The organism is Teichococcus aestuarii (genome assembly GCF_042651065.1).
GTDB classification, from domain to species: Bacteria; Pseudomonadota; Alphaproteobacteria; order Acetobacterales; family Acetobacteraceae; genus Pseudoroseomonas; species Pseudoroseomonas aestuarii.
Genome location: NZ_JBHSCH010000022.1, coordinates 1 through 53853, shown reverse-complemented (window position 1 = coordinate 53853; position 53853 = coordinate 1). Strand labels below are relative to the sequence as shown.

Here is a 53853-nt window from a genome sequence, read left to right as displayed (position 1 = left end):
GCTCTCCCGCAAGCTGCCGGGGCCGATCACCGTGGCCATCATGCCGGCGCTGCCGCCGGGCCTGCCGCGCGTGCAGCTGGTGGCGGCGCTGGAAGAGGCGATCGAACGTGAGACCGACCGCCTGGTGGTGGCCGCCGGTGGCCCTGCCCTGTCCCCACCCCTTGTGGATAAATCTGTGGGATAAGGGCCACGGAAGATTTCGAAACTGTTTCAGGGACTGCCCGCAAGCCGCTGCTGAGGCTGGCTTTTCTCTTTTCGAAAGCGCGTCTTGACTGTTGCGCGGCGGCCCCAACCAGCATCAAGCCATTGATTTTACGAAGAATCCCTCTGCGGCACTGCGGACGTGGCGCGGGCGGGCCTTGATGTGCCAGCCGCTTCCCACCGGCCACTGTGGATAAGTCTGCGGATAAGCGGTGCGGCCCATTGTAGCGGCTGGCGCGAATCGGCGCCGCTACTCCGCCGCGCCGGCCGGCAGCAGTGCGGCGATCCGGTCCAGCCCCGCATCCCGCACCCCCAGCGCGCGCAGATGCGCCACCGTGTTCAGCAGGTAGTCCCGGTTCGGACCCATGCAGCCCTGGCCCAGCGCGATGGCGGCGGCGGCGCGCTCGGGCGTCAGATCCCGGCAATAGGCCTCAGCCCGGCGGTCGACCACGAAGGCCACGGCGCGCCGCACCGCCCCCGGCTGGTCCAGCAGCCGCACCGGCACCAGCCGCCGCTCATAGACGCCGCCCGACATCTCCCGCTCGTCGAGATAGTCCAGCACCGCCGGCGCGGCCTCGGCCTGCACGCGGAAGGCCACGCCGCGGCAGGCCCCGCCCCGGTCCAGCCCCAGCACCAGGCCGGGGCATTCCGGCGTGCCTCGGTAGCGGCGGGACCAGATGCAGAAGCGGCGGTGGAAGCCCCGCAGCAGCGCCGGATGCATGGCGCTGTGCGCGAAGCCCGGCTTCCAGATCAGCGAGCCGTAGCCGAAGACGTAGAGCGAGCCGTCCGGATCGAGCAGCGGGGCAATGGCGGTGTGGGTCATGCGGCGGGCCGGGTCGGCGTCCAGGGCTGCGCGGCCGCGCGCCCTCCGCCCGGCGGGCGTGGCCGGGGGGCAGGGAAGCGGCCGGCCGGGTTGGGGTCGGGAAGGCCACGCCGCGTTTCCGCAGGGCGGCCGATCCCCCTATACCCTGGCCGGTGATGACCCGGAAGCCGCAAGACCCCTCGCCCCGCCGCCGGCACCGTGCCGGCTGGTGGCTGCTCGGCCTGGCCCTGCCCCTGGCCCTGCTCGGTGCCGGCCACGCCGTGCTGTGGCGCCTGGCGGCGCAACGGCTGGAGGCCGGCTTTCATGCCTGGGCCGAGGCCCGCCGCGCCCAGGGCTGGCAGGTGGCGCATGGCCCGCCAAGCCCGGGCGGCTGGCCGCTGGCCGCCACCCTCGCCCTGCCGGCGCCGCGCGTCGCGGTGCCCGGCGCCGCCGGATGGCAGGCGGAGGCGCTGATGCTGCGCGTGCGCCTGCTGCGGCCCGGCAGGCTGGAGGCGGAGCCGGAGGGCCGGCAGTCGTTGCGCCTCGGCGGTGCCATCCTGCCCTTCGCCGCCGGCCGGATTCTGGCCACCCTGCCGCTGGAAGCGGGCCGGGCGCCGGACCGCGCCACAGTCACGGCCACGCAGCTCCGCATCGGCACCGGCGCGGAAGCCACGGCGGTGGAGGCCGCCAGCGCCCACCTTGCCACCGCGCCGGATGCCAGGAAGGGCGAGGCAGCCCTGAACCTCTCCCTCTCCCTGGACGGGGTGATGCTGCCCCTGGCCACGCCGCTCGGCCGGCAGGTGCAGGCGGCCACGCTGGAGGCGGTCATGACTGGCCCCCTGCCTGCCCGGGCCACGCATTGGCGCGATTCCGGCGGCGCGCTGGAGGTGCGGGCGCTGACCCTGCGCGCCGGCGAGGTGGCCGCCAGCGCCGCCGCCACCCTGGTCCTGGATGCCGCCCTGCAGCCGATGGGCGCCGGGACGCTGCGCATCGCCGGCGCGCCGCGCCTGCTGGAGGCGCTGGGCGCGGCCGGGCTGGTGCCGCCGCGCACCGCCACGCTGGCGCGCGGCCTGCTGCCCCTGCTCTCTCGCCCCGACCCGGAGACCGGCCAGCCGACGCTGGAGGTGCCGATGACGCTGGAGAACCGCACCCTCTCCGCCGCCCGCATCCCGCTGGCGCGGCTGCCCGCCCTCGCCCTGCCGGAGTGACGGGGGCGGCGCCGCCTCAGAACGATTTCAGCAGCCGGTCGATGTAGTCCAGCTCGCTGGCCGGCCGTTCCCGCTCCGCCCCGCGGCGGCGCAGCTCCTCCAGGATGCGGCGGCTGCGCAGCATCTCGGCCTCCTGCGGCACCTGGGTGTCGCTGCCCTGGTCGTTGGCGCCGGGCGCGTCGCGGGTGGGGCGGCCCAGCGGGTCGCGCCCCTGGTTCTGGCCGGTCATGCGGTCCTGGCCCTGGCCGCTGCCCTGCTCCTGGCCGGGCATGGCCTGGCCTTCGCCCTGGCCCTCACCCTCGCCCTGCCCCTGGCCGAACTGGCGCTGCATGGACTGCGCCATCTGCCGGCCGCCTTCCTGCAGCTCGCGGATGGCCTGCTGCTGGTGGGGCGCAGCGTCCCCGCCCTGGCCCAGCGCCTCCTGCGCCTGGCGCATGGCTTGGTCGGCACGGCCCAGCGCCTCGGGGATCTCGCCGGTGAGGTCGCCGAACTGCTGCATCAGCTCGCCCAGCGCGCGGCGTAGCGCCCGCTGCTGGCTGGCATCGCGCCGCGCCTGCTGGCCGGCCTCGCCCTGGGCCTGGGCCTGCTGGCGGGATTGCGGGGCCTGCCGCTGGCCGCCGGCATTCGGGGGCTGGGCCTCGCCGCGCTGGTGGCTGCGGTCCAGCATCTCCCCCTGACGCTGCACCATGTCCTGCACCGCGCCCATCTGCTGCTGCCCGCGCTGTTGCTGCTGCTGCTGGCGGCGGGCATTGCCGCCCTCCGGCCGGGCGGCGACGCGGCCCTCCTGCAAGGCATCCAGCATCCGCTCCAGCTCAGCCAGCTCCTGCTCCAGCCGGTCGGTGCGGCCCTCGCGGGCGGCGTCCTGCATCTCCTGGGTGCGGCGGTCCAGCTCGCGCTGGTCCATCAGGCGCTGGCTGGGGTCGAAGGGCATGGCCTCGGCATTCTCCTGCCGCAGCCGCTCGGCCAGCGCCTCCAGGTGGCGCTGCACCGCCTCGCGCAACTCCTGCACGCGGCGCTCCAGCTCGGCGCGGGCGGCGGCGTCGGGCGGGGTGCGCTCGGCCTCGGCCAGCGCCTCGCGCAGCGCCTCCCGCGCGGCGGCCAGGGCGCGCGCCGTGCGGTCGGTGCGGCCTTCCTCCAGCGCCACGGCGGTCTGCCACATCAGCGCCTGGGCCTCCTCCACCCCTTCCGGCCGGCGGTCCCGCTGCAGCCGGTGGCGCGCCACGCGCAGCGCCAGGAAGGTGGCGATGTCGTGTTCGAAGGCCTCGGGCGCGGCGGCGAGGCGGTCCAGCCCCAGCCGCGCCGCCTCCCGCCCGCCGGGATCGGCCGAGAGCGCCTTGCGCAGCTCCACCAGGGCGCGGGCGACGGGGTGGTTGAAGCTGCGCTCCGGCAGGGTCAGGCCGGCCTCCTCCGAGGCGCCTTCCTGCCCGGCGCCGTCGCGCGCCACGATGCGGGCGCGCACCGGCAGCCCGGCCCAGGGATGCGCCGAGAGGTCGGGCTGCGCCACGCCGCGGGGCTGGCGCGGATTGCCGCCGGAGAGCGGCAGCAGCAGCACCAGCGGCGGCGCCTCGGGGCGGGCCGCCAGGCGCAGCTCGGCGCGGGCGGCGCCGACGCCCCAGTCATCCTCGGCGCGCCAGGGCAGGCGGAGGGCGAGGCCGCGCGCGGCCGGCCCCGGCGCCTCGGCGAAGGCGGCGGTGGGCGGCGCGTCGGCCTGCACGCTGACGGTCCAGGCGGCCAGCTCCCGCCCCTCCCGCCACAGGGCGAGGCGGGCGCCCTGCTCCAGCGGCATCTCCAGCGCGTGGCTGCCGGCATCCAGCGTGCGGAAGGGAATGGCGCGCGCGTCCACGCGCAGCTCGGGGGCGCCGCCCTGCCCGCCCGAGAGGGCGAGCTGCAGCGTGCTGCCCTGCGGCACCGTCAGGCTGCCGCCCTCCAGCCCGAGGAAGACAGGGGCGGCGCCGGTGTAGCCGGGCGGCGTGATCCAGGCTTCCAGCCGCAGCGCCGCCACGCCGGCGGGGGCGGCCATCAGGCTGGGCCAGAGGGCGCGGCGCAGCCGCTCGCCGCTCACGCCGCCGGCCAGGGCCAGCGCCTCCCAGAGGCCCACCAGCCGCCCGCCGCGCAGCGCCCGCCGGTCCCGCGCCGCCAGGTTCGGGCGGGGGGCGCCGATGCGCAGCCGGCTCAGCCCGGCCAGCGCGCGGGCCTGGCGGGCGCGCCACAGCGCCAGCGTCGCCGGGTCCTCCGTCGTGGCGTGGTCGCGCAGGGTGGAGAGGGGGCGGTGCCGCAGCCCGGAGGCGGCCTCGATGCGGCGCTCGGCCGCGGCGTCGCCCGGCCAGGCGAGGCCGCGCAGCCCGCGCCAGAGGGCCAGCCCAAGGGCCAGGGCAAAGCCCAGGAGAAGGAGCAGGTGGAGCCAGGGCGGCACGGCCATGAACAGGCCGGCGAGCGCCGCCACCAGGAACAGGCCGATGACGCCGAAGGCCGGCCAGAGCCGGGGCCACAGCGCCTCCCACCCCAGCGCCAGGCGCGCGAGCCGCCGCCCGCGCGCGAGGCGACGGGCCAGCGGATCGCGCCGCGCCGTCACGGGGTCAGCCACTCCGGCAGGCGCTGGTGCGCCAGCAGGTCCTCGGGGGTCTGCCGCGGACGCACGACGGCGAAGCGGGTGTCATCCACCATCACCTCGGCCGCCAGCGGGCGGGCGTTGTAGGTGCTGCTCATCACCGCACCATACGCACCCGCATCCAAAAATGCGATGAATTCCCCCGGAGGCAGGTCGGGCATGGCGCGGTCGCGGGCAAAGGTGTCGCCGCTCTCGCAGACCGGCCCGACGATGTCGGCCGGCGCCAGCGGCGCGGCGTAACGCGCGGGGCTGAGCGGCAGGATGCCGTGCCAGGCCTCGTAGAGGCTGGGGCGCAGCAGGTCGTTCATCGCGGCGTCGGCCACCAGGAAGCGGCGGCCGCGCCCCTGCTTCTGCAGCACGATGGAGGCCAGCAGCACGCCGGCGGGGCCGGCGATCCAGCGGCCCGGCTCCAGCATCACCGGCAGGCCAAGGCCGCCGAGCGTCGCCTTGATGGTGCCGGCCAGCGCCTCGGGGGCGGGCGCCACCTCGTCGCGGTAGGGGATGCCGAGGCCGCCGCCGCAATCGACGCGCTCGATCGGCAGGCCGGCGGCGCGCAGGCCCCGCACCATCTCGGCCAGCCGCGCATAGGCGGCGTGGTAGGCGCCCATGCCGGCGGTGATCTGGCTGCCGATATGGGTGGCGATGCCGATCGGGCGGATGCCGGGCAGCGCCGCCATGTGCGCGTAAAGGGCGTGCGCGTCCTCGTAGGCGATGCCGAACTTGTTGTCCGCGCGGCCGGTGGTGATCTTGGCGTGGGTGCCGGCATCGACATCGGGGTTGACGCGCAGCGCCACGGGGGCGCGCAGGCCCATGCCCTCGGCGATGGCGGCGATCATCGCCACCTCCTCGGCGCTCTCGGCGTTGAGCTGGAAGATGCCCTCGGCCAGCGCCAGGCGGATCTCGGCCGCGCTCTTGCCGACGCCGGAGAACACCGTGGCGCCGGCCGGGATGCCGGCGGCCAGGGTGGCGCGCAGCTCGCCCGCGCTCACCACGTCGGCCCCCGCCCCCTCGGCGCGCAGCACGCGCAGCACCGCCTGGCTGTCATTGGCCTTGGCGGCGTAGTGGATGCTGGCGTCGAGCCCCGCGCCGTCCAGCGCCGCGCGCAGGGCGCGGTAGCGGCGGCGCAGCGTGCCGGCGGAATAGACCCAGCTGGGCGTGCCGACCTCCCGCGCGATGCGGGCGAGCGGCACCTGCTCCAGCAGCAGCCCGTCATGGGCGTGCAGGGAGAGCGCCGGGCGGGCGGCGAGAAGGTCGGCGAAGGACGGGTCGGCGGTATCCCGCGCGACGGGAAGCGGAGCGGCCATGCGGCATTCTACTGCGCGCCCCCTGGCCACGCCACGCCCCAGCCCTACTTCCGTTGCATGACCGACCCCGCGCCGCTGATCCTCAGCCTTGCCCTCGACCCGGCCAGCCAGATCCGGCTCGACCAGTTGCGCCAGGCCTACTTCCCGCCCGAGCGGAACCACCTGCCGGCGCATCTGACGCTGTTCCACGCCCTGCCGGGCACGGCGCTGGCGGAGATCGGCGCCGCTTTGTCCGCGCTGGCCGCCGCCACGGCGCCGCTGCCGCTGCGCTTCAGCGGCTGGCGCGGGCTGGGGCGCGGTGTGGCCTGCGCGGTGGAATCGCCTGCCCTGCTCGCTCTGCGCTCCGGCCTCGCCCAGGACTGGCAGGGCTGGCTGACGCCGCAGGACCGGCAGGGCTTCCGGCCGCATGTGACGGTGCAGAACAAGGTGGAGCCGGAGGCCGCCCGCGCCCTGCTCGATGACCTGCAGGCGCGGGTGCCACCCTGGGCGGGGCTGGGGCGTGGCCTGCTGCTGTGGCATTATCGCGGCGGTCCGTGGGAGGCGGCGGGAGAATTCCCCTTCGCCGCCTGAAACCGGGCGGCAGGCTGGGTCATTGCCGGCGCATCCAGCCTGGGTCCCAATACATGCCGCGCAACCTGCCTCCGCAGCCCAACCCGCCCTATCCGCCCTATCACGACCCGGAGGCGGAGGTGGAGCAGGCCGCCGGCCCGCTGACGGCCGATGAGCGGGAGGAGGTGGAGGACCACGCCAAGCTCCGCCCGCTGGCCATCTATGAGATCGTGCGCCAGGAGGGCGCGGAGGAGCTGGGCCGGCCCTGGCGCAGCCTGTGGTGGTCGGGCCTCGCGGCGGGGCTTTCCATCGGCCTCTCGGTGACCACCATGGGGGTGCTGCACGCCCTGCTGCCGGATGCGCCCTGGCGCCCGCTGGTGCAGAGCTGGGGCTACACGGTGGGCTTCCTCGTCGTCATCCTGGCCCGCCAGCAGCTCTTCACCGAGGTGACGCTGACCGCCTTCCTGCCGGTGCTGGCGCACCCGACGGGGCGGATGGTGGCGTCGCTGGCCCGCAACTGGTCGGTGGTGTTCCTGGCCAACATGGTGGGCACGGCGGCCTTCGCCTTCGTGCTCTCCTATGACGGGGTGCTGCCGCCCTTCGTGCGCTCGGGGGCGCTCGCGGTCTCGCTGCACATGGCGGAGCTGTCGGCGCCGCAGGCCTTCCTGCGCGCCATCTTCTCCGGCTGGATGATGGCGATGCTGGTCTGGCTGCTGCCGCTGGCCGAGACGGCGCGCTTCTGGGTGATCACGCTGGTCACCTACCTGATCGCGCTGTTCGAGCTATCGCACGTGGTGGCGGGCTCGGTGGAGGTGTTCCTGCTGGTCTTCGAGGGGCGGCTCGGGCTGGGGCAGGGCCTGATCGGGCACCTGCTGCCCTTCCTGGCCGGCAACATCATCGGCGGCTCGGCGCTGTTCGCCCTGCTCTCCTACGGGCAGGTGCATGACGAGCTGGAGGAGAAGGCCTGAGCCCTCCCCTCCGCCCGCCTCAGCGGCTCGGGTAGCTGCGCGGGTAGGTGATCTCCTCCGGCGGGCCCGGGGCGCGGATCGGCCCCGGCCGGCCGCAGGCGGCCAGCAGCAGCGGCGCCAGCAGCGCCACCGCCAGCAGCCCGGCCAGGCCGCGCATCCCGCGCGCCCTCACGCCAGCCGCTCCCGCCACTCGGCGGCCATGCGGCGGACGTTCACCGGCGCCGTGCCGCCATAGGAGGTGCGGGACGCCACCGAGGCCTCGACGCTCAGCACATGGAAGATGCCGCTGTGGATGCGCGGCTCCTCCGCCTGCAGCTCCTCCAGCGACAGGCCGGAGAGGTCCACCCCCCGCGCCTCGGCCTTGGCGACGAGGCGGCCGGTGACGTGGTGCGCGTCGCGGAAGGGCAGGCGCAGCTCGCGCACCAGCCAGTCGGCCAGGTCCGTCGCGGTGGAGAAGCCGGCGCCGGCGGCCTCGCGCAGGCGGGTCACGTCGGGCTTCATGTCGCGCACCATGCCGGCGGTCGCGGCCAGCGCCAGCGCCATGGTCTCGGCGGCGTCGAAGATGCCTTCCTTGTCCTCCTGCATGTCCTTCCCGTAGGTCAGGGGCAGGCCCTTCATCACCGTCATCAGCCCGATCAGCGCACCGGAGACGCGGCCCACCTTGGCGCGCACCAGCTCGGCCGCGTCCGGGTTGCGCTTCTGCGGCATGATCGAGGAGCCGGTGGTGTAGGCGTCCGACAGCTTGACGAAGCCGAAATACGGGTTCGTCCAGAGCACGATCTCCTCGGCGAAGCGGGAGAGATGCGTGGCGCAGATCGAGAGCGCCGAGAGGAACTCCAGCGCGAAGTCGCGGCTGGCCACCGAATCGAGGCTGTTGCGCGTCGGCCCGTCGAAGCCGAGCGCGGTGGCCGTCATGTGCCGGTCGATGTTGAAGCCGGTGCCGCACAGCGCGGCGGCGCCGAGCGGGCTCTCGTTCATCCGCGCCCGGCAGTCGCCGAGGCGGGAGCGGTCGCGCCCCAGCATCTCCACATAGGCCAGCAGGTGGTGGCCGAGGGTGGTGGGCTGCGCCGGCTGCAGGTGGGTGAAGCCCGGCATCACCGTGGCGGCGTGCTCGTCGGCGCGGTCGGTCAGCGCGCGCATCAGGTCGGCGAGCTGGCCATCCAGCCCGTCGATCGCGTCGCGCACCCAGAGGCGGACATCGAGCGCCACCTGGTCGTTGCGGCTGCGCGCGGTGTGCAGCCGCTTGCCGGCCTCGCCCACGCGCTCGGTCAGCCGCGCCTCGATGTTCATGTGGATGTCCTCCAGCGCCTCGCTGAAGGGGAACTCGCCGGCCTCGATCTCCTGGCCGATGGCCGAGAGGCCCTCGCGGATGGCGGCCTCGTCATCGGCGGAGATGATCCCCACATGCCGCAGCATGGCGGCATGGGCCAGGCTGCCGCGGATGTCCTGCCGCCACATCTTGCGGTCGAACCCGATGGAGGCATTGATGGCCTCCATGATCGCCGAGGGTCCGGCGCTGTAGCGCCCGCCCCACTGCTGGTTGCCCTGGCTGCGACTGTGACTGGACAAGGAAGGATCTGCCTCGTGCTGCTGGAACGCCGCTCCCTGCTCTCGCTCTTCGCGGCGGGGGCGACCCTAACCACGCTGCTTCCGGCACGGCAAGGGATTGCGGCGGAGGAGCCGGAGGGCTTCGGCAAGCTGAGCCGCACCGCACCCCGCGCCGTGCCCGCCTTCGACTTCACCGATGCCGCGGGGCAGACGCGCAACCTGGCCGATTTCAAGGGACGCCCGCTGCTGATCAATTTCTGGGCCACCTGGTGCCCGCCCTGCGTGGCCGAGATGCCGGCGCTGGACCGCACCCAGGCGGCGCTGGCGGCGGAAGGCTGGGCGGTGCTGGCGCTCTCCTCCGACCGGGGCGGCGCGGCGCAGGTGCGCCCCTTCTACGAGCGCACCGGCGTGAAGCACCTGGAGATCTGGCTGGACCCGCGCGGCGCCGCCGCCCGCGCCACCGGCTCGCGCGGCCTGCCCACCAGCCTCGTCGTCAACCGCCAGGGCCAGGAGGTGGCGCGGCTGGAAGGCGCCGCCGCCTGGGACCACCCGCAATTCCTGGCGGCGCTGCGCGCGCTGGCCGGCCCCGGCGCCGATTCCACCACAGGCGCCACCTGACGCCCCCCTTCCCCGCCAGGAGAATATCCGGATGCCCAAGCCCAGGATCATCGTTACCGGTGACAGCGAGCAGGCGGTCGCCTTCGGGCTGTTGCAGATGCTGATGCAGGAGGGCGACGCCCCGCGCGGCCGCGCCGCGATCCTGGCGGCCTTCCGGGAATGCCTGGAGGCGGTGCGCGGCGCCGGCGCGCCACCCGCGCGCCCCCTGCCGCCCGAGGAGCCGCCGGCCGAGGAGGAGGACGAGCCCGCCGGCGAGGAGGACGCCGCCCCCCACCCCCCCGCCCCGCCCCGCCGCCGCAAGCCGCGCCGGCCGGGCTGAGCCGCCCCCTCTCGACGGCGGCGCCCGCCGGGGCGACACTTCCCCGCCTTGAGGACGGGGATGGCAAGCATGAGTGAGCTTTGGCGCCTGGATGCGAGCGAGATCGCCGCCCGCGTGGCGGCCCGCCAGGTGTCGGCGCGCGAGGTGGCGCAGGATGCGCTGGCGCGGCTGGCGGCGGCGAATCCGCGGATCAACGCCGTGGTGCAGGAGATGCCCGAGCAGGCCCTGGCCGCGGCCGACGCGGTGGACGCGGCGCTGGCGCGCGGCGAGACGGCGGGGCCGCTGGCCGGGGTGCCCGTCACCATCAAGGTGAATGTGGACCAGGCCGGCTTCGCCACCACCAACGGCCTGCGCATCCAGCAGGAGCTCGTCGCCGCCGAGGACAACCCGGTGGTGGCCAACCTGCGGCGCGCCGGGGCGGTCATCATCGGCCGCACCAACACGCCAGCCTTCAGCCTGCGCTGGTTCACCCGCAACAGCCTGCACGGCCACACGAGGAACCCGCGCAACCCGGCGCTGACGCCGGGCGGCTCCTCGGGGGGCGCGGGGGCGGCGGTGGCCGCCGGCATCGGCGCCATCGCCCATGGCACGGACATCGCCGGCTCCATCCGCTACCCGGCCTATGCCTGCGGCGTGCACGGGCTGCGGCCGACGCTGGGGCGCGTCCCGGCCTGGAACCCCTCCGGCCCCGAGCGCGCCATCGGCGCCCAGCTGATGGCCGTCTCCGGCCCGCTGGCGCGCAGCATCGCCGACCTCCGCCTCTCCTTCCAGGCGATGGCGGCCGAGGATCTGCGCGACCCCTGGTGGGTGCCCGCGCCCTTCGAGGGGCCGGCCATGCCGAAGCGCGCCGCCCTCTGCGTCCGCCCCGAGGGGCTGGACACCGCGCCGGAGGTGGAGGCCGCGCTGCGCGACGCGGCGCTGCGCCTGCAATCGCAGGGGTGGAGCATCGTCGAGACCGCCTGCCCGCCGCTGCGCGAGCCGATGCGCCTGCAGCTGATGCTGTGGCTGGCCGAGTTCCGCCGCGGCGGCAACGCCGCCGTGGCGCGCGAGGGCGACCCGGATGCCAGCTTCGTGCTGCAGCAGATGGAGCGCCTCACCCAGATGCCGGACCTGCACCAGTTCCAGGACGTGCTGCAGGCGCGCGCCGGCTTCGTGCGGCAGTGGCAGGCCTTCCTGAAGAACTACCCGGTGCTGCTGGTGCCGGTCTGCGCCGAGCTGCCCTTCCCCGACCTGCTGGACGTCCAGTCGCCGGAGGCCTTCGAGCGGGTGGCGGAGGCGCAGCTCGTGCAGATCGGCCTGCCGCTGATGGGGCTGCCGGCCCTCACCGTCACCACAGGGAACACGCAGGGCAGCGCGGGGGCGAGCCCGGTGGGGGTGCAGCTCATCGCCGGGCGGTACCGGGAGGACCTGCTGCTGGCGGCGGGGACCGCGATCGAGGCCGCCGGGCCGCGCATCGAGGCCTGCGACCCCGCCTGACGGCGCGGGGGGGGGGAAGGAACTCCCCCCCCCCGCGCCCCCTCTTCGTTTCCACCGGTTCAGGTGACGCGCAGCCAGCCCATCATGCCGGTCTCCAGGTGCTCCAGCACATGGCAGTGGAACATCCACCGGCCGGGCGCCGCCACGAAGGCGATCTCGGCCCGCTCGCGCGGCAGCAGCAGCACCGTGTCGGCCAGGAAGCGCGGCAGCGCCTGGCGGGAAAGCGAGAGCACCTCGAAGGTGTGGCCGTGCAGGTGGATGGGATGCGGGTGCGGCGTCGTGTTGTGCAGCTCGAAGACGTAGGAGCGGCCCGCCTTCAGCTCCGCCAGGGGCGGCGGCAGCTGCCGGTTCCCGCCGCCTGGCCAGGTGGATTTGTTGATCGCCCAGAAGGTGTTGCGGCCGACGCAGAGCGAATCCAGCAGGAGCCGCGCGAAGGGATCGTCCGGCGGCAGCCCGGCCACGCTGCCCGGAGTGGCGCCCAAAGGCGCGGCGCTGAAGGCGAAGGGCAGCCGCTCGGCCTTGGCGAGGTCGGCGCGCGGCACGCGGGCGGCCCGCAGCGGGCGCGGCGCGAAGGGCCGCTCGGCCAGGGCCGAGGGGGCGGCGGTGAAGCGGGCCAGCGGCCAGGGCTCGCGCGGGAAGTCGTCGAACAGGGTGAAGCCCGCGCCGGCGGCGGGGGCGCGCACGCGGAGATCCACCCGCATCGCCGGGCCGAAGCGCCACTGCTCCAGCGCGAAGGGCTCGACCGCGTTGCCGTCGATGGCGATGACCTGCGCCGCCGCCCCCTCCACCCGTGCCAGCAGGGTGCGGGTGGCGTCGAGGTTCAGCAGGCGCAGGCGGATATCGCCATGCGCCGGCACCGTGGCGGCGAAGGCGCGCTGCCCGTTCACCGCCCGCACCGTGCCGAAGGTGCCGGCGCGCCCGGCGCCCTGCGGCGTCTCGAAGGGCAGCCAGGTGCCATCCTCCGCCAGGCGCCAGTCCTTGCAGGCCAGCACGATGTCGGCGTCCGGCGGCTCCGGCTCGTCGCCTTCCACCACCAGCGTGGCGGCGAGGCCGCGCCCCACCTGCCCCGGCTCGTTGCAGTGCGGGTGCAGGAAGAAGGTGCCCGTGTCGGGCGGGGTGAATTCGTAGGTGAAGGACTGGCCGGGCCCGACCGGCGGCTGGGTCAGGTACTGTACCCCGTCCATCGCGTTCGGCACGCGCACGCCGTGCCAGTGGATGCTGGTGTGCTCCGGCAGGGCGTTCTCCAGCCGGGCGCGGATGGCGTCGCCCTGGCGGATGCGCAGCACCGGCAGCAGGGCGTCGCTGTAGCTCCAGACCCGCGAGAGGGGACCGTCCGGCCCCAGCAGCCGGGCCGGGCGCTCCTGCGCGCGGAAGGTCCAGTCGTGCCGCCGGGCGCCCGGTGCCTCAGGCGGAGGCGGATCCCCCCCGGCACGCGCAGGGCGGGGCGGGGCGGCCAGCCAGCCACCGGCCAGCGCGCCCGCCGTGGCGGCCAGCAGCCTGCGCCGCCCGCCGCGGAAAGCGGCGGACGGGAGCGAGGCAGGCGGTGATGGTGCGGACAAGGCGGCACTCCGGCGCTATCGGGCGCGGCCGGAGCATAATGGCAGGCAGTGGAGGCGTCGCCCGCTTTTTGCGAATGGCTCGCAAAAGCAAGCGGCGTCTCAGTCCAGCGGACGGCCCTGAGACTGGGCCGCGAGGGCACGGGCCATCTGGCTCAGCGCCTCCTGGTGCCGCTCATTGTCGATGAGCGCGAAGTTGCGGGCCAGTTCCAGGCACATGCGCTGCCGCACGCCCAGCGGCGGCGCCGCCCCTTCCTCGTTCAATCCCTCGAAGAACCAGGACACCGGGACAGCCAGGACGAGAGCGATCTCGAACAGGCGCCCGGCGGAAATACGGTTCAGGCCACGTTCGTATTTGTGGGCCTGCTGGTAGGTGACGCCGATCATGCTGGCCAGTTGCTGCTGCGACAGACCGAGCATCAGGCGGCGTTCACGGATACGCGCTCCGACATGGCGGTCAGCCTGCCGGGCGCGTTGTGTGGAGGTATCCTCCGGCTCGTCGCGCGTGGCGACGGCACCGGCCTCAAGATCGGCCATGCTCTACCCTGTTAGGCTGAAAAATGATCCCATCCCTTATTAAGTAGTAAATGGCCGCCGCGTGTTCCCTTTCGGGTTACGAAGACTGACAACAGCGTGAGAAGCGCAACCTCAGCGTTATCATCCGGCCTTGCTACCGCCCCTTTGCAGCTGTGCCAATTGCTGCCGCAACTGCCGCAACTCGGCCTTGAGGGCGGCCACATCCTCGGTTTCCTCGGCAGGGGGGCGGGATGACGGCGCCGAGTCCTCCTTGCGCGGGAAGGGGCTGAACAGCGTCATGGCGCGCTCCATCATCGCCATGTTCTGCTTGCTCACCTCCTCCAGCCCGGCCAGGGGGTTGAAGCCGCCCATCGCCTGCTCGACCGAGACCCGCATCTGCTCCTGCTGCCGGGCGAAGCTGCCCATGGCGTATTCCAGGTAGCGCGGCACCAGCGACTGCAGGCTGTCGCCGTAGAAGCCGATGAGCTGCCGCAGGAAGGAGGTGGGGAGCAGGCTGCGCCCCTTGGCCTCCTCCTCGACGATGATCTGCGTCAGCACGCCGCGGGTGATGTCGTCGCCCGTCTTGGCATCGTAGACGACGAAGTCGCGCCCCTCCCGCACCATGCCGGCGAGGTCCTCGAGCGTGACGTAGGAGGAAGCCTCCGTGTTGTAGAGCCGGCGATTGGCGTATTTCTTGATGACTACCGTGGGTTTGGCCTCCGCCTCGGTGCCGCGCTGCCTTGCCTGTTCGGCCATTGTCGCCTCCCATCCCGCCATGTGGTGGCGGCGACGCTAGCATGGCGCATGATGCAGTGCGAACAGGAGGATGGTGCCCCGCCCCTTCCGTGGCGCGCCCGTGGCGCTATGTTCCGCCGGCGCGGCCTGGCACGGGGCCGGATCACGCCCGGGGGCACGTCCCGGGCCGCCCCGGGCCGCGCGCCGCAGGACAGGATTTGCCATGACAGGCCCCGAGGACGACGCGCAAAGGAAGCGGCCCGGCGCGGCTTCCGGCGCCGGGGCAGAGCCCGGCGGCGGCCAGGCCGGGCCTGAGGCACTGGAGAGGTTGGCAGAGGATTGGATCACGCTGTGGCAGAGCGAGATCTCGGCGCTGGCCGCCGACCGCGAGCTGGCGGAGGGCTGGGCGGCCTGGGCGGCTTTCGGCGCCGCCTGGATGCGCGCCGCCGCCACCCCGCCGCCACGCCGCTTCCAGGCCGCATCGTGGAGCGGGAGCCGGGAGGCCACCGCATCCCCGCCATCCCCGCCGCCCGCGCCGCCGCCGCCGCCCGCCGCCGCGGCGCCGCCCGCCGATGACCCCGCGCCGCCGCGGCCCGCGCCCCCTGCCGCTGCACCTGAACCTGGCGCTGCTGCGCGGGATGGGCGCGGCGCTGAGCCTGGACCCGATGACGGGCGCACCCTTCTCGCCCGGATCGCCGAGCTGGAGCGACGCCTGGCCGATCTCGAGGGCGGGCCGGCTGGAGATGCGCCGGATCGCCGAGGCCCTCGTCGCCGGCGGCCACCCGCCTGAGCGCTTCCGCGCCGCCGTGCTGCGGCAGCTGGCGCGGCAGGACCGTGCGCTGATCGCCGGCCTCGCCGCCTATCGCCGCCACCCCGCGCAACGCGAGATGCCCTCCCTCCCCGTGCTGTGGCAGGAGGGGGAGACCCGCCTGCTCGACTATGGCGGCGCGGGCCCGCCGCTGCTGGTGGTGCCCTCCCTGGTCAACCGCGCCTATGTGATGGACCTGGCGCCCGGCCACTCCATGCTGCGCGCCCTGGCGGCCGGCGGCTCCCGCGTGCTGCTGCTCGACTGGGGCTGGCCCGACGAGGCGGCGCGCGGCTTCACCCTCACCGACTACATCGCCGGCCGGCTGGAGCGCGCCCTGGCCGCGCCGGCGCTGCGCCCGCTCGGCCCCCTGGCGCTGGCGGGGTACTGCATGGGCGGGCTGCTGGCCCTGGCCGCGGCGCTGCGCCGGCCGGAGCGGCTGCGCGGCCTCGCCCTGCTCGCCACGCCCTGGGACTTCCACGCCGGCGACGGGCAGGCGCGCGAGCGGGCGCTGACGCTCGCCGCCCTGCTGCCCGGCATCGAGCCGGTGCTGCAGGCCACCGGCACCCTGCCGGTGGACCTGATCCAGACGCTGTTCGCCGGGCTCGACCCCTGGAACATCGCCGCCAAGTTCCGCGCCTTCGCTTCCATGGACCCGGCCGGCGAGCGGGCCCACCGCTTCGTCGTGCTGGAGGACTGGCTGAACGACGGCGTGCCCCTCGCCGCCCCCGTGGCGCGCGAGGCGCTGGGCGGCTGGTACGGCCGCAACGAGCCGGCGGGGCTGCGCTGGCGCGTGGCCGGCGCGGTGGTGGACCCGGCGGAGCTCGCAGTGCCGAGCTTCGTCGCCGTGCCGGGGGCGGACCGCATCGTGCCGCCCGCCTCAGCCCTGGCGCTGGCGGCGCGGCTGCCGGGCGCCAGGGTGCTGCCGGTGCCGGCCGGGCATATCGGCATGGCCGCCGGCGGCCGCGCCGAGGCGGTGCTCTGGCAGCCGCTGCGGGAATGGCTGGCGGGCTTGTAAGCCGGGCATGACGCGGCGCACAGTAAGCCGGAACGGCGGTGCGGGACGGGCGCGCCCGACGCCCGCCCCGACAGCGCGATGGCCTTCGCCGGAACGCGGCGCCGCAAAGGGCCGGCCGGCCAACACAAGGGGAGTTACCCAGCCATGACTGATATCGTGATCGCCGCCGCCGCGCGGACACCGGTCGGCGCCTTCAACGGCGCCTTCGCGGCCCTGCCGGCGCACGCGCTCGGCACCATCGCCATCCAGGCGGCGCTGGAGCGCGCGGGCATCGAGGCCGGCGCGGTGGACGAGGTCATCATGGGCCAGATCCTGACCGCCGGCGCCGGGCAGAACCCGGCCCGCCAGGCCGCCATCAACGCCGGCATCCCGGCCGGCGCCACCGCCTTCGGCATCAACCAGCTCTGCGGCTCGGGCCTGCGCGCCGTGGCGCTGGCCGCCCAGCAGGTGGCCTCGGGCGATGCCGCCATCGTCGTCGCCGGCGGGCAGGAGAGCATGACCCAGGCCCCGCACTGCGCCAACCTGCGCGCCGGCGTGAAGATGGGCGACTTCCAGATGATCGACACGATGATCCGGGACGGGCTGTGGGACGCCTTCAACGGCTACCACATGGGCAACACCGCCGAGAACGTGGCCCAGAAGTACCAGATCAGCCGCGACGAGCAGGACGAGTTCGCCTTCAACAGCCAGCGCAAGGCGGGCGAGGCGATGAAGGGCGGCGCCTTCCGGGCCGAGATCGCCCCCGTCACGGTGAAGGGCCGCAAGGGCGACACCGTGGTGGAGAACGACGAGTACCCGAAGCCCGAGACCAGCCGCGAGATCCTGGCCAAGCTGCGCCCGGCCTTCGCCAAGGATGGCTCCGTCACCGCCGGCAATGCCTCGGGCATCAATGACGGCGCGGCGGCGCTGGTGGTGATGTCAGCGGCCGAGGCGGCGAAGCGTGGCCTGAAGCCGCTGGCGCGCATCGCCTCCTGGGCGACCGCGGGCGTCGACCCGGCCATCATGGGCACCGGCCCCATCCCGGCCAGCCGCAAGGCGCTGCAGAAGGCCGGCTGGAACGTCCAGGACCTCGACCTGATCGAGGCCAACGAGGCCTTCGCCGCCCAGGCGTGCGCGGTGAACAAGGACCTCGGCTGGGACACGTCGAAGGTGAACGTGCATGGCGGCGCCATCGCGCTGGGCCACCCGATCGGCGCCTCCGGCGCGCGCGTGCTGACCACGCTGCTCTACGGCATGCAGGCGCGCGGCGCGAAGAAGGGGCTGGCCACGCTGTGCATCGGCGGCGGCATGGGCGTCGCCATGTGCATCGAGGCCGCCTGAACGCGGCGGCACGGCCGGGGGAGGCTCCCCCGGCCACCCGGCTAGGCGGCGCGGCGCCAGAGGCCGCGCACCACCTCGGCCGGGCCCTGGTGGCGCGGCCCCTCGTCCAGCCGCACCGTGCCCTCCAGGCATTCCTGCACCGCCAGCCCGGCGAACAGCGCCTCGGCCTCCTCCCGCGTCCAGAGCAGGTCCGGGTCCTTCGGCCCGCCGCTGCGGCGGCCCTGCTGGGCGGGGGTGAAGCCCTCCAGCAGCAGCAGCCCGCCCGGCGCCAGGGCGCGGCAGGCGCGTGCCGCCACGGCGCGGCGGTCCGGCCCCGGCAGATGCACGAACACCCAGGCGATCAGGTCGTATTCCGCCTCGGGCCAGTGCCAAGCGGTGAGGTCGGCCACCGCCGTCTCCAGCGCCACGCCGGCGGCGGCGGCCAGGGCGGCGGCGCGCGCCATGCCGGTGGCGGACCAGTCCACCGCCGTCACGCGCAGGCCCTGGCGGGCGAGCCAGACGCCGTTGCGCCCCTCGCCGTCGCCCAGTGCCAGGGCGCGCATCCCCGGCCGCAGGCGCGGCGCCAGCGTCTCCAGGTAGCGGTTGGGCGCCTGGCCGAACAGCCATTCCCCGGCGCGGTAGCGGGCATCCCAGGCCTCGGCCTCGCTCATGGCGCGGCACCCGGCCCTGTGCCGCCGGGGCTCCAGCCGGGCGGGGCCAGGGTGAAGCCGGCGAAGTCGAAGGCGGGGCTGACCGTGCAGCCGGCCAGCGTCCAGGCGCCGAGGCTCTCCGCCGCCTGCCACTGGCCCGCCGGCACGATGGCGAAGGGCGCCTCCCCGGCACCGAGGCCGGGGCCGAGGCGGCGCTCCGCCTCCGCCACGCCATCGGCCGATAGGCGCAGGCGCAGCGGCGCGCCGGCATACCAGTGCCAGGCCTCGGCGGCGTCCACCCGGTGCCAGTGGCTGGCCTCGCCCGCCGCCAGCAGGAAGTAGATGGCGGTGCCGGCGCCGCGCCCGCCCGCCGCCGGCGCGTCCCGCCAGATCTCGCGGTAGTGCCCGCCCTCGGGGTGGGGCGCGAGGCCGAGCGCCGCGATCACCGCCGCCGCCGGCAGGGAGGGGTCGCGCAGGTCCATCGGGCGGTGGCCTTTCAGCCCTGGGGCGGCGCGGTGCGGGCGATGGCCGGGCTGGCGGCCACCTCCTCAAACCAAGCGGCGAGCTTCGGGTGCGCCGCGCGCCACGGCTCATGCGCGAAGCGGAAGTCGAGATAGCCCAGCGCGCAGGCCACGGAGACGGCGCCGATATCGGCCAGCCCCTGCGGCGGCGCCTGCTCCAGCACCGCCAGGGAGCGCTCCACCGCGGCCTTCTGCCGGGCGGAGAAGGCCTGCCGCCCCTCATCCTGCGGCTGCGTGCCCTCGTTGCCGCGGCGCGCCACGGCGGCGTCCATGATGCCATCGGCCAGGGCCTGCATCACCAGCGCCGCGATGCGCTTCGGGCCCGGCGCGGGGAAGAGCGGCGCGGCGTCGCCCAGCCCGTCGAGATACTCGCAGATCACCGGGCTGTCGTAGATCGCCTGGCCCTCGTCGGTGAGCAGGGCGGGGATCTTGCTCAGCGGGTTGGCGGCGAGCAGCACATCGGGGCTGACATGCGGGTTGGCGGCGACCGGCTCGATCCGCCCCTCCAGCCCGCGCAGGATGGCGCAGGCCATCACCTTGCGGACGAAGGGCGAGGCGGGGGAGTGGAAGAGCTTCATGCGGGCGCGTCCTGTGTTCTGGCGTCGGCGGAGTTCTGGCGTCGAGGGGCAGGATGCCCGCCTTCGGCGCCGCCGTCAGCCCCCCGCGCCGCCGCGCCTCAGCCGCGGAAATTGTCCTTGCCGGTGCGGATGCGGGCCAGCGCCTCCACGCTGCCGGCGCGCAGGAAGGGGTTGGTCTCCAGCTCCTGGCCCAGCGTCACCGGCAGGGTGGGCTGGCCGGCGGCGCGGGCGGCCTCCACCTCGGCGGCGCGGGCGCGCAGCGCGGCGTTGTCCGGCTCCACGGTCAGGGCGTAGCGGGCGTTGCTGGCGGTGTATTCGTGGCCACAGCAGACCAGCGTCTCCGGCGGCAGCGGCTTCAGCAGCGAGAGGGCGCGGAACATGTCGGCGGCCGTGCCTTCCAGCAGCCGGCCGCAGCCGAGCGAGAACAGCGTGTCGCCGCAGAGCAGCACGGCGCCCTCGGGGAAGTGGAAGGCGATGTGGCCGATGGTGTGGCCGGGGCTGTCGATCACCGTGCCGGCGGTGGCGCCCACCAGCACCGTGTCGCCCGGCTGCACCGCCTGGTCGAGCTTCGGCAGGCGGTGCGCGTCGGCCGCGGCGCCGATCACCTTGCTGCCGTAGCGGGCGCGGATCTCCGCCACCCCGTCGATGTGGTCGGCATGGTGATGGGTGAGCAGGATGATGTCGCAGCGCCCGCCCGCCGCCTCCAGCGCCTCGATCACCGGCGCGGCCTCGCCCGGGTCGCAGACCGCGATGGTGCCGGTGGCGCCGTCGCGCAGCATCCAGGCATAGTTGTCGGACAGGCAGGGCACGGCCTGGACGGTCACGGACATCGCGGATCTCCTCGTTTGCGGCGCCCCGGCGGATGCTTCAGGGACGTGTCACACCTCGAACGAGGCCCTATATCAGCCCTATGAGCGACGAGGTCCACGCCGGCATCCCCGCCGAGTTCCATGGGTACCGGGAATTCTACGCCTCGGCCACGGGGCGGGTTGCCGCGCGCCTGGTGCGGGACCGCCTGCAGCGCATCTGGCCCGCCCTGCCGGGGCGGCAGCTCCTGGGCCTCGGCCATGCCGCGCCCTATCTGCGCCTGTGGCGCGACGAGGCGGCGCGGGTGCTCTGCGCCAGCCTGCCCGAGACGGACGCGGCGCCCTGGCCGCCCGGTGCCCCCGGCCTCGCCGCGCGGGTGGAGGAAGGCGCGCTCCCCTTCCCCGACCTCAGCTTCGACAACGTGCTGCTGGTGCACGGGCTGGAGGGCTCGGAGAATGCCCGCCGCATGCTGCGCGAGGTGTGGCGCGTGCTGAAGGACGAGGGGCGGGTGCTGATCGTGGCGCCCAACCGGCGCGGCGTCTGGGCGCATCTGGACAGCACGCCCTTCGGCCAGGGGCGGCCCTACTCGCCCGGCCAGCTCACCCGCCTGCTGGAGCGCAACCTCTACACCGTGACGCGTCGGGACAAGGCGCTGTTCATCCCGCCCTTCCAGACGCGGCTGCTGCTGCGCGGCGCGCGGGTGTGGGAAGGCGCGGGGCGGGCCCTGGCGCCGCGCTTCGCGGGGGTGGTGATCGTCGAGGCGCGCAAGGAGCTCTACGGCGTCATGCCCAAGGGGACCGCCGCCACGGCGGCGGCGCGCGCGCCGGGGCGGCGCGTGCTGGTGCCCGCCGGCGCCTGAGCGGGCGGGCCGGGCGCGGCGCGCTACCGCGGCGCGGCGTCCTCCAGCATGGCGCGCACCTTGGCCGCCAGCGCGCCGAGGGCGAAGGGCTTGCCGATCACGTCCATGCCCGCCTCCATGCCACCCTCCTCCATCCAGGCGCTGTCGGCGTAGCCGGTCATGAACAGCACCGGCATCTCCGGCCGCGTGGCGCGCGCCCGGGCCGAGAGTTGGCGCCCGTTCAACCCCGGCAGGCCGACATCAGTCACCATCAGGTCGATCCGCTCGTCGCTGGTCAGCAGGGTCAGCGCCGCCGGGCCATCGGCCGCCTCGCGCGTCACATAGCCCAGCTCGCCCAGCGCATCGGTCACCAGCAGGCGCACCGCCGGCTCGTCCTCCACCACCAGCACCACCTCGCCGCCGCCCTGGGGCGGCTCCAGCACCGCCACGCCCTGCGCCTCGTCCGCCACGCTCTCCTCCGCCACGGGCAAATAGAGCTCCACCCGGCAACCATGGCCGGGGCGGCTGTGCAGCCGCACATAGCCGCCGGACTGGCGGATGAAGCCGTAGATCATCGCCAGCCCCAGCCCGGTGCCCTGCCCGGGCGGCTTGGTGGTGAAGAACGGCTCGAAGACACGCGCCAACACCTCCGGCGGCATGCCGATTCCGGTGTCGCTGACGGCGATGCGCACATAGGTGCCAGGGCGCGCCTCGGCATGGCGCTGCGCCTCCTGCGCGGTCAGCCGGGCGGGGGCTGTCTCGATGGTCAGGGCGCCGCCCTGCGGCATGGCGTCGCGCGCGTTGATCACCAGGTTGAGCAGCGCGCTCTCCAGCTGGTTGGCATCGGCGCGGGCCAGCGGCAGGTCGGGCACGGGCAGCACGCGCAGCACCACCTGCTCGCCCAGCGTGCGGGTGAGCAGCTCCTGCAGCGAGTCGATCAGCGCGTTCACGTCGAGCGGGCGGCTGTCCGGCGCGTGCTGGCGGGAGAAGGCCAGCAGCCGGTTGGTCAGCGCCGCGGCGCGCCGGGCGGAGCCGGAGGCGCCTTCCAGGTAGCGGCGCAGCGCGACCGTGTCGCCCTGGTCCAGCCGCCGCCGCATGATGTCGATCGAGCCGATGATGCCGGTCAGCATGTTGTTGAAGTCGTGCGCGATGCCACCGGTGAGCTGGCCCACCGCCTGCATCTTCTGCGCCTGGCGCAGCGCCGCCTCGGCGCGCTGGCGCTCCAGCATCTCGGCGCGCAGGTCCTCGGTGCGGCGCTCCACCCGGCGCTCCAGCGCCGCCTCGGTGGCCTTGCGGGCGCTGATGTCCTGCACCACCGCCACCACCATCTCCGGCGCGCCGGCGGCGTCATGCGCCACCGAGAGGCTGCTGTTGGTCCACACCACGCCGCCATCGGGCCGCACGTAGCGGCGCTCGATGATCAGCGAATCCGAGCGGCTGACCCGCTCCAGCGCGGCCACGACGTCGCGCCGGTCGTCGGGATGGGCCAGCTCCTGCTTGCGGAACTGCCGCAGCTCCGGCCAGGGTCGCCCGACGATGGCGCAGTATCGCTCATTGGCGGCGATGTAGCGGCCGTTCAGCTCGGCGAAGGCGATGCCGACGACGTCCTGGTTGAAGATGGTGGAAAGGCGCTCCTCCAGGCCCCGCACCGTCTCGCGCGTGTGCTGGCGTTCCCGCACCACGGCGGTGACATCCTCGGCCTGGACGACGATGTGCAGCAGCGACCCGGCCGGGTCGCGCACGGGCACGCAGGCGATGTTCCACCAGCGCTCCTCGAGGCTCCCCGCCGGCCCCCACAGCGCGTAGCGCAGGTGGCGCAGGCGCTCGGGCTCGCCGGTCTTCAGCACGCGGGCGAGCGCGGCGCGCAGCGCGGTGATGCCGGGCGCCTGCGGATCGCTGTCGGTGAAGACGACGAAGAAGGGCTGCCCCAGTATCGCCTCGCGCTGTACCATGGCGACGCGGAGATGCTCCTCGCTCGCGGCGAGGATGCGGAGGGAGGGCTCCGCGGACAGCAGCAGGAAGCTTCCCGGCAATGCCTCGTAGACCCGGCGGTAGTCGACCTGCGGAGCGGGCGACATGCCTCAGTCCTCTCCTGACGCGCGGATCAGCAAGACGGCACGGGGCGACGCATCACCCGGCAACTGCGTGGAGGCGGCCGCGTTCCGCCCGCGAACCGACAAGGAGTTCTCGCATGGGTTTCCTGGCCCGCACCCTGATCACCGCTTTCGCTTTCTGGTGTGCCGACATGCTCATCGAGGGCATCAGCTTCACCGGGCCGTTCAATCTGGTGCTGGCGGCCATCGTGTTCGGCATCGTCAACGCGCTGATCCGCCCGGTGTTGCTGCTGCTGTCGCTGCCGCTCACGATCATCACCCTCGGCCTGTTCACACTCGTGGTCAATGCGGCGATGGTCGGACTGACCGCGCTGCTGATGCCGGGCATGCGCGTCGACGGGTTCTGGGCCGCCTTCTTCAGCGCCATCATCGTCGCGGTTGTGTCGTGGATCGTCAATCGCGTGATGAGCGACGGGGAGAGCGCCGCGGCACGCTGAGCGCGTGCCGGGCCGGCCGGCGGAAATCCCTGCCGCCATAAGGCTGGCGGGCGGGCCGGGCCCGCCCGCCCGGCTCAATACATGTGCTGCCCACCATTGATGGACAGCGTCGAGCCCGTGATAAAATCCGCGTCATCGGCTGTCAGGAAGCAGACGCCACGGGCGATATCCTCCGCATGGCCGAGCCGGCCCACGGGAATCCGCGCGATGATCTTCTGCAGCACGTCCTCCGGCACGGCGCGCACCATCTCGGTGTCCACATAGCCGGGCGCGATGGCGTTGACGGTGATGCCGACGCGGGCGCCTTCCTGCGCCAGCGCCTTGGTGAAGCCGTGGATGCCGGACTTGGCGGCGGCATAGTTCACCTGGCCGTACTGGCCCGCCTGGCCATTGATCGAGCCGATGTTGACGATGCGGCCGAACTTGCGCGCCGTCATCCCCTCCCACACCAGCTTGGCGAGGTTGAAGCAGGAGCCGAGGTTGGTGTCGATCACATCGTCCCACATCTTGCGGTCCATGCGCTTCATGGTCCCGTCGCGGGTGATGCCGGCGTTGTTCACCAGGATCTCGATGGCGCCGTGCTCGGCCTCGATCCTGGCCACCGCCGCCTGGCACGCCTCGAAGTCGGAGACGTCGAACTTGACGGTGGGGATGCCGGTCCGCTCGGTGAAGGCTGCCGCGGCGGCGTCGTTGCCGGCATAGGAGGCGACTACCTTGCGGCCGGCCTTCTGCAACTGCTCGCTGATCGCAGCACCGATGCCGCGCTGACCACCGGTGACGAGGGCCACTCGTGCCATAGGCGAAGTCCTCCTTGCTCTCTTTGGGGGCGCCGCGCGGGGAACCGCGCGGCGTCACGAACGCATGGCATCACAGCGGAACGCCGGACGCCATGTCATTGTTCGAAATCAAGCGGGATGAAGAAGAGGGGACGGCTTCAGCGCAGCGGCAGGGCGTACATCAGCCCGCCACGCGTCCAGAGGTCGTTCAGGCCGCGCTCCAGCCCGATGGGCGAGCCCTTGCCCAGGGTGCGGTCGAACACCTCGCCATAGTTCCCGACCTGCCGGATCACCTGGTACGCCCAGTCCTCGGGCAGGGCGAGCGCCTTGCCGAAGCCCGGCGTCACGCCGAGCAGGCGCATCACGTTCGGGTCCTGCGCGCCGCGCATCTGCTCCACATTGGCGCGGCCGACACCGAGCTCCTCCGCCTCGACCATCGCCGCCAGCGTCCAGGCGACGATGTCGCGCCATTCCTCGTCGCCATGCCGCACCATCGGGCCGAGCGGCTCCTTGCTGATGCGCTCGGGCAGGATGACATGCGCCGCCGGCTCGCGCAGCGCCGAGACGCGCAGCGCGGCGAGCTGCGAGGCATCGGTGGTCATCGCGTCGCAGCGGCCGGCCTGGTAGGCGGCGGTCATCTCGTCCATCGAGCCGAGCACCACGGGCTGGATGCGCAGCTTCTCGCGCCGGGCGAAATCGCCGAGGTTCAGCTCGCTGGTCGAGCCGGGCAGCACGCAGACCGTGGCGCCGTCGAGCTGCTTCGCGCCGGTGATGCCGCTGGCCTTCGTCACCACGAAGCCCTGCCCGTCGTAGAAGTTCACCCCCGCCATGTTGAAGCCGAGGGCGGTGTCGCGCATCAGCGTCTGGGTGACGTTGCGGGCCAGCACGTCGATCTCGCCCGATTGCAGGGCGACGAAGCGGGTCTGGTAGGTGGTCGGCACGAAGCGCACCTTCGCCGCGTCGCCCAGCGTGGCGGCGGCCACGGCGCGGCAGAAATCGGCGTCCAGCCCCTGATAGTTGCCCTGGCTGTCGGGCGCGGAGAACCCCGCCACCCCGCTGTTGACGCCGCAGACGAGCTGGCCCCGTGCCTTCACCCCCTCCAGCGTCGGCCCGGCCAGGGCGGGCGTCGCCGCAAGGAACGGCAACAGGGACAGCATGCGGATCAGGGGACGCAGCATCGAGTCGCTCCGAAGGATTCGCATGAGCCTATGGGGAGCGCCCAGGCCAAGCCAAGGCCTGACGACAGGGAGGTTTGGTTGTTGATATCGGCACCGTCATGGTTTAATCACGAGATTGTGAACACGCCTTCTCCTGCTTTTCCTCTCACCCCAGGGTCGCGTTCCATGGCCTCTCCCGCCACCGCCGACACCTCTTCCCTCCAGCAGAAGCTGCGCATCGACCAGGAGGCGCTCCTGCTGATGCTCTCCTACATCGAGGCCGAGTGCGCGCGGCTCGGCGCGCGCGAGGCGGCGCACCACGCGGCGCTGGCGGCCGCCCTGCTGCCGCAGGCAGGGTCCTGGAATGCGTCCATGCCGGCCCTGCCGCAGTAGCGCGGGGCAGCGGGAGGCGGTGCCGCGAGGATGGCGGTTTCCGCTGGCCCCTGCAGGCCGCAGGATGTTAAGCGGCGGCCCCATCGCAATCTCGGGTATTTTATCGCCATGGACACTCCGATCGCCGCGGTCCTCTGGACCCACCAGGCGCAACGCGACCTGGCCGCCGTGCTCCGGCTGCTGAGCCACGCCGAGCGCTGCTGCCTGGATGCCGGCTCCGAGGACGCGGCCAGCCTGGTGGCCGAGGCGATGTCCGTGCTGGCGCGCGACGGCGCCGCGCGCAAGATGGCGGCCTGAGCGGCCTCTCGCCCCCCGCGCGCCGCGGGGGGCCGGGCCGCCCTATTCGGCGGCCATCGGCGGTGCCCCACCACCCGCCACGCCCTGTGGCAGGGCCGCGGGCCGCGGGCCGCCTGCCATCCAGTCCAGCAGCTCCACCGTGTGGATGGCCGGCATCGCCTCGCCGCCGAGCTGCGTCAGGCAGCCGATATTGCCGCTGGCGATCACCGCCCCTCCGGTGCGCCGCAGATTCTCCAGCTTGCGCGCCTTGAGCTGCCCGGCGATCTCGGGCTGCATCAGGTTGTAGGTGCCGGCCGAGCCGCAGCAGAGATGCGGCTCGGCCGGCTCCTTCACCGTGAAGCCCGCCTTCAGCAGCAGCTGCTTCGGCACCGCGGTGATCCTCTGCCCGTGCTGCAGGCTGCAGGCGGCGTGGTAGGCCACCGTCAGGCCCGGCGCGGGCCGGCTCGGCGCGTAGCCGAACTGCTGCAGCACCTCCGAGACATCCTTCGCCCGCGCCGCCACGGCGGCGGCGCGCGCCGCCCAGGGCTCCGGCTCCTCGCGGAACATGAAGCCGTAATCCTTCACCGTGGTGCCGCAGCCCGAGGCGTTCACCACGATGGCGTCCAGCCCCTCGCCATCGATCTCGCGCGTCCAGGCGGCGATGTTGGCGCGGGCGAGCGCCATGGCCGGGTCGTGCTGGCCCATGTGGTGGTTCAGCGCGCCGCAGCAGCCCTGCTCCGCCGTCACCACCACCTCGAGCCCCATGCGGGTCAGCAGCCGGATGGTGGCCTCGTTGATCGAAGGCGCCAGCACCGTCTGCGCGCAGCCGGTGAGCAGCGCCACGCGGCCGCGCCGCGCGCCCTCGGCACGGTGGATGCGCGGCGCCTGCGAGTCGCTCGCCGAGGGCAGGCTCGCGGGTGCCAGCGACAGCATGGCCCGCAGCCGGCGCGCCGTGCTGCCCTGGCCGGGGATCAGCCCGCCCAGCGGGCGGGCCAGCCGCGCCGCCGCCAGCGCCGCGCGGAAGCGGCGTGGATAGGGCAGCGTGGCGCCCAGCACCCGGCGCAGCATCCGCTCCGGCCAGGGGCGGGTGTAGCTTTCCTCGATGTAGCGGCGGGCATGGTCCACCAGATGCATGTAGTGCACGCCGGAGGGACAGGTCGTCATGCAGGAGAGGCAGGAGAGGCAGCGGTCGACATGCCGCACCACCGCCTCGGTGGCCGGCTTGCCGCTTTCCAGCATGTCCTTGATCAGGTAGATGCGGCCACGCGGCGAATCCAGCTCGTCGCCCAGCAGCACGAAGGTCGGGCAGGTGGCGGTGCAGAAGCCGCAATGCACGCAGCTGCGCAGGATGGTGTTGGATTCGCGCGTGTCGGGGTCGGCGAGCTGCGCGGGCGAAAAGCTGGTTTGCATCGGTGGGTCCGTTCCTTGCCCGCCAGGGTGGGAAGGTTGGGGAAAGGATGCAAGCCGGATCGGGTGCGCTTCAAAAAAGCATCCGGTTCATAAATTTTGTAGCAACATACCAACCCTAAGTTGCATCCAGGAAAGCCCGGGACGGGCTTTGCTCCCTGGAGGACAACGTGATTATCCAGCCTACGCCACGCCCCGAAACCAATCCTGTTTCTGTCCCATCCTACCCCGTGCTGGGCGGCAGTTCCGAGGTGGCGCGCCAGGCTCGGCTGATGGAGATCTACCGGCCGGACACCCGCGTCGCGCAGGAGCCCGTCCGCCGCGCCCCCTCCTGGTTCGACCGCGCCTGAGACCCTCCGCCCGCTGGACAGGGTGAAGGCCGGCTGACAGGCTCGGACACTCCTGTCGAGGGAGTGTTGCCATGGTCAGGACTGCCGGCGCCGACGCCCTGCGCGGCCTGCTCCAGGTGGCCGGCCTGCCCGGGGCCCTGCTCGGCCAGGCCCGGCTGGAGGGCGAGGACCCGGTCCAGCCATCCTCCTTCCATGTCGGCGCCGCGGCGCAGGCCAGCATCGCCGCCGCCGCCCTCGCCGCCGCCGAGATCCACCGCCAGCGGGGCGGGCAGGCGCAGGCGGTGCGCGTCTCCATGCGCCACGCCGCCGCCGAGTTCCGCAGCGAGCGCCATCTCCGCCTGGATGGCGCCCTGCCGCCGGACCCCTGGGATGCCATCGCCGGGCTCTACCGCTGCGGCGATGGCGGCGCGGTGCGGCTGCACACCAACTTCCCCCATCACCGGGCGGGCATGCTGCGCCTGCTGGGCGAGCCGCCCGCCACGCGCGAGGGAGTGGCCGCCGCCCTGCGCGGCTGGCGCGCCCTGGAGCTGGAGGAGGCGGCCGCCACGGCCGGGCTCTGCGCCGCCGCGCCGCGCGGCACCGCGGAATGGGCCGCGCACCCGCAGGCCGCGGCCCCGGCCGGGCAGCCGCCCCTGCTGCTGGAGCGAATCGGCGCGGCGCCGCCCACGAAGCTGCCGCCGCTCGCCACGCGGCCGCTCGCGGGCCTGCGCGTCGTGGAGATGACGCGCATCATCGCCGGGCCGGTGGCCGGGCGCTGCCTCGCCGCGCATGGGGCGGAGGTGCTGCACATCGGCGCCGCCCACCTGCCAACCATCCCGGCGCTGGACATGGACACCGGCCGCGGCAAGCGCCGCCTGCTGCTCGACCTGCGCCAGCCGGCGGAGAAGGCGGCGCTGGAGGAGCATGTGCGGGGCGCGGATGTGTTCCTGCAATCCTATCGCCCCGGCGCGCTGGCGGCACGCGGCGTCTCGCCGGAGGCGCTGGCGGCGCTGCGGCCAGGGCTGATCTGCGCCAGCCTCTCCGCCTACGGCCATCTCGGCCCCTGGACGGGGCGGCGCGGCTTCGATTCGCTCGTGCAGACGGCCACCGGCTTCAACCAGGACGAGGCGGAGGCCGCCGGCACGCCGGATTCGCCACGCCCCCTGCCCTGCCAGGCGCTGGACCACGCCTCAGGCTACCTGCTGGCGCTGGGCATCCAGGCCGCGCTGCTGCGCCGGGCGGAGGAGGGCGGCTCCTGGCATGTGCGCGTCTCCCTCGCCGCCACCGGGCAGTGGTTGCGCGGGCTGGGGCGGGTGGAAGGCGGGCTGGCGGCGCAGGACCCGGGACAGGAGGATGTCGCCGGCCTGCTGGAGGAGCGGGACAGCCCGCTCGGGCGCGTCAGCGCCATCCGGCACGCGGCGGAGATGGAACGCACGCCGGCGGGCTGGGATTGAAGAAGGCCAGGGGAAGGAATTCCCCTGGCCTTCTTCTTTCTTCTGCCGGTTCAGGCGCGCAGGCGGCCGGGGTTGAGAATGCCCATCGGGTCCATCACCGCCTTCACGCGGGCGCCGATGGCAGCCAGGGCGGCCGGTTCCTCCGGCACCACCGGCACGGCCGCCCGCAGCGAATCCGGGGCGCGGAACAGGGTGAAGGTGCCACGCGCGGCCTGCGCCGCCGCCATCACCGCCCGGTGCGCCGCCTCCGTCGCGGGGCCGGCCACCCAGACCAGGCCGCCGCCCCAATCCAGCAGCAGCCGGGCGCCGAAACCGTCCTCCAGGGCACGGGCCACGCCGGGGGCGGCGGTCGGCTTCACCGAGAGGCGCCACACCGCCTGCTCCGGCGCCGCCTCCAGCAGGGCGGCGTCGCGCACGGCGCGCCACAGCGCCAGCGAGTCCTCGCCCTCCACCAGCGATACCGTGCCATGCCCGGCCAGCAGGCCGCGCAGCGCCCCCGCGCGGTGCGGCAGGAACTGAAAAAAATCCTCCAGCCGCAGCAGCGCCACGGGGCCATCCAGCCCGAGGCCCGGCGCGCCGCGCGGCAGCAGCGCCGCGCCGCTGACGCCGAAGGGGCTGCCCAGCCCCGCCGAGAGCGCCCGCACCCCCGCCGCCAGCTCCGCAACCCGCACCGCGAGCGTCAGGCTGCCTTCCGGGCGCGGCGCCAGCTTCAGCGTGATCTCGGTCAGCACGCCGAGCGTGCCGTGGCTGCCGGCCAGCAGCTTGCAGAGGTCGAGCCCCGTGACGTTCTTGTGCACCCGCCCGCCGGAGCGAATCACCTCGCCATCGCCCGTCACGGCGCGCACGCCCAGCACCTGGTCGCGCAGCGCGCCGCCAGGGCCGATCCGGCGCGGCCCCGAGAGATGGGCCGCCACCATGCCGCCCAGCGTCGCCGGCCGGTCGGCACCGAACAGGGCGGAGAAATCCGGCGGCTCGGCGGGCAGCATCTGGCCCTGCGCGGCCAGCGCCGCCTCGATCTCCGGCATCGGCGTGCCGGTGCGGGCGGAGAGCACCAGCTCGGCCGGCTTGTTCAGGGTGATGCCGGTGAGGCCGCGCGTGGAGAGGGTGCGGGCGGCCTGCACCGGGCGCAGGCTGGCGCGGCGCGTGCCGTTCCCCTCAATGGCCAGCGGCAGCCGGGCGGCGGCGGCCTCGCGCACCGCCTCGGCGAGGCTCGCCTCGTCGGGCGGCAGCAGGAGATCGGTCATGGAAGGTCGGTCTCCGGGCTTCAGGCGGCGCGCGGGGTGGTGGCCGCCGCGGGCAGCCCGTCCAGCGGAAAGACCTTGGCCGGGTTCAGCAGCCAGGCGGGGTCGAAGGCGCTCTTGATGGCGCGCTGCCGGTCCAGCTCCGCGCGCGTGAACTGCACGCCCATCAGGTCGCGCTTCTCGACGCCAACGCCATGCTCGCCCGTCAGGCAGCCCCCCACCTCGACGCAGAGCGTTAGGATGTCGGCGCCGAAGGCCTCGGCCTTGCGGAAGCTCTCCGGATCGTTGGCGTCGAACATGATCAGCGGGTGCAGGTTGCCGTCGCCGGCGTGGAAGATGTTGGCCACCTGCAGCCCGTAGCTCTCGCTCATCTCGCCGATGCGGCGCAGCACATGCGGCAGCTCGCCGGTTGGGATGGTGCCGTCCATGCAGAGATAGTCCGGGCTGATCCGCCCCACCGCGCCGAAGGCGCCCTTGCGGCCCTTCCAGATGGCCAGGCTTTCCTCCGCCGTCTCCGCCACGCGCAGGCTGATCGGGTCGAAGCGGCCGCAGATTTCTTTCAGTTTTCCGAGCAGGATGTCCTGCTCTTCCAGGTTGCCTTCCACCTCGATGATCAGCAGGGATTCGGCATCGAGCGGGTAGCCGGCATGGGCGAAGGCCTCGCAGGCATGGATGGCCGGCCGGTCCATGAATTCCAGCGCGACGGGGATGATGCCGCTGCCGATGATGGCATCCACCACCTGCCCGGCTACCTCGTTGCTGCGGAAGGCGGCCAGCATGGCGCGCGCCCCTTCCGCCGCGCGCAGGATACGCACCGTGACCTCAGTGACGAGGCCGAGCTGCCCCTCCGAGCCGGTGATGAGGCCCAGCCAGTCATAGCCCGCCGCGTCGAGATGCCCGCCGCCGATCTCGATCACCTCCCCCTCGATGGTGACGAAGGTGACGCCCAGCAGGTTGTTGGCCGTCACGCCGTATTTCAGGCAGTGCGCGCCGCCCGAATTCATCATCACATTGCCGCCGATCATGCAGGCGAGCTGGCTGGAGGGGTCGGGCGCGTAGAAGAAGCCTTCCGCCGCCACCGCCTGGGTGATGCCGAGATTGGTGACGCCAGCCTCCACCACGGCGAGGCGGTTGTCGTAATCCACCTCCAGGATGCGGTTCATCCGCATCAGCCCGATGACCACCGCATCGGCCAGCGGCAGGGCGCCGCCGGAGAGGCTGGTGCCCGCCCCGCGTGGCACCACGCGGATGCCGTTCTGGTGGCAATAGCGCAGCACCGCCGCCACCTGCGCCGTGCTGGTGGGCAGCACCACGGCCAGCGGCGGCTGGCGGTAGGCGGAAAGCCCGTCCGTCTCATAGGCCTTGAGGCGCGTCTCGTCGCCGATGACGCCGTGGCCCAGGGCGGTGTCCGGCACCAGGGCGCGCAGGGCGGCGACGATCTCCGCCCGCCGCGCCAGCACGGCCGGGTTCGGGGGGGGCAGCTCGATCATCGGTCGGGTCCTCGCGCCAGTCTCGTTGCTGCGGAGGATGGGCCGCGGGCCGGCGCCGGGCAAGCAGCACGCGCACGCAAAAACGACGCCATGGTGCGCACCACGGCGTCGTTTTCAGGCGGAAGAAGCCTGCTGCAACCGCCCGCGAGGGGCGGCGCCGGATATCAGCCCTGGCGGGCCTTCAGCCGGGGGTTCTTCTTGTTCAGCACGTACAGGCGGCCACGGCGGCGCACCAGCACACAGTTCTTGTCGCGCGTCTTGGCGCTCTTCAGGCTGTTACGGATTTTCATGGGGCACCCTCTTAGAGCGGGCGCGTTTAGGGGCCGGGGGCGCGAATGTCAATCACGGCGTGGCGCGCGCGGCGGCATCTCCGGATGCGCCGCAGGGCCACGCCGGCCACCACGCAGCGCGCGCAGCAGGTCCAGCTTCCAGCCGCGCAGACCCACGGCGCCCATGGCCCGGTATTGCTGCCGCCGCACCGCGCCCTGCGCCAGCGCCCTGACGATCCGTCCGATCGTGCCTGCCACAACCTGTCTCCCTTGTCATGAAATGGACAAGGGCAGAACGGCCCGGGGCGGCGGAGGGTTGCCTTCAGCCGGCGCTTCCAGGCTGCGCTCCGACTCGACGGGGGCGGAGACGGGGGCGGCGATGGCGGCCGCCACCGCCGGCACCATGTTGCGGAACTCCGCCGCGCGGGGCGAGCGCGCGCGCCAGGCCAGGCCCAGCCCGCGCCCCTGCGGCGTCTCCAGCGGGCGCAGCGCCACGTTGGCGCCGGCCAGCACGCCGCCTTCCACCGCCAGCCGCGGCAGCAGCGTGACGCCGAGGCCGCCGGCCACCATCTGCACCAGCGTGTGCAGGCTGGTGGCGGCGAAGGTCTCGCCGGCACCCGGCAGGCTGCAGGCGGCCAGGGCGTGGTCGCGCAGGCAGTGGCCGTCCTCCAGCAGCAGCAGCCGCTCCGCCCCCAGCGCGGCCAGCGGCACGGCGGGCGCCGCCGCCAGCCGGTGCCCCTGCGGCAGGGCGACGATGAACGGGTCCTCCGCCACCCGCACCACCTCCGCCTCCGGCAGCAGGGCGGGCAGCGCCAGCAGCAGCAGGTCCAGCCGCCCGGCCGCCAGGTCCTCGGCCAGCCGCTCGGTCAGGTCCTCGCGCAGCCAGAGTTGGAGGCGGGGAAAGGCCTGGCGCAGCGCCGGCATCAGCCGCGGCAGCAGGAAGGGGCCGATGGTCGGGATCACGCCCAGGCGCAGCGGGCCGGAGAGCGGGTCGCGCGCCGCCGCCGCCGTCTCGGCCACGGCCGCCAGCGCCGAGAGGGCGGCGCGGGCGCGGCGCACCAGCTCCAGCCCCAGCGGGGTGAAGACCGGGCGCTTGCCCGGGCCGCGCTCGAGGATGGCGGCGTCGAGCTGGCGTTCCAGCGCGATGATGCCGGCCGAGAGGGTGGACTGGGTCACCGCGCAGGCCGCGGCGGCCCGCCCGAAATGGCCGAGATCGGCCAGGGCGACGAGGTAGCGGAGTTGCTGCGGGCTGGGGAGGATGGTCATCGATCCAGACGATGATTGTATCGAAAACTATTCATTGGCATGTGTGCGTTGCAGCATACATAACAAGCCACGGCCGGGGCAGGCGCGATCCTGCCCCCGCATGAAAAGCTGTCATTGGGGGTAACCACGCATGCTGACTGTTGGCGACAAGTTTCCCGCCTTCAACCTGACCGCCGTGAAGGGTGGCCCGGAAGGTCTGGAAGGCCCCGGCAAGTCCTTCGTCGACATCTCCAACGAGTCGGACGCCGGCAAGTGGAAGATCGTCTTCTTCTGGCCGAAGGACTTCACCTTCATCTGCCCGACCGAGATCGCGGCCTTCGGCAAGCTGAACCAGGAGTTCGAGGACCGTGACGCCGTCGTCTACGGCGCCTCGACGGACAGCGAGTTCGTGCACCTGAACTGGCGCGTCTACAACAAGGACATCCACGACCTGCCCTTCCCGATGCTGGCCGATGTGAAGCGCGAGCTTTCCACCGCGCTCGGCATCCTGGACAAGCAGGCCGGCGTCGCGCTGCGCGCCACCTTCATCGTCGATCCCGAGGGCACCATCCAGTGGGCCTCGGTGAACGGCCTGAACGTCGGCCGCAACCCGCAGGAAGTGGTCCGCGTGCTCGACGCGCTGCAGACCGATGAGCTCTGCCCCTGCAACTGGAACAAGGGCGGCGACACGCTGAAGCCCGCCGAGCTGTTCCAGGCCGCCTGAGACCGGAAGCGGGCCGGCGCCACGGCGCCGGCCAGCACCCGGCCCCGCCTCCCCCCGGCCACGCCGGGGGGCAAGGCTTCCGGGGCCCGGTGCGCCGAACCGGCGGGCTGCTCGCCGGCTCCGCCCATCGTCTTCCCCACGCCCGACCCGCCCCGATCCCCCCGATCCCGGAGGACACCCCATGTCGCTCGAAGCCCTGCGCGCGCGCCTGCCCGACTATGCCCGCGACCTGAAGCTGAACCTCGGCAGCCTGGCCACCGAGCCGGTGCTGGACACGCAGAAGCTGGCCGGCACCTTCGTCGCCAGCGCCATCGCCAGCCGCAACGCCGAGGTGATCCGCGCCCTCGTCGCCGAGTTTGGCCCGAAGCTCTCGCCCGAGGCGCTGACCGCCGCCAAGGCCGCCGCCGCCATCATGGGCATGAACAACATCTACTACCGCTTCACCCATCTGGTGGGCGGCGACTATCCGGGCCTGCCGGCCAAGCTGCGGATGAACGTCATCGGCAAGCCGGGCGTCGAGAAGGTGGATTTCGAGCTCTGGTCGCTCGCCGTCTCCGCCATCAATGGCTGCGGCATGTGCATGGAGAGCCATGAGAAGGTGGTGAAGCATGGCGGCGTGAGCACCGAGCAGGTGCAGGCCGCGGTGCGCATCGCCGCCGTGGTGCATGCCGTGGCCGGCCTGCTGGACGCCGAGGAAGCCCTCGCCGCCTGACCCCGCCGCAACGGGCCGTCTGCCCGGATGCTGTGCAAAGCCCCGCCCAGGCTTATGGCCTGTGCGGGGTTTTTTGTCGTGCAACCCGGCAGCCGCCCGCTTGTTATGCAAAGTGCGCATGAGGGCTCGCTGAAAACGCAGGCAAAACTCGTGTTGCAGCGCGAAAAACCGCTTGCACACGAATGATCGCCCGCCTATCTTCCCTCTCGCAGCAACGCACTGCGTTGTTGTCTTTCTTGGACGTTTCCTCCCTAAACTCGGCGGTGCTTCGGCACCGCCTTTTTTTTGCCCGCGCGCCGGCCACGGAAGGGCGCGCCGCGCGCAGGCCGGCCCTCAGCCGCGCAGGAAGGCCCAGTCCATCCGCGTCAGCGCCGCGATCATCGCCGTCAGGTCGCGCTGCAGCTGGCCCATGCCGGGCAGGCGCTCGATCGCCGCCTCGTCCATGTAGAGGCTGCGCGCCATCTCGATCTGCAGCACATGCACCGCCTCGCGCGGGCGGCCGTAATGGCGCGTCACGTAGCCGCCGGCATAGGGGTCGTTGCGCCGCACCCGGTAGCCCATCGACCAGAGCTGCTCCTCCACCCGCCGCACGGCGCGCGGCGCGCAGGCGGTGCCATGGGCGTCACCCAGCACCATGTCGGGCGCGTTCGGCGGATGCGCGGGGTGGGTGGGCATCGAATGGCAGTCCACCACCAGGCAGCAGCCGAACAGCGCCTTGGATTCGGCGATCAGCCCGGAAAGCGCGCCATGATAGGGCTGCCAGCAGCGCTGCACCCGCTCCTCCGCCTCGCGGAAGGGCAGGCGGCGGCGGTAGACCGGCTCGCCGCTGGCGACGATGCGGGCGATGGTGCCGAGCCCCGCCCCCACCCGCGGGCTGGCGCTGTTCACCCAGGAAGGCAGCGGCCCGTCGAACATCGCCGGGTCCAGCTCCCAGGGCTCGCGGTTGGCGTCGCAATAGACGCGCGGGAAGGTGGCGGCGAGCAGCGGCGCGCCGTGCAGAGGCGCGGCGGCGAACAGCTCGTCGACGAAGCCATCCTCCGAGCGGCGCACCGACAGCGCGTCGAGCCGCGATTCGGCGAGGAAGGCGGCCGGGTAGTCCCGCCCCGAATGCGGCGAGGCGAACACCAGCGGCGCCCGCCACGCATCGGGGCGCGAGAGCAGGAAGGGGCCGGGGTGCTGCTGCCCCGCGGGAAGCGTCAGAGGAAGATCCATGATCCGGCCGCATCAAGCCATAGCGCAACCCTGCTGTCACGACTCGCGGGGCCGCAAAGCTTTTGCCGTCCCCGCGCAATCACCCCTTGCCAGCCCGCCCCCGCCGCGATAGTTACCCGCCCCGACCGGAATGGGCGCGTAGCTCAGCGGGAGAGCGTCCCCCTGACACGGGGAAGGTCACAGGTTCAATCCCTGTCGCGCCCACCATCCCGGTCCATACCCCTGATCAGCCCGCCTCCCGCCGGAAGCGGGCTTTTTCGTGCCCGGTCTCCGCCCCCCCCGCAGCTCGTTGCGCGCCGGACGGGAGATTTGAAACAAACATACCAGGGCATCGGCAAAAGCTTGCCGGAACTGTTGACCCCCGGGCTGCACCGCAGCAAACACGGCGCAGAAGCCTTCCGGGGGATCTCGTTCCATGCAACGCCGCCATCTGCTCCTGGCCGCCACGGCCGGCCTCGCCGCCCCTGCCCTGCCGCGCCTGGCGCGGGCGCAGGGCGCGGTCACCATGCGCCTGTCGCACCAGTTTCCGCCGAGCCACCAGCACGCCACCATCCTCGCCGCCTTCGCCGAGCGGGTGAAGGCGAAGAGCCAGGGCGCGATCGAGGTGCAGGTCTTCCCGGCGGAGCAGCTGGCCAAGGCGGGCGAGAACTTCCCCGGCGTGGCGCGCGGCGCCTTCGAGGCGGCGGCGGCGGTGAACTTCCAGTGGGGCAACACGCTGCCCGAGATGAACGTGCTGACGCTGCCCTACCTCTTCACCGAGCTGGAGCGGATCCGGAAGTTCCCCGGCTCCCCGGCGGCGCAGTACCTGGAGGGGCTGCTGCAGAAGCGCGCCGTGCGCAACCTGATGTGGCTCTACACCACGCGCCAGGCCATCTTCACCAGCAACCGCAAGCCGATCATCGCCACCGAGGACTTCAAGGGCCTCAAGATCCGCGGCCTGAACGCGCTGACCGACCATGCGCTGACCGCCGTGGGCGCCGCCCCCTCCGCCATGCCGGGGCCGGAGGTGCCGCAGGCGCTGCAATCGGGCGTGCTGGATGCGGGGCTCACGGATGTCTCCGCCGCCGTCTCCCGCCGCTTCTACGAGTTCCAGAAGTTCGGCACCGTCACGCCGTGGTTCTGCGTGTTCACCCATGTCTACGTGAACCCGCGCTGGTTCGACGGGCTTAGCCCTGCGCACCGCGCCATCATCGCCGAATCCGCCGCCCAGGCGGAGCGCGACCAGATCCCGCTCACCGAGGACGTGGCCGCCAAGGCCCTGGCCGAGCTGAAGGCCAAGGGCATGGCGGTGCACGAGCAGACCGAGGCCGAGCGCGCCGCCTGGAGCGGCGCCATGCAGAAGCCGGTGGTCGATGCCTTCCTGAAGCTGGCGCCGGAGGGCGGCGCCCGCGCCATCGAGCTGCTGCGCGCCCTGTGAGGCCGCCCGCCGGGACGGAACAGGCCGCGATGAGCCCGGCCGCGCGCGCCGTCTCGGCCGTGGCCGCGGCGGTGTCGCGCGCGGCGGCGGCGCTCGGGGCCGTGGCCACGGCGCTGTGCCTGGTGCTCGTCACCGTCTCGGTGGTGGCGCGCTACCTGGCCGGCCTGCCGCAGCCCTGGATCGACAAGACCGCCGGCTGGCTGGTGGTGGCGCTGGTGCTGCTGGCCGCGCCCGAGGCACAGCGGCGCTTCGAGCATATCGGCGTCGATGTGCTGACCAACGCCCTGCGCGGCCACGCGGCGCGCGGGGCGCGGCTCGTCTCCACCCTCTCGGTGGCGCTGGTGGCGGGCATCCTGCTGCATGCCGGGCTGGAGACGGTGGCCTTCAGCCGCATGATCGGCGTGATGACCGAGATCGACGGCGTGCCCGTCTGGTGGATCCAGGCGCTGCTGCCGCTGGGCGCGGCGCTGCTGATGGTGGTGGCGCTGGCGCAGTCGGTGGTGCTGGCGCTGGGCCAGGAGCCGGATTACCTGCCCGACGGGGCGGAGGAGTTGCCGCGCGACACGCTGGCGCGCGGCGAGTAAGGACACAGAGACCGCCCATGACCTTCCTGGCCCTGCTCGCGGCGCTGTTCGTCGTGCTCTATCTCGGCGTGCCGATGTTCGTGGCGCTGTTCCTGCTCCCGCTCGGCGTGCTGCTCTGGGTGGAGGGCGGCGTGCCGGCGCTGGGCGAGCTGGTGATCGGCCAGCTCGACGGCTACCTGCTGGTGGCCATCCCGCTCTTCATGCTGATGGCGCATGTCATGGTGCGCGGCCGGGTGGTGGACGACCTCTACGCCGCCGCCTTCGCGCTGCTGCGCGGGGTGCGCGGCGGCGTCGGCATCGCCACCGTCGCCGCCTGCACCATCTTCGCCGCCATCTCCGGTTCCTCGGTGGCCACGGCGCTCACCGTGGGCAAGATCGCCATTCCGCAGATGCTGCGCTACGGCATGAGCCGCAAGGGCGCCTTCGGCGTGGTGGCGGGCGGCGGCACGCTGGGCATCCTCATCCCGCCCTCGGCGCCGATGGTGCTCTACGCCTATGTCACCGAGACCAGCGTGGGCGCGCTGTTCCTGGCCGGGCTGCTGCCCGGGCTGATGATGGCCTGCGCCTTCGCACTCTACTGCTACCTGACGGAGGGCCGCGCCGTGGCGCCGGCCGACGACCCGCCGCCGGAGAACGCCGCCCTGGCGTTGCGGCGCGCCGGCTGGTCGCTCTCGCTGCCGATCTTCGTGCTGGGCGGCATCTACATGGGCGTGTTCACCGCCACCGAAGCCGCGGGCACCGGCACGCTCTACGCCATCCTGATCGCGGCGCTGATCTACCGCACGCTGGGCTGGCGCGACCTGCTGGAGGGGGTGGGCGAGGCCACCCGGACCAGTGCCATGCTGCTGATGATCATCGCCGCCGCCGCCATCTACGGCTACATGCTGACCAAGCTGCGCGTGCCGCAGGAGCTGACGGCGCTGGTGCTGGAGTGGGGCCTCAGCCGCACCGGCTTCCTGGTGGCGATGATGGTGCTGCTGTTCCTGCTCGGCCTGGTGCTGGAGAGCTTCAGCATCATCCTGCTGACCATGCCGGCGATCCTGCCGGTGCTGGCGCAGCTCGGCATCGACAAGGTGTGGTACGGCGTGCTGCTGACGCTGAGCCTGGAGATGGCGCTGATCTCGCCGCCCGTGGCGATGAACCTGGTGGTCATCAAGGCGATCACCGGCGCGCCGCTGGCCGAGGTGAACCGCTCGATCATCCCCTACATGCTGATGCTGGCCGCGGGCACCGGGCTGCTGATCGCCTTCCCCGACATCGCGCTCTGGCTGCCGCGCGTGGCGGGCTACGGCGCCAACTGACAGGAAAAGATGAGGGGGCCCGGGGGAGAATTCCTTCTCCCCCGGCCTTTCTTTTCTTCAGGCGGCCTTCGCCACCCGCAGCACCTCCCCCAGCGCCCGCACCAGCTCCGCGATCATCGCATCGTCGTGGAAGGGCGTGGCGCAGAGGCGCAGCCGCTCCGTGCCGCGCGGCACGGTGGGGTAGTTGATCGGCGTGACGTAGATCGAGAATTCCTCCAGCATCCGCCGCGCCACGGCGCGGCAGGCATCGGCCCCCGGCACGGGGACGGGCACGATGTGGCTGTGGCTGTCGAGCCGCGGCAGGCCGGCGGCGTCCAGCGCCGCCTTCAGCGCCGCGGCGCGGGATGCGAGCCGCTCGCGCAGCGCGGCATCGGCGCGGATGTGGCGGATGCTGGCCAGCGCGGCCGCCACGGTGGGCGGCGGCAGGGCGGTGGTGAAGATCAGCCCGCCGGCGACGGAGCGCACATAGTCCACGAGATCCGCCGCGCCGGCGATGTATCCGCCGAACACGCCCACGCCCTTGGCCAGCGTGCCCTCGATGACGTCGATCCGCGCCGCCGCGCCGTCCCGCTCGGCGATGCCCGCGCCCTGCGGCCCGTAGAGGCCGACGGCGTGCACCTCGTCGAGATAGGTGATGGCGTCGTACTTCTCGGCGAGGTCGCAGATGGCGTGCAGCGGCGCGACGTCGCCTTCCATGGAATAGACGCTCTCGAAGGCGATGACCTTCGGCGCGGCGGGGTCGGCGGCGCGGAGCAGTTCCTCCAGGTGGCCGAGGTCGTTGTGGCGCCAGATGTGGCGCTTCGCCGGGCTGCGGCGCATGCCGTCGATCATCGAGGCATGGTTCATGGCGTCCGAGAACACCTCCATGCCCGGCAGGGCGGCGAGCAGCGCGGAGAGCGCCGCCTGGTTGGCCAGGTAGCCGCTGCCGAAGAGCAGCGCCGCCGGCTTGCCGTGCCAGGAGGCCAGCTCATCCTCCAGCGCGGCGTGCAGCGGCGAGGTGCCGGAGATGTTGCGCGTGCCGCCGGCGCCCGCGCCATGCGCCGCCACCGCCCCGGCCGCCGCGTCCAGCACGGCGGGGTGGGTGCCCATGCCGAGATAGTCGTTGGCCGACCAGACGGTGATCTCGCGCGCCCCACCCGGCCCCTGACCTCCCGGGCCGTGCCAGCGGTAGGTCGGGAAGCGGCCGGCGATCTTCTCCAGCCGCGTGAAGTCCCGGTAGCGGCCCTCGTTCCGCAAGGTGCCGAGGTGCCGCGAACAATGGTCGAGCAGGGTCTGACGCGTGTCCATGGCCCGCCTCTATAAACCCTGCGCCCAGCCCTTGCAGCGGCGATGGTGGCGCATCAGCCCTGTTTCCGCGTCTCGCCTGCCAGGATGGCGCGCAGCCCGGCGCGGTAGTCCGGATGGCGCCAGCGCAGGCCGAGGGCGGCCTGGGTGGCGCGGCTGTCCACCCGCCGGTTCTCCGCCCAGAAGGTGCGCGCCATGGGCGACATGCCCGCCCAGGCCTCGGCGAAGGGCAGCAGGGGCGGCGGCGGCAGGCCGAGCAGCCGCGCCGCCTCCTCCGTGACCGCCGCGCCGGTGGCGGGTTCGTCATCGGCCAGGTGCAGCACGCGGGGGGCATCGGTGCGCCAGCCCTCCCCGGTCGCGGCGGCCAGCACGGCGGCGGCGATGTCGTCGCGGTGGATGCGGGAGAAGAGGTGGTCCGGCTTGTCCACCCGGCGGGCGCGGCCGGCGCGCAGCTCGTCCAGCGCGCTGCGGCCGGGGCCGTAGATGCCGGCGGTGCGGAAGATGTCGAGCGCCACGCCGCGCCCGGCCAGCGCCGCCCACCAGGCCCGCTCCGCCGCCAGCCGCCGCAGGGAGCGCTCCTGCGCGGGGGCGGGCGGCGTCGTCTCCGCCACCCAGCCGCCCTGGCGGTCGCCATAGACGCCGGTGGTGGAGAGGTAGCCCACCCAGCGCAGCCGCGTGGCGGCGGCCAGCGCCGGCGCATGGGCGGCCAGCACCGGGTCGCCGGCCCCGTCCTGCGGCGCGGCGGTGACGACGAGGTGGGTGGCCGCGGCGATCGCCGGCCCCGCCGCATCGAAGCGGAGCCCCGCCACGCCGGGCGGCGCCGGCTCCCCGGCGCGCGGCGCGCGGCGGGTGCCGGACACCCCCCGCCGCGCCGCCGACGCCGCCGCCGAGATCTCCGAGCCGGCATAGCCCAGCCCCAGCACGAGCATCGCCATCAACATCTCCTGCACTGCGCCGCCCCCATGTGGCGCCGGTCCCACCCCCCGGCTAGAGTGCGCCGCATGCGAGCCCCCCTCCGCCATGCCATGCTGGGCGTCTTCGCCGCCGCCATGCTGACGGCGCTGGCCGGTGGCGCCTTCCTGCTGCATGCCCCCGCCTCGCCCGAGGCGGCCAAGGCCGCGCCGCCGGCCTCCGGCCCCGCCGCGACGGAGGCGGTGCCGCCGCTGCCGCCCGAGGCGCCGCGCCTGGCGGACGGGCCGGATTACGAGGCCTGCCTCGCCCAGCTGCGGCAGGACCCGGAGGGCGCCGCGCAGCGCGCCATGCAATGGGAGGAACGGGGCGGCGGCGACGGCGCCCGCCACTGCCTGGCCCTGGCGCTTCTGGCGCTGGGCGAGCCGGACCGCGCCGCCGGCCGGCTGGAGCGGCTGGCCGCCGGCGCCTCCGGCAGCAACGCGGCGCGGGCCTCGATCTATGCCCAGGCCTCGCAGGCCTGGATGATGGCCGGCGACCCCGGCCACGCCTATGGCGCCGCCACCCTGGCGCTGACCCTGATGCCGGACGACCCTGCCCTGCTGGTGGACCGCGCCCTGGCCGCCGGCGCCCAGGGCCGCTACGCCGAGGCGCTGGAGGACCTCAACCGCGCCGTCTCGCTCGACCGGGGCCGCGCCGAGGCCTGGGTGTTCCGCGCCGCCGCGCTGCGCCACCTGGACCGCACGGACGCCGCCATGCAGGACATCGAGACGGCGCTGCGGCTCGTCCCGCAGAACCCCGAGGCGCTGCTGGAGCGCGGCATCCTGCGCCAGCTCAAGGGCGATGCCGCCGGCGCCCGCGGCGACTGGCAGCGCGCCATCGCCCTCGCCCCCGACAGCGCGGCGGCCGACCTGGCGCGGCAGAACCTGGCGCTGAACGAGGCCGGCCCCCGGCGCCGCTGAGGCGCCGCCCCGCGCCCTGCCCGGCAAGGCCGCCTTACTCCCTTACTCCCTTACCGCCTTACCCGGTGCCCGGGCCGGGCCACGGGGGCCTCAGCCATGCGCGCGGTGGGCCCGCTGGCTCATCACGCAGCCCAGCACCACGATGGCGGCGCCGGCCAGCGTCATCGGCGCCGGCAGCACGCCCCAGATCGCCAGATCCGCCAGCACCGCCCAGAGCAGGGCGGAGAATTCCAGCGGCGCCAGCTGCGCGGCGCTGGCCCTGCGGAAGGCCAGCGCCAGGCAGATGGTGCCGCCGCCGGCCAGCACGCCGTTGAGCGCGAGGAACAGCCAGTCCGGCCCCGCCGGCGGCACCCAGCCGGCCACGGCGAAGGGCGCCAGCACCAGCGCCCCCGGCAGCGAGGACCACAGGATCAGCCGCGCCACCCCCGCCTCGTGCCGCAGCCGGCGGTTGATGGTCATCACCAGCGCGTAGCAGAAGGTGCCGAGCAGGGCGTAGCCATAGGCCAGCAGGCTGCCCCCCGCGCGCAGCCCCGGCGCCATGGCCACCAGCACGCCGAGGAAGCCCACGCCGCACCACAGCCATACCGAGCCCGGCAGCCGCTCGCCCAGCACCAGCCGGGCCAGGCCCAGCGTCATGAAGGGCGCGGTGAAATAGACGAGATAGCCCTCGGCCAGAGGAATCTGCCGCAGCGCCAGGAAGAAGCCCAGCGCCGAGCCCAACATGCCGGTGGCGCGCAGCAGGTGCAGCGCCGGGTGCGCCGTGCCCAGCGCGCCGCCCACCCCCGGCCGCAGCGCGCGCAGGCCCAGCAGCAGCGCCAGCAGCACCAGGTGGCGCACCAGCACCACCTGCTCCACCGGGTAGCCCTGGGAGAGCAGCTTGCTGTTGGTATCCAGCATCGCGAACAGGCCCAGCGCGGCCAGCATCAGCACGGAACCGCGCACCCTTCACGCCTCCTCGTCGTCCGGACAGGAAGCGGGGCTTCTCGGCCGCCGGGGGGCCCGCGTCAATTCCCGCCCTTCCCTTGTCCGGCCGGGCGGGGCACAAGCGGCGGGCCATGACCCCTGCCCTCGCCTCCGCCCTGATGCCGCTGATGCGCGGCATGGACCCCGAACGCGCGCACCGCCTGGCGCTGAAGGCGCTGGCCCTCGGCCTCGCCGGCCGCGACGCCACGCCGGACGACCCGGTGCTCGCCACCCATGCCCTCGGGCTCGACTTCCGCAACCCGCTCGGGCTGGCGGCGGGCTTCGACAAGGACGCGGTGGCGGTGGCGGCGCTGATGCGCCTGGGCTTCGGCTTCGTCGAGCCCGGCACCACCACGCCGCGGCCGCAGGCGGGCAACCCGCAGCCGCGCCTGTTCCGCCTGCCGGAGGATGCCGCGGTCATCAACCGCATGGGCATGAACAACGAGGGCGTAAATGCCTTCGCCGCCCGGCTGGCGGCGCTGCGGCGCCCCTTCCCCGCCGTGCTCGGCGCCAATATCGGCATCAACAAGGAGGGCGCGGAGCCGGAGCGGGACTACCCCGCCCTCTACAGCGCCGTGGCGGGGGTGGCGGACTACGTCACCATCAACGTCTCCTCCCCCAACACCCCCGGCCTGCGCGACCTGCAGGGCGAGGCGAAGCTGGCCGCCATCCTGGCCGCCGTCGCCGCCGCGCGGGCGGCGCAGCCGCGCCAGCCCCCCGTGCTGGTCAAGATCGCCCCCGACCTGGCGGATGACGCCGTGCCGGCCCTGGTCGAGACCTGCGTGGGCGCCGGCGTGGCGGGGCTGATCGTCAGCAACACCACCATCGCCCGGCCGGCCAGCCTGAAGGGCGCGCACAAGGGCGAGACGGGCGGCCTCTCTGGCCAGCCGCTGTTCGAGCCCTCCACCGCGCTGCTGCGGCGGGTGCACCGGCTGGCGGCGGGGCGCCTCACCCTCATCGGCTGCGGCGGCGTCAGCAACGGCGCCCAGGCCTATGCCAAGATCCGCGCCGGCGCCGCGCTGGTGCAGCTCTACGCCGCCTTCGCCTATGCCGGCCCCGCTTTGGTGCCGCAGATCAAGCGGGAGCTGGCCGCGCTGCTGAAGCGCGACGGCTTCGCCCATGTCCATGACGCGGTGGGAGCCGACAACGCATGAAAATCCTGGAAAGCGTCGCCCCCCTGGCGGAGTCGTATGACGGCTTCATCCTCGACATCTGGGGCGTGCTGCACGATGGCGAGAAGCCCTATCCCGGCGTGCCCGAGGCGCTGCGCGAGCTGCGCGCGCGCCGCAAGCGCATCGTGCTGCTCTCCAACGCACCGCGCCGCTCCTGGACGGTGGGCGAGGCGCTGGCGGGCATGGGCCTCGGCGCCGAGCTGTTCGACGGCATCGTCACCTCGGGCGAGGTGGCCTGGACACTGCTGCGCGACCGCACCCACCCCTACTTCGCGCCGCTCGGCCGCCGCGCCTTCCATATCGGGCCGGAGCGCGACCTCTCGGTGATCGAGAGCCTCGACATCAGCGTGACGCGCGACGCCGCGGCGGCCGACTTCGTACTCAACACCGGCCCCGATTTCGAGCATGGCCGCGAGAGCGTGACGCCCTACCTGCCGATGCTGGAGGCCGCCGCCGCCGCCGGCCTGCCGATGGTCTGCACCAACCCCGACCGCGCGGTGATGGTGGCCGGCCAGCGGCTGATCTGCGCCGGCGCCTTCGCCGACCGCTACATGGAGCTCGGCGGCCCGGTCATCGAGATCGGCAAGCCGGACCCGATGGTCTACGAGACGGTGCTCGCCACCCTCGGCCTGCCGGCGCACCGCATCGCCGCGGTGGGCGACACGCCGCACACCGACCTCGCCGGGGCCCAGGCCGTCGGCGTCGATGCCATCTGGGCGCTGACCGGGCTGGCGGGCGACCATTTCGGGCCGAACCCGACGCCGGAGGCGCTGGACGCCGAGGCGGCGCGGGAAGGCGTCACGCCGAAGGTGGCGCTGCGCAGCCTGCGCTGGTGACGGCAACCGGGGGGAGACATCCCCCCGCCGCCTTCACGGAAGGCTGGGCTGCGCGGGGCGCATGGCTCCGTCACCAAAGGTGAACGGGCGTGGGTGGCCCGCCGGCGGCGCAGCCCATAGGCTGGCGGCATGAGCCCACGCGACGTCGTCCAGGAAGAAAACCTCCAAGCGTTCGTCCACCCCCCGCCGCGCCGCGTGCCGAAGACCTGGCTGCTGACGCTGCTGATGGGCCTCGGCCCCTTCAGCATGCAGATCCTCATCCCCTCCCTGCCGCTGCTGGCCGGGATCTTCGCCGTGCCCTACGCCACGGCGCAGATGACGCTGACGGTCTATCTCGTCGGCATCGCGCTCGGGCAGCTCATCTACGGGCCGCTCTCGGACCGCTACGGGCGGCGGCCGCTGCTGCTGGCGGGGCTGGCCATCTACCTGCTGGGCTCGCTGGCGGCGCTGCTGGCGCCCACCATCGGCTGGGTGGTGGTGGCGCGGGCGGCGCAGGCGGCGGGCGGCTGCGCCGGCATGGTGCTGACGCGGGCCATCATCCGCGACGTCTTCCCGCGCGACCAGGCGGCCAGCAAGATCGGCTTCGTCATGATGGGCATGACGGTGGCGCCGATGCTGGCGCCGCTGCTGGGCGCCGAGCTGACCACCGCCTTCGGCTGGCGCGCCACCATGCTGGCCTGCGTGGGCTTCGGCCTGGCGCTCGGCGTGCTGGCGCTGCGCCTGCCGGAGACGCTGGCCGAGAAGCAGCCGCTGCCCGGCCTCGCCGGCATGCTGCGCGCCTACTGGCAGCTCGCGCGCATCCGCAGCTTCCGCTGCTACGCCGCCATCACCACCTGCACCACCGGCGTGTTCTTCGCCTTCATGGCCGGCGCGCCGCGCGTGCTGATGGACGGCATGGGCTACACGCCGCGCGCCTATGCCATCGCCTTCATGGTCATCTCGGTGGCGTTCGGCGGCGGCTCCTTCATCGCCGGCCGCTACTCGGCGCGGCTCGGCCTGGCGCGCATGCTGCGGCTGGGGCTGGTGGTCAGCAGCGCGGGCGCGGTGCTGGCCATCGCCGCGCAGGCGCTGCTGCCGCTCTCCATCGTCATCTTCTTCCTGCCCATGGCCATCGTGGCGCTGGGCAACGGCGTGTCGCAGCCCAACGCGGTGGCGGCGGCGGTCAGCGTGCGGCCGCAGCTGGCCGGCACCGCCTCCGGGCTGGTGGGGGCCTTGCAGATGGGCTTCGGCGCGGTCATGACGCTGCTGGCCAGCGCGGTGGAGCTGGGCTCAGGAATCGGCACCGCCGCCACCATGGCGGGCTGCGCCCTCGGCGCCCAGCTGGCCCTGCGCGGTGCCCGCAGGACGCAGGAGGCGCAGGGCTGAACTCCTGTCATCACATTGCCCTGTCTCACACCTGGCGGCGTTGACCGGCCATGGCAGGTTTGCAAGGGTCCGCGTTGTGAATGCTCTTGATCCCCAGATTGCCCGCCAGCTCGCCGAGGACCTCCCCTCGGAGGTTTTCGTCAATATCCTCCGCACCTTCGAGGCCGACCTGGCCCGGCTGGCGGAGCAGATGGTCACGGCGGCGCAGCAGGGAGATCTGGAGGGCTACCGGCGTGGCGCGCACGGCCTGGCCGGCGCCGCCGGCGCCATCGGGGCGCGGCGGCTGGAAAGCCTGGCCCGGCAGGCCATGAACCCGCGCGACACCACCCCGCCCGAGCAGCTCCTGCCGCAGCTCGGCACCGCCGCGCAAGAGACGCTGCAGGAGCTGGTGGCGCTGAGCAGCAACCCCCCCGCTCCGCCGACGCGCTGAGCCGGCCGCCGCCGGCCCCGCCCTTCCCCCCCGCTTCCGCCGGGGAGCACGCTCCGGCCTGGCCGGCGGAGGCGCGGCTCCCTAGCTCGCCATGCGGGCGCCGCGCCATTCCAGCACCCGCAGCAGCGCGCCCAGCAGCGCCGGGCGCTGCACCGGCTTGGCCAGGTAATCATCCATCCCCGCCTCGCGGCACTGGCGCTCGTAATCCGGTCCCACGGCGGCGGTCAGGCCGATGATGCGGCTGCCCTGGCAGGGGCCCGGCCGGGCACGGATGGCCCGCGTCGCCGCCAGCCCGTCCATCACCGGCATCTGCAGATCCATGATGATGACGTCGTAGGCCGCCGCCATGGCGGCGGCGACGGCCTGCCCGCCATCCTGCGCCAGCGCCACGGTGCAGCCGCAGCGATCCAGCAGCGCGCGCATGACGAGCTGGTTGGTGGCGTTGTCCTCCACCAGCAGCACGCGCAGGCCCAGCTCGGGGCTCTCCCCGGCGGCGGGCGGCAGGGGCCGGCGCGGCGCCTCTTCCGCCGGCGCCAGCGCCGCCTCCAGGGCCCGCCGCAGGCGCTGCGGCAGGACGGCACGCGGCAGGCAGGGCAGGCCCTCCGCCTCCTCCGCTCCCGGGCCGGCGCCGCAGAGCAGCATGGCGGGGGCCGCGGCGCCGGCGGCCTCCTGCATCTGGCTGGCCAGGGCCGGGCCGGAGCGGCTTTCCCCCCCATGCTCGATCAGCGCCAGGGCGAAGCGCTGCCGGCGCAGCGCCGCCAGCGCCGCCGCCGCATCGGCCACCACCAGCGGCACGGTGCCCATCGCCTCGAGCTGGCGCTGCAGGATCTCGCGCTGCGCCGCCAGCCCGTCCACCGCCAGCACGCGCTGCCCGGACAAGGGGTTGCCGGCCTGCGGGGCCGCAGCGCCCCCCGAGGCGGCGGGAAGGGCGGGAGCGAGGCCGGCCTCCAGGTGGAAGCGGAACGCGCTGCCGCCGCCGGGCCGCGGCGCGGCGCTGATGCCGCCGCCCATCATCTCCAGCAGCCGCCGGCAGATGGCCAGGCCCAGCCCGGTGCCGCCATAGCGCCGGCTGATCGAGGCATCGGCCTGGGTGAAGCGCTCGAACAGCGTCGGGATGCTGGCGGGGTCGAGGCCGATGCCGGTGTCCAGCACGCCGCAGCTCAGCCGCCAGCACGGCCCCGCCTCGTGCCGGCCGGCCGGCATGGCCACCGCCTCCACCTCCAGCAGGATCCAGCCCGATTCCGTGAACTTCACCGCATTGCCGACGAGGTTGAACAGGATCTGCCGGAACCGCCCCGGGTCGCCCAGCACCTGCGCCGGCAGGTCCGGCGCCAGGTCGCAGAGCAGCGCCACGCCCCTGGCCTGGGCGCGCGGCGCGAACAGCTCGACGATGGTGGCGATCTCCGCCTCCAGGTCGAAGGCGATCCGCTCATGCGCGACGGCGCCGGCCTCCAGCTTGGAGAAGTCCAGGATGTCGTTGAGCAGCATCAGCAGGTGCTCGGCGCTGCGCTGGATGGTCTCGGCATAGCGGCGCTGGCCCGGCTCCAGCGGCGTGTCCATCAGCAGGCCGGTGACGCCGATCACGCCGTTCATCGGCGTGCGGATCTCGTGGCTCATCGCCGCCAGGAACTCCTCCTTGGCGCGGCTGCCGGCACGGGCGGCGGCCTCGCTCCTGGCCAGCGCCGCGCCCTGACGCTTCAGCGCCGAGGCCTGCCGGAACATCAACCAAAAGGCGGCCAGCACGAGCAGGCCGAGCCCGCCCAGCGCCAGCAGCAGCAGCCCCGACCAGCGCCGGGCGGCGGCCAGGGCCAGGTCGCGGTCCTGCGCCACCTCCACCACCAGCCCGGCCGGGCGGGTCATGGCGAAGGCCGCGATCACCTCGCGCCCGTCCTGGTCCGGCCCCTCCCACGCACCGCTCTCGCGGCGGGGCAGGAAGTCGCGGAACGGCCAGGCGCTGGCGTTCAGCACGCCGATACCCTCCGTCCCGCCATCGGAGCGGCCCAGCAGCAGCCCGTTGCCGCTGTGCAGGCGCAGGCTCATGCCGAAGGCCGCGCCCTGCTGCCGCGACAGGCCGAGCAGGTGCTCGGGCGCCAGCAGGGCGATGGCGGCGCCGCGGAAGCCGCCCGCGGGCGCCAGCAGCGGCCGCGCCACCGGAATGCTCCAGCCGCCGCGCCGGGCGATGTCGAGCGGGGTGCTGCCGCCGGGGGGGCCGAGCAGGCGCCCCGCCGCCGGCTGGCCGACCCGCAGCGGCGGCGCGCTGACGCGCAGCAGCCGGAACCACTCGCGGTCCGCCACCACCTGCTCCAGCAGCGCGGCGGCGCGGGCGGCCACCACCCTGCCCTGGGCGTCGGCCACCAGGACGGCGCGCAGCTGCGGCATGGCCCGCAGGCGCGGCAGGAGCGGCCGCAGCGCCTCCGCCGGGTCAGCCTCGGCGATGGCCGCGCCGCCGGGCAGGCCGGCGGCGAGGTCCTGCAGCAGCAGATCCACCTCCCGCAGCTCGCGCGAGAGCTGCTCCGCCACGCCGCCGGCCACGCCGCGCGCCAGCAGCCCGGCCTGGGCGGCGGTGTCCTGCACAACGCGCTCGCGCAGCAGGCTGTAGCAGGCGGCGATGCAGAGGCCGGCCAGCAGGGCGGCGGTGCTGAACAGCAGCCACGGCCGCGGCTCGTGGCGCGGCAGGGGGCCGAGACCCAGGAAGCGCAGCCAGCGGTTGAGGGGCGTGACAACGGAGGGCATGGGCGGCCTTCTTACAATGCCCGCGCCCCGGAGCGTGAGAAGGAAAGCCGGTCTTTCGCGCGGCGCGTTCATCCGCCGCCGTCGCCGGGTTCCCAGCAAACATTTTGGTAATTCCCGGCCCACTCAGATAAGCATGCAGCTTCGCCGGCGCCGTCCCGGCCGGACGATCGCCAGGAGAATGAAAGGCCGCGGCGCATGATGCAGGTCTACCGGTGCATTACGGAACAGCATGACCTGCGGCTGGTGCTGCTGGCGGCCATTGTGTGCCTGGCGGGCTCGGTCGTGGCGCTGGGCGTGCTGCGGCGTGCCTTGCAGGCCGGCTCGTGGTCGCGCGGCGGCTGGCTGCTGCTGGCCGGCATGGCCGGCGGCTCGGCCATCTGGTGCACCCATTTCATCGGCATCCTGGCCTACGGGCCCGGCACCCGGCTGGGATTCGAGCCGCTGCTGACCCTGGTCTCGCTGGTCATCGCCATCCTCGCCTGCACCGGCGGCTTCGCCATCGCGGTGGGGCCGGCGCGCGGCGCGGCGCTGCTGGGCGGTGCGGTGGTGGGGGCGGGCGTCGGCGCCATGCACTACACCGGCATGCTGGCCTATGGCGCCAGCGGCGTGGTGACGTATGACCGCTTCTACCTGGCCGCCTCGCTCGCGCTGTCGGTGCTGTTCGGCATGGCGGCGGTCTGGCGCAGCCTGCGCGGCACCGGCTGGCGCAGCACCCTGGAAGGCGCGCTGCTGTTCGGCACCGGCATCTTCCTCCTGCACTTCACCGGCATGGCGGCGGTGCTGGTGCTGCCGCTGCCGCTGGACATGCCCGACAATGGCACCCAGGCCGCCCTGGCGCTGACGGTCGGGCTGGTGGCGCTGATGGTGATGGCCGCCGCCGCCGCCGCCTACCTGATCGACCACCGCAACGAGGAGGACGGCATGCTGCGCATGCGCCGCCTCGTCGACTCCGCGATCGAGGGGCTGGCCATCGTGCGGGATGGCCGCATCCTGGAAGCCAACCAGAGCTTCCAGGCGATGGTCGGCCTGCCGCGCGCCCAGCTGCTGGGGCAGGAGATGCCCGGCACGCTGCTGCCGCCGCTGCACCTGCCGGAGGGCCAGCCGGAGGCGACGGTGGAAACCCAGCTGCGCCGCGCCGACGGCACGCTGCTGGATGTGGAGCTGGTGGTGCGCGAGAACGTGCCGCGCCCCGGCAAGCGCGTCTTCGCGCTGCGCGACCTGCGGGAGCGGCGCGAGCAGGAGCGGCGCATCCGCCACCTGGCGCTGCACGACGCGCTGACCGGCCTGCCCAACCGCGCCCGCTTCACCCAGCAGCTGGAGCAGACGCTGCGCGCCGCCGGCGGGGCGCGGCAGAGCGTGGCGCTGATCCGGCTGGGCCTGGACCGGTTCAAGGAGATCAACGACCTGCATGGCCACATGGCCGGCGACGGGGTGCTGCGCAGCTATGCCCGGCAGCTCTCCGTCCTGGTGCCGGCCGGCGGCGTGGCGGGGCGCCTCGGCGGCGACGAGTTCGCCCTGCTGGTGCCCTACACGGCCGAGGGCGAGCTGCGCGGCCTGCTCGACGCGCTGGAGGCGCTGGCGCACCAGCCGCACTGGGCCGGGCATTCGGAGATCCTGGTCAGCGCCGGCATCGGCGTCGCGCTGTTCCCGCTGGATGCGAGGACAGGCGAGGCGCTGCTCGCCGATTCCGACGTGGCGATGCGCCGCGCCAAGACCCTGCGCAGCGGCGGCGCCTGCTTCTACCAGACGGAGATGGACGCCAGCGTGCGGGTGCGCCGCCGGCTGGCGGAGGATCTGCGCAGCGCCCTGGCGGACGGGCAGCTCCGCCTGTTCTACCAGCCGCAGGTGGAGCTGGCGACCGGCCGGCGCACCGGCTTCGAGGCGCTGATGCGCTGGCAGCACCCGGTGCGCGGCTTCGTCCCGCCGGCCGAGTTCATCCCGCTGGCCGAGGAGAGCGGGCTGATCCTGACCCTCGGCGAATGGGCGCTGCGCTCCGCCTGCGCCGCCGCCGCCGCCGAGCCGCGCATGGGCCGGGTGGCGGTGAACCTGTCTCCCCTGCAGTTCCTGCAGCCCGATCTGCCGCAGACCATCGCCACCATCCTGGCCGAGACCCGCCTGCCGCCGGGCCGGCTGGAGCTGGAGATCACCGAGACCATCCTGATGCAGGACCAGGAGCGGGCCCAGGAGATGCTGGGCCAGATCAAGGCGCTGGGCGTGCAGGTGGCGATGGACGATTTCGGCACCGGCTACTCGTCGCTCGGCACGCTGCGCGCCTTCACCTTCGACAAGATCAAGCTCGACCGCAGCTTCCTGCGCGAGATCGGCAGCAACCGCCAGGCCATGACCATCCTGCGCGCCGTGCTGGCGATCGGCCAGGGGCTCGGCGTGCCGGTCCTGGCCGAAGGGGTGGAGACCGAGGAGCAGCGCGCCCTGCTGCATGCCGAGGGCTGCGCCGAGGCGCAGGGCTACCTGTTCGGCCTGCCGCTGCCGCCGGAGGAGCTGGGCCTGCGCGGCAGCGCGGCGGCCTGAGGCCGCCCGCCTTCCGCCGCCCGCCTTCCGCGCTAGTCCCGGTGCACGCGCAGCGGGCCGAAGCTCTGGCAGACCGGCATCACCTGCAGCGTGTTCACGTTCACCCGCGCCGGGCGCGAGGCCACCCAGTGGACGGCATCGGCGATGTCCTCCGGCGTCAGCGCCTCGGTGCCCTGGTAGACGGCCGCGGCCCGCGCCTCGTCGCCGAAGCGCACCTTCGAGAACTCCGTGCCGCCGACCAGGCCGGGCTCGACATCCGTCACCCGCACGGCGGTGCCGAACAGGTCGGCGCGCAGGTTCAGGCTGAACTGCCGGACGAAGGCCTTGGTGGCGCCATAGACGTTGCCGCCCGGATAGGGCCACTCGCCGGCGGTGGAGCCGATGTTGACGACATGGCCGCGGTTGCGCGCCACCATGCCCGGCAGCACCGCGTGGGTGACGGCGACGAGGCCCTTCACGTTGGTGTCGATCATCGTCTCCCAGTCCTCGAGGCTGGCGCGCTGGGCAGGCTCCAGGCCGAGGGCAAGGCCGGCATTGTTCACCAGCAGGTCGATCTCCGCCCAGGCGGGCGGCAGGCCGGCGATGGCGGCGGCGACGGCGGCGCCGTCGCGCACGTCCAGCACCAGGGGCAGCACCTTTTCCCGGCCCAGCTCGGCGGCCAGCGCCTCCAGGCGGTCCTGCCGGCGGCCGGCGGCGATGATGCGCGCGCCCTCCTCCTGCTGCGCGAAGCGGCGGGCGATGGCGGCACCGAACCCGGCGCTCGCCCCGGTGACGAGAAGAATCATGGCGGGTCTCCCTGCGCGGCAACGGGCTGCCGCTGCGCCGCCGGTATGGCAGGGCCGCCGCCGGGCGGGAAGCGCCCTTCCCCCCTCCTCGCCCCGCCTGGCGCCCTGCCCGCCGGCCTCAGCCGATGCGCAGCAGCCCCGGCCCGTGCCGGCGCAACCACTCCCGCGCGCCCTCGTGGCGCGGCGCCAGGCGGCCGAGCTGCGCCCAGAAGCGTGGCGAGTGGTTCCGCTCGGAAAGATGCGCCACCTCATGCGCCACCACCGAGTCGAGCACCCAGCCCGGCGCCATCACCAGCCGCCAGGAGAAGGCCAGCGTGCCATCCGGCGCGCAGCTGCCCCAGCGGCTGCGCGTATCCTTCAGCCGCACGACAGGGGGCGCCACCGCCAGCGCCGCCGCGTGGCGCCGCACCCGCGGCGCGATGC

Annotated in this window: 55 protein-coding genes and 1 tRNA gene (1 of these 56 only partly in view); 28 read left to right on the top strand and 28 right to left on the bottom strand. The window is 73.8% G+C overall.

What is annotated here, in order from left to right; genetic code table 11:
* On the top strand, positions 1-184 hold the end of the coding sequence (locus tag ACFOY6_RS11000) for a lysophospholipid acyltransferase family protein (protein ID WP_379632858.1). The gene continues 575 nt to the left of window position 1, outside the view; the window shows 184 of its 759 coding nt (coding positions 576-759); its start codon lies beyond the left edge, outside the window; the stop codon is at positions 182-184.
* Positions 185-451: 267 nt separating this feature from the next.
* Here ACFOY6_RS11000 and ACFOY6_RS10995 read toward each other — a convergent pair whose 3' ends face one another.
* On the bottom strand, positions 452-1024 hold the full coding sequence (locus ACFOY6_RS10995) for a gamma-glutamylcyclotransferase (RefSeq protein ID WP_379650689.1): 573 nt from the start codon (positions 1022-1024) through the stop codon (positions 452-454).
* Positions 1025-1179: 155 nt separating this feature from the next.
* Between ACFOY6_RS10995 and ACFOY6_RS10990 the strand changes: the two genes are divergently transcribed.
* Entirely contained in the window at positions 1180-2211 is a 1032-nt protein-coding gene (locus ACFOY6_RS10990) for a DUF2125 domain-containing protein (protein WP_379650687.1), read from the top strand.
* A 16-nt stretch (positions 2212-2227) separates the two neighbouring features.
* Here ACFOY6_RS10990 and ACFOY6_RS10985 read toward each other — a convergent pair whose 3' ends face one another.
* Both ACFOY6_RS10985 and lysA read right to left on the bottom strand, forming a co-directional pair.
* On the bottom strand, positions 2228-4795 hold the full coding sequence (locus ACFOY6_RS10985) for a TIGR02302 family protein (protein ID WP_379650685.1): 2568 nt from the start codon (positions 4793-4795) through the stop codon (positions 2228-2230).
* Entirely contained in the window at positions 4780-6123 is a 1344-nt protein-coding gene (lysA, locus tag ACFOY6_RS10980) for a diaminopimelate decarboxylase (RefSeq protein WP_379650683.1), read from the bottom strand. Before lysA ends, ACFOY6_RS10985 begins: the two co-directional genes overlap by 16 nt.
* Before the next feature lie 57 nt (positions 6124-6180).
* Between lysA and ACFOY6_RS10975 the strand changes: the two genes are divergently transcribed.
* Together ACFOY6_RS10975 and ACFOY6_RS10970 are read left to right on the top strand one after the other, a co-directional pair.
* A complete protein-coding gene (locus ACFOY6_RS10975) occupies positions 6181-6693 on the top strand; it encodes a 2'-5' RNA ligase family protein (RefSeq protein WP_379632852.1) in 513 nt (170 codons plus the stop codon).
* A gap of 53 nt (positions 6694-6746) precedes the next feature.
* Complete coding sequence (locus ACFOY6_RS10970; protein ID WP_379632850.1) at positions 6747-7640, top strand: formate/nitrite transporter family protein; 894 nt, start codon at positions 6747-6749, stop codon at positions 7638-7640.
* Between the two features lie 19 nt (positions 7641-7659).
* Here the strand turns inward: ACFOY6_RS10970 and ACFOY6_RS10965 are convergent, their stop codons facing one another.
* Entirely contained in the window at positions 7660-7812 is a 153-nt protein-coding gene (locus tag ACFOY6_RS10965) for a hypothetical protein (protein ID WP_181378098.1), read from the bottom strand.
* Complete coding sequence (gene argH / locus ACFOY6_RS10960; RefSeq protein ID WP_379650680.1) at positions 7809-9209, bottom strand: argininosuccinate lyase; 1401 nt, start codon at positions 9207-9209, stop codon at positions 7809-7811. The genes ACFOY6_RS10965 and argH overlap by 4 nt, the downstream gene beginning before the upstream one ends.
* A 15-nt stretch (positions 9210-9224) precedes the next feature.
* On the opposite strand from argH, the gene ACFOY6_RS10955 reads away from it, so the two are divergent.
* The 3 genes from ACFOY6_RS10955 (at position 9225) to ACFOY6_RS10945 (ending at position 11601) form a co-directional block, all read left to right on the top strand.
* Positions 9225-9806 (top strand): TlpA disulfide reductase family protein, encoded by a 582-nt coding sequence (locus ACFOY6_RS10955; RefSeq protein WP_109516890.1) that lies wholly within the window; start codon positions 9225-9227, stop codon positions 9804-9806.
* 31 nt (positions 9807-9837) lie between these two features.
* A complete protein-coding gene (locus ACFOY6_RS10950) occupies positions 9838-10125 on the top strand; it encodes a hypothetical protein (protein WP_109516889.1) in 288 nt (95 codons plus the stop codon).
* A 69-nt stretch (positions 10126-10194) separates the two neighbouring features.
* Entirely contained in the window at positions 10195-11601 is a 1407-nt protein-coding gene (locus ACFOY6_RS10945; RefSeq protein ID WP_379650678.1) for an amidase family protein, read from the top strand.
* A gap of 59 nt (positions 11602-11660) precedes the next feature.
* Here ACFOY6_RS10945 and ACFOY6_RS10940 read toward each other — a convergent pair whose 3' ends face one another.
* The 3 genes from ACFOY6_RS10940 to phaR form a co-directional block, all read right to left on the bottom strand.
* Complete coding sequence (locus ACFOY6_RS10940; protein ID WP_379650676.1) at positions 11661-13160, bottom strand: multicopper oxidase family protein; 1500 nt, start codon at positions 13158-13160, stop codon at positions 11661-11663.
* 99 nt (positions 13161-13259) lie between these two features.
* Positions 13260-13694 (bottom strand): helix-turn-helix domain-containing protein, encoded by a 435-nt coding sequence (locus ACFOY6_RS10935; RefSeq protein WP_109516886.1) that lies wholly within the window; start codon positions 13692-13694, stop codon positions 13260-13262.
* A gap of 120 nt (positions 13695-13814) precedes the next feature.
* Entirely contained in the window at positions 13815-14429 is a 615-nt protein-coding gene (gene phaR, locus ACFOY6_RS10930; protein ID WP_109516885.1) for a polyhydroxyalkanoate synthesis repressor PhaR, read from the bottom strand.
* Positions 14430-14759: 330 nt separating this feature from the next.
* Here phaR and ACFOY6_RS10925 point away from each other — a divergent pair, with 330 nt between their 5' ends.
* The 3 genes from ACFOY6_RS10925 to ACFOY6_RS10915 all read left to right on the top strand — a co-directional run bounded on the left by ACFOY6_RS10925 (position 14760) and on the right by ACFOY6_RS10915 (position 17551).
* The gene (locus ACFOY6_RS10925) at positions 14760-14984 is read left to right on the top strand and encodes a hypothetical protein (protein ID WP_379650674.1); all 225 of its coding nucleotides are present in this window, start codon (positions 14760-14762) and stop codon (positions 14982-14984) included.
* Complete coding sequence (locus ACFOY6_RS10920) at positions 14981-16231, top strand: alpha/beta fold hydrolase (RefSeq protein ID WP_109516884.1); 1251 nt, start codon at positions 14981-14983, stop codon at positions 16229-16231. Before ACFOY6_RS10925 ends, ACFOY6_RS10920 begins: the two co-directional genes overlap by 4 nt.
* 144 nt (positions 16232-16375) lie before the next feature.
* Positions 16376-17551, top strand: coding sequence for an acetyl-CoA C-acetyltransferase (locus ACFOY6_RS10915; protein ID WP_109516883.1), 1176 nt, complete (start codon positions 16376-16378; stop codon positions 17549-17551).
* 41 nt (positions 17552-17592) lie between these two features.
* Here the strand turns inward: ACFOY6_RS10915 and ACFOY6_RS10910 are convergent, their stop codons facing one another.
* From ACFOY6_RS10910 to gloB, 4 genes are all read right to left on the bottom strand, one after another.
* Complete coding sequence (locus ACFOY6_RS10910; RefSeq protein ID WP_379650671.1) at positions 17593-18201, bottom strand: class I SAM-dependent methyltransferase; 609 nt, start codon at positions 18199-18201, stop codon at positions 17593-17595.
* The gene (locus ACFOY6_RS10905) at positions 18198-18662 is read right to left on the bottom strand and encodes a cupin domain-containing protein (RefSeq protein ID WP_379632828.1); all 465 of its coding nucleotides are present in this window, start codon (positions 18660-18662) and stop codon (positions 18198-18200) included. Before ACFOY6_RS10905 ends, ACFOY6_RS10910 begins: the two co-directional genes overlap by 4 nt.
* 14 nt (positions 18663-18676) lie before the next feature.
* A complete protein-coding gene (locus ACFOY6_RS10900) occupies positions 18677-19279 on the bottom strand; it encodes a glutathione S-transferase N-terminal domain-containing protein (RefSeq protein WP_109516880.1) in 603 nt (200 codons plus the stop codon).
* Positions 19280-19377: 98 nt separating this feature from the next.
* Positions 19378-20109, bottom strand: a complete 732-nt coding sequence (gloB, locus tag ACFOY6_RS10895; protein WP_379632826.1) for a hydroxyacylglutathione hydrolase — start codon at positions 20107-20109, stop codon at positions 19378-19380.
* An 80-nt stretch (positions 20110-20189) separates the two neighbouring features.
* On the opposite strand from gloB, the gene ACFOY6_RS10890 reads away from it, so the two are divergent.
* On the top strand, positions 20190-20945 hold the full coding sequence (locus ACFOY6_RS10890; protein ID WP_109516878.1) for a class I SAM-dependent methyltransferase: 756 nt from the start codon (positions 20190-20192) through the stop codon (positions 20943-20945).
* Between the two features lie 23 nt (positions 20946-20968).
* Here ACFOY6_RS10890 and ACFOY6_RS10885 read toward each other — a convergent pair whose 3' ends face one another.
* The gene (locus ACFOY6_RS10885) at positions 20969-23002 is read right to left on the bottom strand and encodes an ATP-binding protein (RefSeq protein ID WP_379650669.1); all 2034 of its coding nucleotides are present in this window, start codon (positions 23000-23002) and stop codon (positions 20969-20971) included.
* A 113-nt stretch (positions 23003-23115) separates the two neighbouring features.
* Between ACFOY6_RS10885 and ACFOY6_RS10880 the strand changes: the two genes are divergently transcribed.
* A complete protein-coding gene (locus tag ACFOY6_RS10880) occupies positions 23116-23475 on the top strand; it encodes a phage holin family protein (RefSeq protein ID WP_109516876.1) in 360 nt (119 codons plus the stop codon).
* A 74-nt stretch (positions 23476-23549) separates the two neighbouring features.
* Here ACFOY6_RS10880 and phbB read toward each other — a convergent pair whose 3' ends face one another.
* Both phbB and ACFOY6_RS10870 read right to left on the bottom strand, forming a co-directional pair.
* Entirely contained in the window at positions 23550-24272 is a 723-nt protein-coding gene (gene phbB / locus ACFOY6_RS10875) for an acetoacetyl-CoA reductase (RefSeq protein ID WP_109516875.1), read from the bottom strand.
* Between the two features lie 137 nt (positions 24273-24409).
* Positions 24410-25429, bottom strand: coding sequence for an amino acid ABC transporter substrate-binding protein (locus tag ACFOY6_RS10870; protein WP_379650667.1), 1020 nt, complete (start codon positions 25427-25429; stop codon positions 24410-24412).
* Between the two features lie 165 nt (positions 25430-25594).
* Between ACFOY6_RS10870 and ACFOY6_RS10865 the strand changes: the two genes are divergently transcribed.
* Both ACFOY6_RS10865 and ACFOY6_RS10860 read left to right on the top strand, forming a co-directional pair.
* Positions 25595-25801, top strand: a complete 207-nt coding sequence (locus ACFOY6_RS10865; protein WP_109516873.1) for a hypothetical protein — start codon at positions 25595-25597, stop codon at positions 25799-25801.
* A gap of 108 nt (positions 25802-25909) precedes the next feature.
* Positions 25910-26098 carry a soj family protein gene (locus tag ACFOY6_RS10860; protein ID WP_109516872.1) on the top strand — a complete coding sequence of 63 codons (189 nt, stop codon included), beginning with the start codon at positions 25910-25912 and terminating at the stop codon, positions 26096-26098.
* A 42-nt stretch (positions 26099-26140) separates the two neighbouring features.
* On the opposite strand, the gene glcF is transcribed toward ACFOY6_RS10860, so the two are convergent.
* Complete coding sequence (gene glcF, locus ACFOY6_RS10855; RefSeq protein ID WP_109516871.1) at positions 26141-27487, bottom strand: glycolate oxidase subunit GlcF; 1347 nt, start codon at positions 27485-27487, stop codon at positions 26141-26143.
* A 167-nt stretch (positions 27488-27654) separates the two neighbouring features.
* On the opposite strand from glcF, the gene ACFOY6_RS10850 reads away from it, so the two are divergent.
* Together ACFOY6_RS10850 and ACFOY6_RS10845 are read left to right on the top strand one after the other, a co-directional pair.
* Entirely contained in the window at positions 27655-27834 is a 180-nt protein-coding gene (locus tag ACFOY6_RS10850) for a hypothetical protein (protein WP_379650664.1), read from the top strand.
* A gap of 71 nt (positions 27835-27905) precedes the next feature.
* On the top strand, positions 27906-29267 hold the full coding sequence (locus ACFOY6_RS10845; protein WP_379650662.1) for a CoA transferase: 1362 nt from the start codon (positions 27906-27908) through the stop codon (positions 29265-29267).
* 50 nt (positions 29268-29317) lie between these two features.
* Here ACFOY6_RS10845 and ACFOY6_RS10840 read toward each other — a convergent pair whose 3' ends face one another.
* The 5 genes from ACFOY6_RS10840 to ACFOY6_RS10820 form a co-directional block, all read right to left on the bottom strand.
* On the bottom strand, positions 29318-30511 hold the full coding sequence (locus tag ACFOY6_RS10840) for an FAD-binding protein (protein ID WP_379650660.1): 1194 nt from the start codon (positions 30509-30511) through the stop codon (positions 29318-29320).
* A 20-nt stretch (positions 30512-30531) separates the two neighbouring features.
* Positions 30532-31998, bottom strand: coding sequence for an FAD-linked oxidase C-terminal domain-containing protein (locus ACFOY6_RS10835; RefSeq protein WP_379650658.1), 1467 nt, complete (start codon positions 31996-31998; stop codon positions 30532-30534).
* A 164-nt stretch (positions 31999-32162) separates the two neighbouring features.
* Positions 32163-32288 (bottom strand): type B 50S ribosomal protein L36, encoded by a 126-nt coding sequence (gene ykgO / locus ACFOY6_RS10830; protein ID WP_099094591.1) that lies wholly within the window; start codon positions 32286-32288, stop codon positions 32163-32165.
* 48 nt (positions 32289-32336) lie between these two features.
* Complete coding sequence (locus ACFOY6_RS10825) at positions 32337-32525, bottom strand: hypothetical protein (RefSeq protein ID WP_146201869.1); 189 nt, start codon at positions 32523-32525, stop codon at positions 32337-32339.
* Between the two features lie 15 nt (positions 32526-32540).
* A complete protein-coding gene (locus ACFOY6_RS10820; RefSeq protein WP_379650656.1) occupies positions 32541-33533 on the bottom strand; it encodes a hydrogen peroxide-inducible genes activator in 993 nt (330 codons plus the stop codon).
* A 130-nt stretch (positions 33534-33663) separates the two neighbouring features.
* On the opposite strand from ACFOY6_RS10820, the gene ACFOY6_RS10815 reads away from it, so the two are divergent.
* Both ACFOY6_RS10815 and ACFOY6_RS10810 read left to right on the top strand, forming a co-directional pair.
* Positions 33664-34236 carry a peroxiredoxin gene (locus tag ACFOY6_RS10815; protein ID WP_109516866.1) on the top strand — a complete coding sequence of 191 codons (573 nt, stop codon included), beginning with the start codon at positions 33664-33666 and terminating at the stop codon, positions 34234-34236.
* Between the two features lie 181 nt (positions 34237-34417).
* Positions 34418-34948 carry a carboxymuconolactone decarboxylase family protein gene (locus ACFOY6_RS10810; protein WP_379632812.1) on the top strand — a complete coding sequence of 177 codons (531 nt, stop codon included), beginning with the start codon at positions 34418-34420 and terminating at the stop codon, positions 34946-34948.
* A 333-nt stretch (positions 34949-35281) separates the two neighbouring features.
* Here ACFOY6_RS10810 and ACFOY6_RS10805 read toward each other — a convergent pair whose 3' ends face one another.
* Positions 35282-36160: an N-formylglutamate amidohydrolase gene (locus ACFOY6_RS10805; protein ID WP_379650654.1), complete on the bottom strand. Its 879-nt coding sequence runs from the start codon at positions 36158-36160 to the stop codon at positions 35282-35284.
* A gap of 132 nt (positions 36161-36292) precedes the next feature.
* On the opposite strand from ACFOY6_RS10805, the gene ACFOY6_RS10800 reads away from it, so the two are divergent.
* The 4 genes from ACFOY6_RS10800 (at position 36293) to ACFOY6_RS10785 (ending at position 39462) form a co-directional block, all read left to right on the top strand.
* Positions 36293-36367 (top strand) — tRNA-Val (locus ACFOY6_RS10800).
* A gap of 208 nt (positions 36368-36575) precedes the next feature.
* Positions 36576-37577, top strand: a complete 1002-nt coding sequence (locus tag ACFOY6_RS10795; RefSeq protein WP_379650652.1) for a TRAP transporter substrate-binding protein — start codon at positions 36576-36578, stop codon at positions 37575-37577.
* Positions 37578-37606: 29 nt separating this feature from the next.
* Positions 37607-38161 carry a TRAP transporter small permease gene (locus tag ACFOY6_RS10790; protein WP_379650650.1) on the top strand — a complete coding sequence of 185 codons (555 nt, stop codon included), beginning with the start codon at positions 37607-37609 and terminating at the stop codon, positions 38159-38161.
* A 17-nt stretch (positions 38162-38178) separates the two neighbouring features.
* Entirely contained in the window at positions 38179-39462 is a 1284-nt protein-coding gene (locus ACFOY6_RS10785; protein WP_109516861.1) for a TRAP transporter large permease, read from the top strand.
* A gap of 57 nt (positions 39463-39519) precedes the next feature.
* Here ACFOY6_RS10785 and hemA read toward each other — a convergent pair whose 3' ends face one another.
* Both hemA and ACFOY6_RS10775 read right to left on the bottom strand, forming a co-directional pair.
* Positions 39520-40749, bottom strand: a complete 1230-nt coding sequence (gene hemA, locus ACFOY6_RS10780; RefSeq protein ID WP_379650648.1) for a 5-aminolevulinate synthase — start codon at positions 40747-40749, stop codon at positions 39520-39522.
* A 53-nt stretch (positions 40750-40802) separates the two neighbouring features.
* Positions 40803-41681 carry a Rossmann-fold NAD(P)-binding domain-containing protein gene (locus ACFOY6_RS10775; RefSeq protein ID WP_379650646.1) on the bottom strand — a complete coding sequence of 293 codons (879 nt, stop codon included), beginning with the start codon at positions 41679-41681 and terminating at the stop codon, positions 40803-40805.
* A 66-nt stretch (positions 41682-41747) separates the two neighbouring features.
* Here ACFOY6_RS10775 and ACFOY6_RS10770 point away from each other — a divergent pair, with 66 nt between their 5' ends.
* The gene (locus ACFOY6_RS10770) at positions 41748-42617 is read left to right on the top strand and encodes a tetratricopeptide repeat protein (protein ID WP_379650644.1); all 870 of its coding nucleotides are present in this window, start codon (positions 41748-41750) and stop codon (positions 42615-42617) included.
* Between the two features lie 90 nt (positions 42618-42707).
* Here ACFOY6_RS10770 and ACFOY6_RS10765 read toward each other — a convergent pair whose 3' ends face one another.
* Entirely contained in the window at positions 42708-43559 is an 852-nt protein-coding gene (locus ACFOY6_RS10765) for a DMT family transporter (RefSeq protein WP_379650642.1), read from the bottom strand.
* Positions 43560-43672: 113 nt separating this feature from the next.
* On the opposite strand from ACFOY6_RS10765, the gene ACFOY6_RS10760 reads away from it, so the two are divergent.
* The 4 genes from ACFOY6_RS10760 to ACFOY6_RS10745 all read left to right on the top strand — a co-directional run bounded on the left by ACFOY6_RS10760 (position 43673) and on the right by ACFOY6_RS10745 (position 47383).
* On the top strand, positions 43673-44734 hold the full coding sequence (locus tag ACFOY6_RS10760) for a quinone-dependent dihydroorotate dehydrogenase (protein WP_379650640.1): 1062 nt from the start codon (positions 43673-43675) through the stop codon (positions 44732-44734).
* Positions 44731-45588 (top strand): TIGR01459 family HAD-type hydrolase, encoded by an 858-nt coding sequence (locus ACFOY6_RS10755; protein WP_379650638.1) that lies wholly within the window; start codon positions 44731-44733, stop codon positions 45586-45588. Before ACFOY6_RS10760 ends, ACFOY6_RS10755 begins: the two co-directional genes overlap by 4 nt.
* A gap of 129 nt (positions 45589-45717) precedes the next feature.
* A complete protein-coding gene (locus tag ACFOY6_RS10750) occupies positions 45718-46953 on the top strand; it encodes a multidrug effflux MFS transporter (RefSeq protein ID WP_109516855.1) in 1236 nt (411 codons plus the stop codon).
* A gap of 76 nt (positions 46954-47029) precedes the next feature.
* Positions 47030-47383, top strand: coding sequence for an Hpt domain-containing protein (locus tag ACFOY6_RS10745; RefSeq protein WP_109516854.1), 354 nt, complete (start codon positions 47030-47032; stop codon positions 47381-47383).
* A gap of 81 nt (positions 47384-47464) precedes the next feature.
* On the opposite strand, the gene ACFOY6_RS10740 is transcribed toward ACFOY6_RS10745, so the two are convergent.
* The gene (locus ACFOY6_RS10740) at positions 47465-50116 is read right to left on the bottom strand and encodes a hybrid sensor histidine kinase/response regulator (RefSeq protein WP_379650635.1); all 2652 of its coding nucleotides are present in this window, start codon (positions 50114-50116) and stop codon (positions 47465-47467) included.
* Between the two features lie 195 nt (positions 50117-50311).
* Between ACFOY6_RS10740 and ACFOY6_RS10735 the strand changes: the two genes are divergently transcribed.
* Positions 50312-52645, top strand: coding sequence for a bifunctional diguanylate cyclase/phosphodiesterase (locus ACFOY6_RS10735; RefSeq protein WP_109516852.1), 2334 nt, complete (start codon positions 50312-50314; stop codon positions 52643-52645).
* A 32-nt stretch (positions 52646-52677) separates the two neighbouring features.
* On the opposite strand, the gene ACFOY6_RS10730 is transcribed toward ACFOY6_RS10735, so the two are convergent.
* Positions 52678-53430: an SDR family NAD(P)-dependent oxidoreductase gene (locus ACFOY6_RS10730; RefSeq protein WP_109516851.1), complete on the bottom strand. Its 753-nt coding sequence runs from the start codon at positions 53428-53430 to the stop codon at positions 52678-52680.
* Positions 53431-53548: 118 nt separating this feature from the next.
* Positions 53549-53853 (bottom strand): M48 family metallopeptidase (locus ACFOY6_RS10725; RefSeq protein WP_379650633.1); only part of this gene is annotated, 305 nt, incomplete at its 5' end.

Coding starts and splice junctions, on each gene's coding strand:
- ACFOY6_RS10900 (WP_109516880.1), bottom strand. CDS start 19,279: ATGAAGCTCTTCCACTCCCCCGCCTCGCCCTTCGTCCGCAAGGTGATG.
- glcF (WP_109516871.1), bottom strand. CDS start 27,487: ATGCAAACCAGCTTTTCGCCCGCGCAGCTCGCCGACCCCGACACGCGC.
- ACFOY6_RS10845 (WP_379650662.1), top strand. CDS start 27,906: ATGGTCAGGACTGCCGGCGCCGACGCCCTGCGCGGCCTGCTCCAGGTG.
- ACFOY6_RS10910 (WP_379650671.1), bottom strand. CDS start 18,201: ATGAGCGAGGCCGAGGCCTGGGATGCCCGCTACCGCGCCGGGGAATGG.
- ykgO (WP_099094591.1), bottom strand. CDS start 32,288: ATGAAAATCCGTAACAGCCTGAAGAGCGCCAAGACGCGCGACAAGAAC.
- ACFOY6_RS10870 (WP_379650667.1), bottom strand. CDS start 25,429: ATGCTGCGTCCCCTGATCCGCATGCTGTCCCTGTTGCCGTTCCTTGCG.
- ACFOY6_RS10975 (WP_379632852.1), top strand. CDS start 6,181: ATGACCGACCCCGCGCCGCTGATCCTCAGCCTTGCCCTCGACCCGGCC.
- ACFOY6_RS10920 (WP_109516884.1), top strand. CDS start 14,981: ATGACCCCGCGCCGCCGCGGCCCGCGCCCCCTGCCGCTGCACCTGAAC.
- ACFOY6_RS10740 (WP_379650635.1), bottom strand. CDS start 50,116: ATGCCCTCCGTTGTCACGCCCCTCAACCGCTGGCTGCGCTTCCTGGGT.
- ACFOY6_RS10810 (WP_379632812.1), top strand. CDS start 34,418: ATGTCGCTCGAAGCCCTGCGCGCGCGCCTGCCCGACTATGCCCGCGAC.
- ACFOY6_RS10815 (WP_109516866.1), top strand. CDS start 33,664: ATGCTGACTGTTGGCGACAAGTTTCCCGCCTTCAACCTGACCGCCGTG.
- hemA (WP_379650648.1), bottom strand. CDS start 40,749: ATGGACACGCGTCAGACCCTGCTCGACCATTGTTCGCGGCACCTCGGC.
- ACFOY6_RS10805 (WP_379650654.1), bottom strand. CDS start 36,160: ATGGATCTTCCTCTGACGCTTCCCGCGGGGCAGCAGCACCCCGGCCCC.
- ACFOY6_RS10840 (WP_379650660.1), bottom strand. CDS start 30,511: ATGACCGATCTCCTGCTGCCGCCCGACGAGGCGAGCCTCGCCGAGGCG.
- ACFOY6_RS10950 (WP_109516889.1), top strand. CDS start 9,838: ATGCCCAAGCCCAGGATCATCGTTACCGGTGACAGCGAGCAGGCGGTC.
- gloB (WP_379632826.1), bottom strand. CDS start 20,109: ATGTCCGTGACCGTCCAGGCCGTGCCCTGCCTGTCCGACAACTATGCC.
- ACFOY6_RS10735 (WP_109516852.1), top strand. CDS start 50,312: ATGATGCAGGTCTACCGGTGCATTACGGAACAGCATGACCTGCGGCTG.
- ACFOY6_RS10820 (WP_379650656.1), bottom strand. CDS start 33,533: ATGACCATCCTCCCCAGCCCGCAGCAACTCCGCTACCTCGTCGCCCTG.
- ACFOY6_RS10880 (WP_109516876.1), top strand. CDS start 23,116: ATGGGTTTCCTGGCCCGCACCCTGATCACCGCTTTCGCTTTCTGGTGT.
- phbB (WP_109516875.1), bottom strand. CDS start 24,272: ATGGCACGAGTGGCCCTCGTCACCGGTGGTCAGCGCGGCATCGGTGCT.
- ACFOY6_RS10750 (WP_109516855.1), top strand. CDS start 45,718: ATGAGCCCACGCGACGTCGTCCAGGAAGAAAACCTCCAAGCGTTCGTC.
- ACFOY6_RS10990 (WP_379650687.1), top strand. CDS start 1,180: ATGACCCGGAAGCCGCAAGACCCCTCGCCCCGCCGCCGGCACCGTGCC.
- ACFOY6_RS10760 (WP_379650640.1), top strand. CDS start 43,673: ATGACCCCTGCCCTCGCCTCCGCCCTGATGCCGCTGATGCGCGGCATG.
- ACFOY6_RS10995 (WP_379650689.1), bottom strand. CDS start 1,024: ATGACCCACACCGCCATTGCCCCGCTGCTCGATCCGGACGGCTCGCTC.
- ACFOY6_RS10945 (WP_379650678.1), top strand. CDS start 10,195: ATGAGTGAGCTTTGGCGCCTGGATGCGAGCGAGATCGCCGCCCGCGTG.
- lysA (WP_379650683.1), bottom strand. CDS start 6,123: ATGGCCGCTCCGCTTCCCGTCGCGCGGGATACCGCCGACCCGTCCTTC.
- ACFOY6_RS10790 (WP_379650650.1), top strand. CDS start 37,607: ATGAGCCCGGCCGCGCGCGCCGTCTCGGCCGTGGCCGCGGCGGTGTCG.
- ACFOY6_RS10795 (WP_379650652.1), top strand. CDS start 36,576: ATGCAACGCCGCCATCTGCTCCTGGCCGCCACGGCCGGCCTCGCCGCC.
- ACFOY6_RS10890 (WP_109516878.1), top strand. CDS start 20,190: ATGAGCGACGAGGTCCACGCCGGCATCCCCGCCGAGTTCCATGGGTAC.
- ACFOY6_RS10775 (WP_379650646.1), bottom strand. CDS start 41,681: ATGGCGATGCTCGTGCTGGGGCTGGGCTATGCCGGCTCGGAGATCTCG.
- ACFOY6_RS10860 (WP_109516872.1), top strand. CDS start 25,910: ATGGACACTCCGATCGCCGCGGTCCTCTGGACCCACCAGGCGCAACGC.
- ACFOY6_RS10935 (WP_109516886.1), bottom strand. CDS start 13,694: ATGGCCGATCTTGAGGCCGGTGCCGTCGCCACGCGCGACGAGCCGGAG.
- ACFOY6_RS10770 (WP_379650644.1), top strand. CDS start 41,748: ATGCGAGCCCCCCTCCGCCATGCCATGCTGGGCGTCTTCGCCGCCGCC.
- ACFOY6_RS10970 (WP_379632850.1), top strand. CDS start 6,747: ATGCCGCGCAACCTGCCTCCGCAGCCCAACCCGCCCTATCCGCCCTAT.
- ACFOY6_RS10755 (WP_379650638.1), top strand. CDS start 44,731: ATGAAAATCCTGGAAAGCGTCGCCCCCCTGGCGGAGTCGTATGACGGC.
- ACFOY6_RS10730 (WP_109516851.1), bottom strand. CDS start 53,430: ATGATTCTTCTCGTCACCGGGGCGAGCGCCGGGTTCGGTGCCGCCATC.
- phaR (WP_109516885.1), bottom strand. CDS start 14,429: ATGGCCGAACAGGCAAGGCAGCGCGGCACCGAGGCGGAGGCCAAACCC.
- ACFOY6_RS10915 (WP_109516883.1), top strand. CDS start 16,376: ATGACTGATATCGTGATCGCCGCCGCCGCGCGGACACCGGTCGGCGCC.
- ACFOY6_RS10835 (WP_379650658.1), bottom strand. CDS start 31,998: ATGATCGAGCTGCCCCCCCCGAACCCGGCCGTGCTGGCGCGGCGGGCG.
- ACFOY6_RS10905 (WP_379632828.1), bottom strand. CDS start 18,662: ATGGACCTGCGCGACCCCTCCCTGCCGGCGGCGGCGGTGATCGCGGCG.
- ACFOY6_RS10865 (WP_109516873.1), top strand. CDS start 25,595: ATGGCCTCTCCCGCCACCGCCGACACCTCTTCCCTCCAGCAGAAGCTG.
- ACFOY6_RS10785 (WP_109516861.1), top strand. CDS start 38,179: ATGACCTTCCTGGCCCTGCTCGCGGCGCTGTTCGTCGTGCTCTATCTC.
- ACFOY6_RS10885 (WP_379650669.1), bottom strand. CDS start 23,002: ATGTCGCCCGCTCCGCAGGTCGACTACCGCCGGGTCTACGAGGCATTG.